Origin of the sequence: Campylobacter sp. (assembly GCF_030528245.1) — a bacterium.
GTDB lineage: Bacteria > Campylobacterota > Campylobacteria > Campylobacterales > Campylobacteraceae > Campylobacter_D.
In genome coordinates, this window is sequence record NZ_JAUMZG010000007.1 from 2,355 (window position 1) to 48,568 (window position 46,214).

The 46,214-nt window shown below is 47.8% G+C and carries 50 protein-coding genes; 24 read left to right on the plus strand and 26 right to left on the minus strand.

The features are described from left to right. Nucleotides 1–204 precede the first annotated feature (204 nt). Genes Q4A73_RS02300 through aat form a run of 12 tightly spaced genes read left to right on the plus strand, consistent with a single transcriptional unit; the run spans nt 205 to nt 11,184 of the window. The gene (locus Q4A73_RS02300; RefSeq protein ID WP_303205869.1) at nt 205–1,092 is read left to right on the plus strand and encodes an aspartate carbamoyltransferase catalytic subunit; all 888 of its coding nucleotides are present in this window, start codon (nt 205–207) and stop codon (nt 1,090–1,092) included. Between the two features lies 1 nt (nt 1,093). Continuing rightward, nucleotides 1,094–2,824: a M3 family oligoendopeptidase gene (locus Q4A73_RS02305; RefSeq protein ID WP_303205822.1), complete on the plus strand. Its 1,731-nt coding sequence runs from the start codon at nt 1,094–1,096 to the stop codon at nt 2,822–2,824. Then, nucleotides 2,818–3,249 carry a hypothetical protein gene (locus Q4A73_RS02310; protein WP_303205823.1) on the plus strand — a complete coding sequence of 144 codons (432 nt, stop codon included), beginning with the start codon at nt 2,818–2,820 and terminating at the stop codon, nt 3,247–3,249. The genes Q4A73_RS02305 and Q4A73_RS02310 overlap by 7 nt, the downstream gene beginning before the upstream one ends. Then, nucleotides 3,246–5,288 carry a UvrD-helicase domain-containing protein gene (locus tag Q4A73_RS02315; RefSeq protein ID WP_303205824.1) on the plus strand — a complete coding sequence of 681 codons (2,043 nt, stop codon included), beginning with the start codon at nt 3,246–3,248 and terminating at the stop codon, nt 5,286–5,288. Before Q4A73_RS02310 ends, Q4A73_RS02315 begins: the two co-directional genes overlap by 4 nt. Then, nucleotides 5,281–6,099, plus strand: coding sequence for a tRNA pseudouridine(55) synthase TruB (truB, locus tag Q4A73_RS02320; RefSeq protein WP_303205825.1), 819 nt, complete (start codon nt 5,281–5,283; stop codon nt 6,097–6,099). Before Q4A73_RS02315 ends, truB begins: the two co-directional genes overlap by 8 nt. Beyond that, a complete protein-coding gene (locus Q4A73_RS02325; protein WP_303205826.1) occupies nt 6,093–6,320 on the plus strand; it encodes a carbon storage regulator in 228 nt (75 codons plus the stop codon). The genes truB and Q4A73_RS02325 overlap by 7 nt, the downstream gene beginning before the upstream one ends. Next, entirely contained in the window at nt 6,317–7,090 is a 774-nt protein-coding gene (locus Q4A73_RS02330) for a 4-(cytidine 5'-diphospho)-2-C-methyl-D-erythritol kinase (protein WP_303205827.1), read from the plus strand. Before Q4A73_RS02325 ends, Q4A73_RS02330 begins: the two co-directional genes overlap by 4 nt. Continuing rightward, complete coding sequence (gene smpB, locus Q4A73_RS02335) at nt 7,087–7,542, plus strand: SsrA-binding protein SmpB (protein WP_303205828.1); 456 nt, start codon at nt 7,087–7,089, stop codon at nt 7,540–7,542. Before Q4A73_RS02330 ends, smpB begins: the two co-directional genes overlap by 4 nt. Before the next feature lie 2 nt (nt 7,543–7,544). Further along, nucleotides 7,545–8,156, plus strand: coding sequence for a redoxin domain-containing protein (locus Q4A73_RS02340; protein WP_303205829.1), 612 nt, complete (start codon nt 7,545–7,547; stop codon nt 8,154–8,156). Continuing rightward, nucleotides 8,143–8,433: an ATP-dependent Clp protease adaptor ClpS gene (locus tag Q4A73_RS02345; RefSeq protein ID WP_303205830.1), complete on the plus strand. Its 291-nt coding sequence runs from the start codon at nt 8,143–8,145 to the stop codon at nt 8,431–8,433. The genes Q4A73_RS02340 and Q4A73_RS02345 overlap by 14 nt, the downstream gene beginning before the upstream one ends. After that, nucleotides 8,430–10,541 carry an AAA family ATPase gene (locus Q4A73_RS02350; protein WP_303205831.1) on the plus strand — a complete coding sequence of 704 codons (2,112 nt, stop codon included), beginning with the start codon at nt 8,430–8,432 and terminating at the stop codon, nt 10,539–10,541. Before Q4A73_RS02345 ends, Q4A73_RS02350 begins: the two co-directional genes overlap by 4 nt. After that, nucleotides 10,516–11,184, plus strand: a complete 669-nt coding sequence (aat, locus tag Q4A73_RS02355) for a leucyl/phenylalanyl-tRNA--protein transferase (RefSeq protein ID WP_303205870.1) — start codon at nt 10,516–10,518, stop codon at nt 11,182–11,184. The genes Q4A73_RS02350 and aat overlap by 26 nt, the downstream gene beginning before the upstream one ends. On the opposite strand, the gene mog is transcribed toward aat, so the two are convergent. After that, nucleotides 11,174–11,701, minus strand: a complete 528-nt coding sequence (gene mog / locus Q4A73_RS02360; protein ID WP_303205832.1) for a molybdopterin adenylyltransferase — start codon at nt 11,699–11,701, stop codon at nt 11,174–11,176. The genes aat and mog overlap by 11 nt on opposite strands. Before the next feature lie 20 nt (nt 11,702–11,721). Next, nucleotides 11,722–12,696, minus strand: coding sequence for a magnesium/cobalt transporter CorA (corA, locus tag Q4A73_RS02365; RefSeq protein ID WP_303205833.1), 975 nt, complete (start codon nt 12,694–12,696; stop codon nt 11,722–11,724). A 124-nt stretch (nt 12,697–12,820) separates the two neighbouring features. On the opposite strand from corA, the gene Q4A73_RS02370 reads away from it, so the two are divergent. Genes Q4A73_RS02370 through Q4A73_RS02405 form a run of 8 tightly spaced genes read left to right on the plus strand, consistent with a single transcriptional unit; the run spans nt 12,821 to nt 20,186 of the window. Next, on the plus strand, nt 12,821–13,867 hold the full coding sequence (locus tag Q4A73_RS02370) for an extracellular solute-binding protein (RefSeq protein WP_303205834.1): 1,047 nt from the start codon (nt 12,821–12,823) through the stop codon (nt 13,865–13,867). A 2-nt stretch (nt 13,868–13,869) separates the two neighbouring features. Further along, complete coding sequence (locus Q4A73_RS02375; protein ID WP_303205835.1) at nt 13,870–15,138, plus strand: esterase-like activity of phytase family protein; 1,269 nt, start codon at nt 13,870–13,872, stop codon at nt 15,136–15,138. Beyond that, nucleotides 15,135–15,938 carry an alkaline phosphatase family protein gene (locus Q4A73_RS02380; protein WP_303205836.1) on the plus strand — a complete coding sequence of 268 codons (804 nt, stop codon included), beginning with the start codon at nt 15,135–15,137 and terminating at the stop codon, nt 15,936–15,938. Before Q4A73_RS02375 ends, Q4A73_RS02380 begins: the two co-directional genes overlap by 4 nt. A 4-nt stretch (nt 15,939–15,942) precedes the next feature. Beyond that, nucleotides 15,943–16,938: a glycerophosphodiester phosphodiesterase gene (gene glpQ / locus Q4A73_RS02385; RefSeq protein ID WP_303205837.1), complete on the plus strand. Its 996-nt coding sequence runs from the start codon at nt 15,943–15,945 to the stop codon at nt 16,936–16,938. After that, a complete protein-coding gene (locus tag Q4A73_RS02390; protein ID WP_303205838.1) occupies nt 16,935–17,774 on the plus strand; it encodes an ABC transporter permease subunit in 840 nt (279 codons plus the stop codon). The genes glpQ and Q4A73_RS02390 overlap by 4 nt, the downstream gene beginning before the upstream one ends. Continuing rightward, entirely contained in the window at nt 17,774–18,553 is a 780-nt protein-coding gene (locus Q4A73_RS02395) for an ABC transporter permease (protein ID WP_303205839.1), read from the plus strand. The genes Q4A73_RS02390 and Q4A73_RS02395 overlap by 1 nt, the downstream gene beginning before the upstream one ends. A gap of 2 nt (nt 18,554–18,555) precedes the next feature. Beyond that, on the plus strand, nt 18,556–19,545 hold the full coding sequence (locus tag Q4A73_RS02400) for an ABC transporter ATP-binding protein (RefSeq protein ID WP_303205840.1): 990 nt from the start codon (nt 18,556–18,558) through the stop codon (nt 19,543–19,545). Continuing rightward, entirely contained in the window at nt 19,542–20,186 is a 645-nt protein-coding gene (locus Q4A73_RS02405; RefSeq protein WP_303205841.1) for an HAD family phosphatase, read from the plus strand. The genes Q4A73_RS02400 and Q4A73_RS02405 overlap by 4 nt, the downstream gene beginning before the upstream one ends. Before the next feature lie 26 nt (nt 20,187–20,212). Here the strand turns inward: Q4A73_RS02405 and Q4A73_RS02410 are convergent, their stop codons facing one another. The 8 genes from Q4A73_RS02410 to Q4A73_RS02445 are packed head-to-tail and all read right to left on the minus strand — an operon-like array spanning nt 20,213 to nt 26,217. Then, the gene (locus Q4A73_RS02410; protein ID WP_303205842.1) at nt 20,213–21,355 is read right to left on the minus strand and encodes a CCA tRNA nucleotidyltransferase; all 1,143 of its coding nucleotides are present in this window, start codon (nt 21,353–21,355) and stop codon (nt 20,213–20,215) included. Then, nucleotides 21,324–21,734, minus strand: coding sequence for a 2-oxoglutarate:acceptor oxidoreductase (locus tag Q4A73_RS02415; RefSeq protein WP_303205843.1), 411 nt, complete (start codon nt 21,732–21,734; stop codon nt 21,324–21,326). Before Q4A73_RS02415 ends, Q4A73_RS02410 begins: the two co-directional genes overlap by 32 nt. Beyond that, complete coding sequence (locus tag Q4A73_RS02420; protein WP_303205844.1) at nt 21,731–21,979, minus strand: hypothetical protein; 249 nt, start codon at nt 21,977–21,979, stop codon at nt 21,731–21,733. The genes Q4A73_RS02415 and Q4A73_RS02420 overlap by 4 nt, the downstream gene beginning before the upstream one ends. Before the next feature lie 34 nt (nt 21,980–22,013). Continuing rightward, nucleotides 22,014–22,196 (minus strand): hypothetical protein, encoded by a 183-nt coding sequence (locus Q4A73_RS02425; RefSeq protein WP_303205845.1) that lies wholly within the window; start codon nt 22,194–22,196, stop codon nt 22,014–22,016. Nucleotides 22,197–22,206: 10 nt separating this feature from the next. Then, nucleotides 22,207–23,355, minus strand: coding sequence for a GDSL-type esterase/lipase family protein (locus Q4A73_RS02430; protein ID WP_303205846.1), 1,149 nt, complete (start codon nt 23,353–23,355; stop codon nt 22,207–22,209). Beyond that, on the minus strand, nt 23,345–24,304 hold the full coding sequence (locus tag Q4A73_RS02435; RefSeq protein ID WP_303205847.1) for a GDSL-type esterase/lipase family protein: 960 nt from the start codon (nt 24,302–24,304) through the stop codon (nt 23,345–23,347). Before Q4A73_RS02435 ends, Q4A73_RS02430 begins: the two co-directional genes overlap by 11 nt. Beyond that, entirely contained in the window at nt 24,304–25,677 is a 1,374-nt protein-coding gene (locus Q4A73_RS02440) for an MBOAT family O-acyltransferase (protein ID WP_303205848.1), read from the minus strand. The genes Q4A73_RS02435 and Q4A73_RS02440 overlap by 1 nt, the downstream gene beginning before the upstream one ends. Nucleotides 25,678–25,713: 36 nt before the next feature. Continuing rightward, entirely contained in the window at nt 25,714–26,217 is a 504-nt protein-coding gene (locus tag Q4A73_RS02445) for a ferritin (protein ID WP_303205849.1), read from the minus strand. 329 nt (nt 26,218–26,546) lie between these two features. Between Q4A73_RS02445 and Q4A73_RS02450 the strand changes: the two genes are divergently transcribed. Next, nucleotides 26,547–27,116, plus strand: a complete 570-nt coding sequence (locus tag Q4A73_RS02450; protein WP_303205850.1) for a hypothetical protein — start codon at nt 26,547–26,549, stop codon at nt 27,114–27,116. On the opposite strand, the gene Q4A73_RS02455 is transcribed toward Q4A73_RS02450, so the two are convergent. Further along, entirely contained in the window at nt 27,113–27,250 is a 138-nt protein-coding gene (locus tag Q4A73_RS02455) for a hypothetical protein (protein ID WP_303205871.1), read from the minus strand. The two genes, Q4A73_RS02450 and Q4A73_RS02455, sit on opposite strands and share 4 nt — an antisense overlap. 29 nt (nt 27,251–27,279) lie before the next feature. Further along, nucleotides 27,280–27,798 (minus strand): thermonuclease family protein, encoded by a 519-nt coding sequence (locus tag Q4A73_RS02460; protein ID WP_303205851.1) that lies wholly within the window; start codon nt 27,796–27,798, stop codon nt 27,280–27,282. Nucleotides 27,799–27,857: 59 nt separating this feature from the next. Between Q4A73_RS02460 and Q4A73_RS02465 the strand changes: the two genes are divergently transcribed. Continuing rightward, nucleotides 27,858–29,126, plus strand: coding sequence for a M28 family peptidase (locus tag Q4A73_RS02465; RefSeq protein WP_303205852.1), 1,269 nt, complete (start codon nt 27,858–27,860; stop codon nt 29,124–29,126). On the opposite strand, the gene Q4A73_RS02470 is transcribed toward Q4A73_RS02465, so the two are convergent. From Q4A73_RS02470 to ileS, 14 genes are all read right to left on the minus strand, one after another. Further along, nucleotides 29,120–30,403: a GntP family permease gene (locus Q4A73_RS02470; protein ID WP_303205853.1), complete on the minus strand. Its 1,284-nt coding sequence runs from the start codon at nt 30,401–30,403 to the stop codon at nt 29,120–29,122. The genes Q4A73_RS02465 and Q4A73_RS02470 overlap by 7 nt on opposite strands. An 8-nt stretch (nt 30,404–30,411) precedes the next feature. Then, complete coding sequence (locus Q4A73_RS02475) at nt 30,412–31,176, minus strand: 3-hydroxybutyrate dehydrogenase (protein WP_303205854.1); 765 nt, start codon at nt 31,174–31,176, stop codon at nt 30,412–30,414. Nucleotides 31,177–31,191: 15 nt separating this feature from the next. Then, nucleotides 31,192–32,547, minus strand: coding sequence for a TIGR00366 family protein (locus tag Q4A73_RS02480; protein ID WP_303205855.1), 1,356 nt, complete (start codon nt 32,545–32,547; stop codon nt 31,192–31,194). Continuing rightward, nucleotides 32,541–33,185: a 3-oxoacid CoA-transferase subunit B gene (locus Q4A73_RS02485; protein ID WP_303205856.1), complete on the minus strand. Its 645-nt coding sequence runs from the start codon at nt 33,183–33,185 to the stop codon at nt 32,541–32,543. Before Q4A73_RS02485 ends, Q4A73_RS02480 begins: the two co-directional genes overlap by 7 nt. Nucleotides 33,186–33,187: 2 nt before the next feature. Continuing rightward, nucleotides 33,188–33,874 (minus strand): CoA transferase subunit A, encoded by a 687-nt coding sequence (locus Q4A73_RS02490; protein WP_303205857.1) that lies wholly within the window; start codon nt 33,872–33,874, stop codon nt 33,188–33,190. A gap of 10 nt (nt 33,875–33,884) precedes the next feature. Then, entirely contained in the window at nt 33,885–35,060 is a 1,176-nt protein-coding gene (locus Q4A73_RS02495; protein ID WP_303205858.1) for an acetyl-CoA C-acetyltransferase, read from the minus strand. Between the two features lie 88 nt (nt 35,061–35,148). After that, nucleotides 35,149–35,712 carry a hypothetical protein gene (locus tag Q4A73_RS02500; protein ID WP_303205859.1) on the minus strand — a complete coding sequence of 188 codons (564 nt, stop codon included), beginning with the start codon at nt 35,710–35,712 and terminating at the stop codon, nt 35,149–35,151. Next, a complete protein-coding gene (locus tag Q4A73_RS02505) occupies nt 35,702–36,985 on the minus strand; it encodes a 6-hydroxymethylpterin diphosphokinase MptE-like protein (protein ID WP_303205860.1) in 1,284 nt (427 codons plus the stop codon). The genes Q4A73_RS02500 and Q4A73_RS02505 overlap by 11 nt, the downstream gene beginning before the upstream one ends. Next, entirely contained in the window at nt 36,985–37,776 is a 792-nt protein-coding gene (locus tag Q4A73_RS02510) for a carbon-nitrogen hydrolase family protein (RefSeq protein WP_303205861.1), read from the minus strand. The genes Q4A73_RS02505 and Q4A73_RS02510 overlap by 1 nt, the downstream gene beginning before the upstream one ends. Next, nucleotides 37,763–37,942: an exodeoxyribonuclease VII small subunit gene (gene xseB, locus Q4A73_RS02515; protein ID WP_303205862.1), complete on the minus strand. Its 180-nt coding sequence runs from the start codon at nt 37,940–37,942 to the stop codon at nt 37,763–37,765. Before xseB ends, Q4A73_RS02510 begins: the two co-directional genes overlap by 14 nt. Beyond that, on the minus strand, nt 37,939–39,393 hold the full coding sequence (gene guaB, locus Q4A73_RS02520; protein WP_303205863.1) for an IMP dehydrogenase: 1,455 nt from the start codon (nt 39,391–39,393) through the stop codon (nt 37,939–37,941). The genes xseB and guaB overlap by 4 nt, the downstream gene beginning before the upstream one ends. Before the next feature lies 1 nt (nt 39,394). After that, the gene (gatA, locus tag Q4A73_RS02525; protein ID WP_303205864.1) at nt 39,395–40,759 is read right to left on the minus strand and encodes an Asp-tRNA(Asn)/Glu-tRNA(Gln) amidotransferase subunit GatA; all 1,365 of its coding nucleotides are present in this window, start codon (nt 40,757–40,759) and stop codon (nt 39,395–39,397) included. Continuing rightward, on the minus strand, nt 40,756–40,866 hold the full coding sequence (locus Q4A73_RS02530) for a hypothetical protein (protein ID WP_303205865.1): 111 nt from the start codon (nt 40,864–40,866) through the stop codon (nt 40,756–40,758). Before Q4A73_RS02530 ends, gatA begins: the two co-directional genes overlap by 4 nt. Then, a complete protein-coding gene (ileS, locus tag Q4A73_RS02535) occupies nt 40,859–43,612 on the minus strand; it encodes an isoleucine--tRNA ligase (RefSeq protein WP_303205866.1) in 2,754 nt (917 codons plus the stop codon). Before ileS ends, Q4A73_RS02530 begins: the two co-directional genes overlap by 8 nt. 81 nt (nt 43,613–43,693) lie before the next feature. On the opposite strand from ileS, the gene Q4A73_RS02540 reads away from it, so the two are divergent. Continuing rightward, nucleotides 43,694–44,797 carry a CinA family protein gene (locus Q4A73_RS02540; RefSeq protein ID WP_303205867.1) on the plus strand — a complete coding sequence of 368 codons (1,104 nt, stop codon included), beginning with the start codon at nt 43,694–43,696 and terminating at the stop codon, nt 44,795–44,797. A 480-nt stretch (nt 44,798–45,277) separates the two neighbouring features. Continuing rightward, nucleotides 45,278–46,214, plus strand: a 937-nt coding sequence (locus Q4A73_RS02545; protein WP_303205868.1) for a hypothetical protein, incomplete at its 3' end; no start/stop codon positions are given.

The window sequence follows — 46,214 nt, forward strand, 5'->3', positions numbered from 1 at the left end:
GGGATGACCTGCGCTTACGACTTCTGAAGTGAATAGATACATAAAAGTCCTTTCGTAAAAATTTAAAAGAGCCGCATTGTATGGGATTTTCATAAATGCATGGTTTATGGATTTAAAAAACTTGGTTACAATGCGCGCGATTTTATTATTAAGGACTTTGATGCGAATTTTTGCTTGGATGATGGGCTCGGTTTGGAGCGGATTTTGACACGCCATCTCATCACAACGAAAGATCTTAGCCGTGCTGAAATTCTCGCCCTCTTCAAGGACGCGCGTGAATTTTTGGACGCCAAGGCACGGAGCACACTCGAGGGCAAGAGCATCACGACGATATTTTTTGAAAATTCCACTCGCACGCTTTCTAGCTTTGAAAGCGCTGCCAACAGACTCGGCGCTAGAATTTTGCGGCTGGATGTTTCCCGCTCAAGCTCAAGCAAGGGCGAGACGCTCTACGACACGGCAGCGAATTTGGCCGCGATGAACCCCCACGCCATCATCATCAGGCATAGTCTTTCGGGTGTACCTTATCTTTTGTCGCGTCATTTGCGCTGCCCGGTGCTGAATGCGGGCGATGGCAAGCACGCCCATCCTAGCCAAGCCTTGCTCGATTTATTCACTATTTTCGAGCATTTTGGGGGGGAAATTTGTGGCAAAAAAATCCTCATCGTCGGCGACATTAAAAATTCCCGCGTGGCCGCGTCCAACATCGAGCTTTTGGGGCGTTTTGGGCTTGACATCACCCTCGTAGCGCCTCCGCATTTTATGCCAACTTGCGCGCTTAAAAAGTCCCACTGCCTAAGCCCTGAGCTTGTGGATGAAAGCGACATTATCATGAGTCTTAGGACCCAAATAGAGCGGCATCAAAGAGCTATTTATGGCTCTTTGAAAGACTATGCGAACGACTTTTGCATCCATGAAAATTTGATCAAAAACAACCCAAAGCTCATCCTCCTCCATCCCGGGCCCGTGCATCGCAACATCGATCTGAGCGATGCGGTGATGAATGATACACGCTGTCTTGTTTTGCGTCAGGTGGAAAACGGGGTCGCGGTGAGGATGGCGCTTTTGAAAAAACTGATTGTAGGAGAATGAAATGCTAGAATGGGACCTAAGTGCCTTGTTTAGAGACGAGGCGGAGCTTGAAAAACTGACGCAAGAAAGCACGCAGGTGGCCTTAAATTTCAGGCGTGAGTATGAGGGGAGGCTTGCAGAGCTGGCGCGGGAGGAATTTTTAGCCGCGCTTAAGGCCTATGAGGGGCTGCATTTGGACTTGGCGCAAATTTTAAGCTACGCCTCCCTGTGCTTTGCCCGCGATACGAGCATGGGAGGGTTTTATGCAAAATACGAGGAAAAATGCAAAAAAATAGAAGAGAATTTACTCTTTTTTGAGCTGGAATTTTGCGCGCTTAGCACGGAAAAATCGACGGAATTGAGTCATTTTTGCGAGGATTATCGCTTTTATTTGCAAAGGCTTTTAGAGCGTAAAAAATACCAGCTCACCCAGAAAGAAGAGCGCGTTTTGCTCCACCTCTCCAGCACGGGAGGTGCGGCTTTTTCAAGGCTTTTTGATGAGAGCCTAAGCGCCATGAAAATCCCCTTTGAAGGCAAGAAGCTCGGCGAGGAGGAGATCCTCAGCAAGCTTTACCATCCTGAGCGCAGGGTTCGCAAAAAGGCGGCGAAAAATTTTGGCAAGGCCCTGAGGAAGAGGGCCGGGCTTTTGAGCTTTATTTTGAACATGATCAAGAGCGAGAAAAAAAGCATCGCCCTTTTGCGTGGCTATGAAAATGCTGAAATTTCAAGGCATCTTAGCAATCAAATCTCCCAAAATAGCGTCGATGCCCTCATCGAAAGCACGCGGGCGAATTTTTGCATCGTGGAGGATTTTTACAAAATCAAAAAGCAAATTCTAGGCTTTGAGACGCTCAGGGACTATGACCGATACGCCCCGCTGGGAAGGGAGGCGCGCTTTAGCTTCGAGGAGAGCAAGGGGATAATTTTGGAGGCTTTTGGGGACTTTTGCCCTGAATTTGAAAGCATCGCCAAGGAGGCCTTTGAGGGGGGCTGGATCGATGTGTATCCTAGGGACAAAAAGCAGGGCGGGGCCTTCTCGCACGCGGCCAGTCCTAGGGCGCATCCTTACATTTTGCTCAATCACACCGATCAGAGGCGCGATCTCTTCACCCTAGCGCACGAGCTAGGCCACGCCATCCATCAAAAGCTCTCTTATAGCGTGAGCTTTCTCAATCAAGACACCCCCCTCACCACGGCGGAGACGGCTTCGGTTTTTGCGGAGATGCTTGTTTTTGACCACATCAAAAAGAGGCTCAAGGGCGAGGAGCTTTTGGCACTTTATGCGGCGAAGCTAGAAGACATTTTTGCCACGCTTTTTCGACAAATCAGCTTCACTTGCTTTGAAAGGCGGATCCATGCCAAAGAGGATGAGCTCAGCTATGAGGAGCTTTGTAAAATTTGGATGGAGGAGAGTGCGGCGATGTTTGGCGAAAGTCTCAAGCTCAGCAAAAACTACGCCTCATGGTGGAGCTACATCCCCCACTTCGTGCATAGTCCCTTTTACTGCTATGCCTATGGCTATGCGCAGCTTTTGGTTTTAGCGCTTTATGGGCTTTATAGGGGGGGAGAGTGCGGGAATTTTAAGGCGCTTTACCTCAAAATGCTCTCTCTTGGCGGCAGCCTCAGCCCGAAGGAGCTTGTGGGGAGCTTTGGTTTTGACATTGAGGATGTGAATTTTTGGCACATAGGCATGGGGGAAATCAAAAAACTCCTCGAAGAATTTAGACTCAAAGCGGGAGGGAAGGCGTGCTAGGAAATTTACTGAAAAATCCCGATTTTATAGGGCTTATGAGTGAAAATTGCCGCGCGGTGCTGGAATTTTTAAAGGCGCAGGATTTGGAATTTGCCATCGTGGCCAACACGGCTTTTACGAGCTTTGATCCACCGCTGCCTGATGAGCTTTGCCTGAAAGAGCCTTACGCGCTTTTTGTCTTTGCAGGCTATACCCTGAGCTCTTTGGAGCTGGGCAGGGAGGAGATATGCTTTCATGCGGGCTTTGGGCCGGATGATTTTGCGAGCTATGTGCGGGTGGATTTGGGCGCGGTGGTGCAAATTCAGGTGGAAAACAGCGCCATTTTTTTGAATTTTTCCCACTATCAGGGCAGGGAGGAGAAAAACAGGGTGCAAAATTCCAAGAATCTCTTCCTCAAAAACAATCAAAATTTGTTCAAAAAATGAGCATCTTTGACACCCTCAATGAAAGCCAAGCCCGTGCGGCAAGGCATATCGACGGGGCGATGCTGATTTTGGCGGGTGCTGGCAGCGGCAAGACCAAGACCATAACCTCCCGCCTTGCTTATCTGATCGACGAGGTGGGCATCCCCGCGCAAGATACCCTCACGCTTACCTTCACCAACAAGGCCGCCGCGATGATGCGACAAAGGGCCCTAGGCCTCATCAAAAGGCAGCCCCAGTCCCCTCCCCTACTCTGCACTTTTCATAAATTTGGGCTTTTGTTTTTGAGGCTGCACATCGAAAGGCTTGGCAGGAGGAATGATTTTACAATCATTGACAATGACGATAGCAAAAAAATTCTCAAAGACTTGATGGAAAATAGGGACCTTTCTCCCTCCGTGCTGCTTGGGCACATTGGGCATTTTAAAAATCAAATTCTAAGCCCCAGCGAGGTGCTTGAAAACATCAAAGCGCAAAACGCGGCCGAGGATATGGAGTCGTGGGAAAAAATCGCCCTTTACTATCAAAATTATCAAAACTATCTTTTGAAATATAATTTTGTTGATTTTGATGATTTGCTTTTTTTGGCTTATAAAATTTTAGACGAGGATGATGATTTTGCGATGGAGCAAAGTAAAATTTACCGCTACATTACGGTCGATGAGTATCAGGATACGAATCGCTTGCAACTTTGTCTGCTTAAAAAACTTTGCTGTGCGCATGAGAACATCTGTGTCGTGGGCGATGATGATCAGAGCATTTATGGCTGGAGGGGGGCGGAGATTGAAAACATCCTCAATTTTCAAAAAGAATTTCACAATGTCAAGCTGGTGAAGCTCGAGCAAAACTACCGCTCGGTGGGGAGCATTTTGCAGGCGGCAAACAATCTCATCGCGCACAATAAAAAGCGTCTGGGCAAAAGCCTCATTTGCACGCAAGAAGAGGGCGAGGCCATTGAATTTATAGAAAATGAAAACGACAGCGATGAGGGGGAGATGATAGTCGATCGGGTCAAAACCCTCCTGCAAAGCGGGGTGCGCGCGGACGAGATAGCCATACTTTACCGCATCAATGCCTTCGGTCTTGCCCTTGAGAAAAAATTCGTCAAGGAGGCCATCCCCTATAAGATCGTGAGCGGGCTGCGTTTTTATGAGCGGGCTGAGATCAAGGATGCCTTGGCGTATTTGCGTTTTTTAAAGGACACGGATGATGATTTTTCCTTTGCGCGCATCATCAATCGCCCCAAAAGGGGGCTGGGGCAGGCGGGGCTAAAGAAGATCGAAAACCACGCCAAAGAGGGGAAAATTTCAATGTTTGAGGCGCTTTGCAATCTGGAGGGCAGTGGGGCCTTTTCTCGCAAGGTGCAGGATGCTGTTGAAAATTTCATCGAGCAAGTTAAAAGGCTCAGGGAAATTTCAAACCTCAAAGATCTGCTGCAGACGCTTAAAAATAGCTTTGATTTTAAGAATTTTTACGAGATCGACGGGGAGGATCGCTGGGAAAATTTGGAGGAATTTTACGCGATGCTGAAAGATGAGCTTGAGAGGGAGCAATATGCGAGCTTGGATGAAATTTTAAACGAGCTTAGCCTTTCAAGCGAGCAAGATGGCATGGATGGGGACTGCGTTTATTTGATGAGCGTGCATGCGAGCAAGGGACTTGAGTTTGATCATGTTTTTGTGGCTGGGCTTGAGGAGGGCTTTTTTCCTTTGCGTAACGAAACGAGCGACATCGAGGAGGAAAGGCGCCTCGCTTATGTGGCCTTCACGCGGGCGAAAAAAAAGCTTTGGCTCAGTTTTTCAAGAGAAAGGCTTTTTAGGGGCGTTAGGGAGCGGGACCTTCAAAAAAGCAGGTTTTTGACCGAAGCAAAGATCACCGCACCCAGCCCCGCAAGCGCCCCCTTTCAAAAAGGAGACCTCATAAGGCACGAGGCTCTAGGCATAGGCAGGGTAACGAGCGTGAGCGGGGACAGGCTTGGAATCAATTTCGGCGGGATCGAGCGCGTGATTTTAAGCTCCTTTGTGAAGAGGGCCTGTGAATAAAATTTTCGTCGCCTACAAGAGGGCGGGGCCTAGTTCTAACGCCTTTTTGAGCGAGCTTAAGAAAAAATACAGGGTGAAAAAAGCAGGCTACTCTGGCACGCTGGATCCCTTCGCTAGGGGCGTTTTGATCGTGGCCCTTGGTCAATACACCAAGCTTTTGCGCTTTTTGGATAAGAGCCCTAAAATTTATCGCGCGACCCTGTGGCTGGGGGCTAGCTCTCTTAGTTTGGATAATAAAAACATCCAAAGCGTTGAAAAAATCTCCCCCCTTGCGCTTGAAATTTTAGAAAAAACCAAGAGGGCATTGCTGGGAGAGCTTGAATTCACCCCGCCAAGCTTTAGCGCCAAGCGCGTGGCTGGCAGGAGGGCCTACGCGTGGGCAAAAAGGGGCCAAACCCCCCCGCTAAAACCTTGCAAGATGCGAATTTTCTCCGCGCAAATTTTGCATTATGCCCACCCCTTTTTACACCTTGAGCTTTCGATGAGCGAGGGGGGCTATGTGCGCTCTTATTGTGAGCTTTTTGCTAAGAGGCTTGGCATCAGCGCCACTTTGAGCTCTTTGGAGAGGGTGGCGGAGGGAAAATTTGTTTATAATGGGGAAAAAAATCTAAATGTGCTAGAATGCTTGAATCTCAAAACCAACACGCTCAAAGATTACAGTAAGCTTAAAAACGGCACGAAGATAAGCCTTGATGAGCTTGGTTTGCAAGATGAGGGGGCCTATGTCGTGGAGTGTGGGGAATTTTTTTCCATCATTGAGGTCAAAAATCAAAGAGTTGAGTATGTTTTAAATAAGGTTGCAAAATGTTAATTTTATCCCGCAAAGAAGGACAATCCTTACAAATTGGCGATCATATTGAAATCAAGATCGTCGGCACCAGCAAGGGCTACGCAAAGGTGGGCATTGAGGCGCCAAAATCCTTGCTCATTTTGAGAAAAGAACTCATCACGCAAATCAAGGACGAAAATTTGCACTCCATCGTGCAAGGCGATGTGAAAATAGAAGCCTTGAGTGAAAAATTAAAGTCATGAAAGCCAGGTCCAAGCTTAATATCTTCCTCAAGATCACGGGCCTTGACGCTCGGGGGTATCACCTTTTAAATTCCCGTTTTATCCTGCTTGATGAGCCTTATGATGAGCTTTATTTCAGCGATGAAAAGCAAAAAGCGGGCTTTGAAATCTTAAGCGATTTTAACTGCGAGGACAATATCATCCAAAAAGCCTACGATTTGCTTTGTTTGAAGGGCTTTAAAAATGAGCTTGAGGAATTTTTCAGGCAAAAAAGCCTCGTTTTGATCAAAAACATCCCCCTTGGCGCCGGGCTTGGCGGCAGTAGCACGGACGGGGCAGCTTTTCTAAGACTCATCAACGAAGAGTTGAATTTAAAGCTGGATGCAAACACCCTCATCCAGTGGGGCAAAACTCTGGGTAGCGATGTGGCCTTTTTTTTGAGCGGATACGCTAGCGCCAATGTCTCAGGCTGCGGCGAGGTGGTGGAGGGGTTTGATGACGCCCTGCCCTGCCTTGAGCTTTTTAGCCCCGAGTTTTTTTGCAAGACGGGCGCGGTTTATGCGGAATTTGACGCGCAAATTTCACAAAGGGGCTTTGACTTTGAGACCAATGCAAAAGCAGCGACATTTTACGCCAAGCTTCGCTCAGAAGAGCTTTTAAATTTTAAAAATTCCGATCTCAACGACCTCTTCGCTCCTTGCGCGAGGCTTTATCCCAAGATGCAGGAATTCTTAGCGCGAGGCTTTTTCCTCAGTGGCAGCGGCAGCTCCGTGTTTAGGAGGGGCTCGTGAAAATCATCGCCCGTAACAAAAAGGCCCTTTTTGACTACGCCATCATCGAGCGCTTTGAGGCGGGCATCGTGCTTAGGGGCAGCGAGGTGGTGGCCTTGAGGGCGGGCAGGGCGAATTTGAAGGACTCCTTTGTGCGCATCATCAGGGGGGAGCTTTTTTTGCTCAATGCCCATATTTCGGCTCTTAGCACCACGCATTTTTTTTACAGGCACGAGGAGAGGGGCGCTAGGAAGCTTTTGATGCACAGGAGGCAGATTGATAAATTGCTCGGGAAAGTGAGCGTTGAGGGCTACACGCTCATAGGTCTTGAGCTTTATTTTAACGCCAAAAACAAGGTCAAGCTCACCCTCGCCCTAGCCAAAGGTAAAAATTTGCACGACAAAAGGGAGGCCCTGAAGAAAAAACAGGCCGATTTGGAGGCTAAGATGGCGATGAAATTTTACAAAGGATGAGGATGCTTGGGAGGATGAGAATTTTGGGCTTGATTTTGGGGCTTTTTTTCGCCGCTTGCGCGCAGGAGAGTGTGGAAAATGAGCTTGATTTTAGGGAATTCAGTCAGGACGAAAAAATCACCCTCCAAAGCGTCAATGGCGGGGAAAAAACCCTCATCCGCACTGAAAAGGGCTTCATCGTCGAGGGGGAGGAGGGTAAAATTTTGATGTTTGACTTTTTTGGCACTTTTTGCCAGCCCTGCAAGGATGAGGCCTTTGAGCTTACCAAACTTTGGCAGAATAATGCGCAAAATTTTACCATCATAGGGCTTGATCATTTTGAGGAGGTCAGCGATGAAGTGGTGGTGAAATTTGCTAAGGATCACAACGCCTTTTATTTTTTGAGCAATTCTAAGGAAAACGGGCGCATCATCGCGCAAATTTTAAGGGACATCGCCTACCCAAGCATGGAGCAGCTTCCTTTTAAGGTTGTTTTAAAAAATGGGACGTATCAAAATTTGAGCGATTTTTGGAACAAAAATCAAAGGGTCAAATTTTATCTGGGCAAGGTCCCGACCGCCCTCATACAGAAGGATTTAGACGCTATTATGGAGGTTGAAGATGCCCAAAAGTGAGCTTTTACAAAAGACGAACCTGCAAGAGCCTAGGATGTTTAAGGTTTTGCTTTTGAATGACGATGTTACGACTATGGATTTTGTCGTGGATGTTTTGATGCGTGTTTTTCACAAAAATTACGAGGAGGCCTATCGCGTCATGATTGAGGTGCATTGTCAGGGTAGCGGAGTGTGCGGAATTTACAGCCAAGAAATCGCCCTTTCCAAGCAAAAAAAGGTGCAAAACATGGCGAAAATGGCCAATTTCCCCCTACAAACGAGAGTGGAGCAAGAATGAAATATCAAGAAAAATTAAAGCCTTTTTTGGACAACGCGAGGCATCTTAGCAGCATCAACCACCACGAATTCATCACCTGCGAGCACTTGCTTTTTGCGCTTTTGAAATTGAGCGCGGATTTTAAGGACATCTTTGCAGAGTGCGGCGATGGGGATCTCGCCCTACTTGAGCAAGAGCTCAAGGACTATATCGGCAAAAAAAACGAGAAAATCAGCACGGACAACGACCCAGAATTTTCCTTTGTTTTGGATGAAATTCTTAAAAAAAATTCCACAACAGAGCTTAAAATCATTGATTTTTTGAGCGAGCTTTTAAAAGATGAGCGCTCTTTCAGTGCCTACTTGCTGAAAAAACACGCCATAAGCCTTGAGAAATTGGAATCTTTGCGCAACTTAGACTGCGTGCAAAATTTACAAAACTACGCCATAGATCTCACCGCCCAAGCCGCTGCGGGTAAGATCGACCCCCTCATCGGCAGGGGCTTTGAGCTCGATAGAATGATGCAAATTTTACTCCGACGCAAAAAAAATAATCCCATCCTCATCGGCGAGGCGGGCGTGGGGAAAACGGCCATCGTGGAGGGTTTGGCCCTAGCCATCACGCAAAAAAAGGTCCCGCAAAAGCTGCAAAACGCCAAAATTTACGCCCTTGAGCTCACCAATCTCCTCGCGGGCACGAGGTATCGCGGGGATTTTGAAAAGCGCATCAAGGACATTTTGGACGAGCTTGGCAGGATACCCAACGCCATTTTATTCATCGATGAAATCCACACCATAGTGGGCGCAGGAGCCGCAGGTGAGGGGCATGCGGACTTTTCCAACCTCCTCAAGCCAGCCCTCAGCAAGGGCTCACTCAAGTGCATCGGGGCGAGTACCTTCATCGAGTATAAAAACAGCTTTGAGAAGAACAAGGCCCTCGTGCGTCGCTTTGCGAAAATCAATGTCGATGAGCCTAGCAAGGATGAGTGTTTGCTCATCTTAAAGGGGCTAAAAAGCAAGTATGAGGCCTTTCACCGTATTAAATTCAGTGATGAAATTTTAAGGGCTAGCATCGAGCTGGGGAAGAAATTTTTTAGCGATAAATTCCTGCCAGACTGCGCGATCGATTTGATGGACGAGCTGGGTGCTATGCTCGCTTTAAATTCCAAAAAAACGGCCACGATGAGGGATTTGGAGCAGGTTTTGGCCAAAATGACCCACTCGCATAAGCTTTTTGAAGTCGATCAAAACAAGGCTCTGCTTCGCTTGAGTGAGAATTTGAAGGGGCAAATTTTTGGACAAGATGGAGCCATCGACACCGTTTGTGCCAAGCTCAAGCAAAACTACATCGGCTTTAAGAGCGAGAATTCCCCCCGCGGGGTCTTTCTTTTCACGGGCTCAAGCGGGGTCGGAAAAACGGAGCTTTGCAAGCAGATTGCGCATTTTTTGGGCATGAATTTAGAGCGCTTTGACATGAGTGAGTATGCCGAAAAGCATGCCATCAGCAAGCTCATAGGCTCTCCGGCTGGCTATGTGGGCTATGAGGACGGGGGGCTTTTGAGTAATGCCGTGCGGAAAAACCCCTTCTCCCTCGTGCTTTTTGATGAGATTGAAAAGGCCCACCCCGACCTTAGCCATACCTTTTTGCAAATTTTTGACAACGCGACCCTGACGGATAATAGCGGCTTGAGGGTGGATTTTAAAAACACCATCATCATCATGACCTCAAATTTAGGCCTTAGGGATAGCAACGAGCTGGGTTTTTTGAGTAAAAATGAAGAAAAAAGCCAGCGCGCGATTCGGGACTTTTTCGCGCCAGAATTCATCAACCGCATCGATAAAATCGTGCATTTTAACGACCTCTCAGACAAGATCCTCGCGCAAATCGTGCAAAAAGAGCTGCGTGAGCTTTCACAAAGGCTAAAAATCACCCTCAACGCCACGCAAAAGGCTAAAATTTACCTAGCAAAAAAGGCCTACCAAAAAGAATGGGGAGTGCGGTTTTTAAAGCGCGTCCTCAGTGATGAAATCGGCGAGAGCCTGAGCGATGCCCTGCTGGGGAAAAAATTTAAGAGCGAAGGTGTGAAAATTGACCTCGATAAAAATGGGCGTCTCAAAATTATATTCTGAGCTTTTGAGCGCGCCCAAAAATGAGCCCGTTTTTCTCAGCGAGAGGCTTGAGAGCGACTTCATCCTCAAGGCCTATCCCTTCGGGCTTTTCCCTTGGACGAGCAGCCCGGTAGCATGGTGGTGCCCTGATCCTCGCTGCGTGCTTTTCCCCGCTCAGGTGCATATCCAAAAAAATATGAAAAGGTCCCTAGAGCTTTATCAAGTCCGCTTGGATCATGATTTTATGAGACTCATGAGGCTTTGCCGCTCCCAGCGCAAGGTGAGCTGGATCGATGGGGAATTCCTTAGAGTTTATGGCGAGCTTTTTGAGAGGGGGTGGGCGCATAGCCTTGAGCTTTACGATGGGGATGAGCTTGTGGGCGGGATTTATGGCTTGATTATCGGCAAGGTTTTTTTTGGCGAGAGCATGGTGGGGCTGAAAAAAAATGCCTCAAAAGTAGCCCTCATCAAGCTTTGCGAGCTTTTGCGACCCCATGACTTTCTCATCGATTGTCAGGTCTATAACAAGCACTTGGAATTCATGGGCGCGAAAAACATCGCGCGGAAGGATTTTTTGGAGCTTTTGGGGCAAAAATGCTCCACAGAAAGCGGCTTTGAAAGTTTTAGAGGGCTTTGTGAGGATTTTAAAAAAGCTATTTTTTAGGCCGAAAAATTTGGATATTTTCCTCTCTGTTTTCAATGAAACCCCCGCCTATGAGGTCGATGCAGTAGGGTATGGCGGGGAAAATGGGCTCTAGGCACTCCCTTATGGCTTTGGGATTACCGGGTAAATTTACGATGAGGCTCCGGCGGTAAATCCCAGCGCTCTGCCTTGAGAGTATGGCCGTTGGGACGCTTTTGAGACTCACGCTTCGCATCAGCTCGCCAAAGCCGGGCAGCATCTTCTCACACACCGCCTCGGTCGCCTCAGGCGTCAGATCCCGCGGCGCAGGCCCCGTTCCGCCACTGGTTAAGATAAGCTCACAGCCCACCTCGCTCAAAAAAATGAGCTTTGCTTTGATCAGCTCCAGCTCATCAGCGATGAGCTCCTTGTGGTAGATGATGGGATTTTTGATGTAGCCATCAAGCACCGCTTGAAGCTCAGGCATCGCGCCATCCTCATAGATCCCGCTACTGGCCCTATCGCTCACAACCAAAAGCCCCACCTTGATGATGTCCATTTTTTCTCCTTAAATTTGGCTCAGAGCCATCCTTTTTTTTTGAAAAAAATCACGGGCAGGATGATGGAGATGATCATCACTGCGATGACGATGGGGTAGGCATAGCTGAGCTCAAGCTCGGGCATGAATTTAAAATTCATCCCATAAATCGTGCCGATGAGGGTCGGGGGCATCATCGCCACGGTCGCCACGGTGAAGAGCTTGATGGTTTTGTTTTGCTCGATGTTGATTTGACTGGTGAGGATGCTTTGGATGTTGTCCAAAATGCCAAGCTGGGAGACGCTAAATTCCACCAGGGAGTTTAGATCCTTCAAAACGATAGTCAAATTCTGCTTCACATCCCTGTCGACCTTGTCGCTTTTAAGCAGAGAGGTCATCGCCCGGCGCTTGTCAAAAAGCGAGTCGCGAACGCGCATATTGAGCTCCTGCAGATTAGAAATATTCTTCAGCATCCCGTCATAATTGGCCACAAATTTTTCCTCAAAAACACTACTGCGAAGCCGCCTCGCCTCCTTATCCACCCACTCCAAAAGATCCGCATCCTTCTCCACGCGCACCTCAAACATCTTATCGATAATGTCAAAGCCATCCTCAAAATTTTTAGGGCTGGCCAGAATGCGCGTCTGGATTTCTTTGAAGGTGTTGAATTCGCTATAACGCACGGTAAAAAGGACATTCTTAGCCGTGGCGAAGGTGATGATTTCCTTGTGCAGCTCTAGCTCCTTCTCACCCAGTTTAAAGCCCCCTATCAAAAAATGCGCGTTGATGGTGATGGTCGCGTTATCTTCCCAGTATTTCGCACTCTGCTCTATCTCCTCCCTCTCCTCCTGACTGGGAAATTCCAGCTTAAAGCGCGAAGAAATAAAGGCCATCTCGCCCTCCGTGGGGCTTAGCAAATCGATCCAGAGGATGTTTTGGGGCAGCTTGTCGTCTTGAAAATTCCACTCTATCCTCTGCACGAGGGCGTTTGGGGTTTTGATGTAAATGTAAAGCATCGTCTGTCCTTGCATCGGGGCGATTGAGGGGGGATTATAACCCTGCCTTGCTTAAATTTAGGCTTGTTTCTAAAATGTTTCTAAGTCCCATTAAAGTTTCCCAAATTTTTCAAAAGGATTAAAAATGATGAAAAAGACTTTTTTAAGTTTGCTGCTCTTCGTGTCTTTGAACGCCGATAATTTCGTCAAAGACGACGCGCTCATCAAGGAGGCTCAAAAGGAGGGGCGCGTGAATTCCTTAGGCATGCCCGATACCTGGGCGAACTGGAAGGAGACTTGGGAGGATTTAAAAAAGCTTTATAATATAGAACATAGCGATACCGACATGAGCTCGGCTCAAGAAATCGCTAAATTCAAGGCCGAAAAGAAAAACGCCAGCGCGGACATCGGTGATGTGGGGCTTTCTTTCGGCGATGTGGCCATCAAGCAGGGCGTTACCCAGCCCTATAAAACAAGCTACTGGGAGCAGGTGCCTGAGTGGGCAAAGGACAAGGATGGGCACTGGCTGCTCGCCTACACAGGAACCATAGCCTTCATCGTCAATAAAGAAGTGGTGAAGGATATCCCCCGCTCTTGGCAGGACTTGCTCAAGGGAAATTACAAAATCACCGTGGGCGATGTGAGCGTGGCTGCGCAGGCGGTCAATGCCGTCTTAGCGGCCAATTACGCCCTCGGAGGCGATGAGAGGGACCTGAGCCCGGCCCTAAATTTTTTCAACACCATCGCAAAGCAGGGTCGCCTTGCCAACAATGACGCCAACATCGCCAATTTAGAAAAAGGCGAGATAGAAGTGGGCTTGGTGTGGGATTTTAACGGACTTGGCTATCGCGATAAGGTTGGAAAGGATCGCTACGAGGTCCTAATCCCCGAGGATGGCAGCATCATCTCAGGCTACACAACCATCATCAACAAATACGCTAAAAACACGAACGCAGCCAAGCTAGCCCGTGAATTCATACTCTCAGACAAGGGCCAGATCAACCTCGCGCGAGGCTATGCTAGGCCTATCAGGGTTGATTTTATCGAGCTTCCTGCGGATGTGAAGGAGAGGCTTTTACCCAGCGAGCAGTATAAGAACGCGAGGAATATCAAGGACTTGAAGGCTTGGGAGAAGAGTTCTAAGGAACTACCGCGGCTTTGGCAGGAAAAAGTTTTGATCGATGCGAGGTGAGGATGAAAAAGGTATTTTTAAGCTTGAGCTTGGGCGCGGTCCTTTTTGGCGCGCAGGAATTTGAGGCGAATTTGGAGGCGCATTTTCTCATCCCTGCGAAGAGTTTCATCGAAGCGCCGCAGGATGCGGGGGAATTTTTGCAAAGCACGGGTAAATTTTCCAAAAATATCCGCAATGAAAATTTCGGCTCGGTTGAAAGCAACGACTACGCCCTGCCCTTTAAAAATCAGGCTCTGCAAGGACACAGCGGGATAAAATATGTGGGCAAGAATCAAATTTGGATCCTAAGCGATAATGGGCTTGGCACAAAGAAAAACTCGCCCGATTCCATGCTTTTCATCCACAAATACGAGCTGAATTTCAAAACGCAAGAACTCAGGCGCCTAGAAACCGTCTTTTTCAATGACAAAAACAGGATCTTCCCTTACCTTTTGAATTTAGAAAACACTCAAAGCCGCTATTTCACGGGTTCTGATCTGGATCCTGAGAGCTTTCAAATCGTGGGCGAGGATTTTTGGATCGGGGATGAATTTGGCCCCTTTTTGCTCCAGTTTGACAAAAACGGCACACTCAAGGCTAGCTATGAGACCTTCATCGACGGCCAGAAGGTCCTCTCCCCCGACCATCCCGGCCTTGTTTTAAACACCCCTGAGGAAAAAATCCCCTACAACATCAAGCGCTCGAAGGGCTTTGAGGCCATGGCCAGCTCCAAGGATGGCAAAAAGCTCTATCCTATGCTTGAATTTGCGATGTTTAGGGATGGTGCCTTTGAAAATGAGAATGGCAAGAATTTTTTAAGAATTTTGGAATTTGATGTCAAAAAGAAAAAATTCACAGGCAAGAGTTTTAAGTATTTCACCGAGGACAATGCCCACTCCATAGGCGATTTTAACATGATAGACAAAGAATACGGCCTCATCATAGAAAGAGACGATGGCGAGGGCGTGGAGGGTAAGGGCTTTAAGAATCCTGCGAAATTTAAGAGGATTTACAAGGTCAAGCTTGACGCGAAGAGCGGCGTGGCCAAGAAGGTCGCTTATATCGATCTTATGCGCATTAATGACAAAAAGGGGCTTTCCAAGAAGGACTTGGTCGGCGGGAAATTCGTCTTTCCCTTTATGACGATCGAAAATGTGGATGTGGTGGATGCGAACACGATCATCGTGGCTAATGATAATAATTTCCCCTTTTCGGCAAGCAGAGAGCCTAAGATCACTGATGATAATGAAATCATCCTGCTTGAGGTGGGCGATTTTTTGAGGGCTAAGTGATGGCGGGGGCGATTTTGGTCGTGCTTGATGGGCTAAATTATGAAAGCGCGAGTGTGAATATGGGCTATTTGAGCGCTCTTTGTCGGGAGAATGTGGGTAAATTTTACTCCCTGCATTGTGAGCTGCCCAGCATGTCAAGGCCCCTTTATGAGTGCCTACTCACAGGCGTTAAACCAGCCCTAAGCGGCGTGGTGAATAACGCGCTTTGCTTTTCGCGCCAAAAAAGCATTTTTGATCTGAGCAAAAATGCGGGGCTTAAGGCGGGTGCGGCGGCGTATCATTGGGTGTTTGAGCTTTATAACAGGCAGGAATTCAAACCCCACTTGCACAGGCACATTGAGGATGAAAATTTCGCCCTGCCTTACGGGCATTTTTACTACGAGGATGATTATTTGGACTCGCATCTCTTTGCCGATGGGGAGCATTTGAGGAAAAAATATGCGCTTGATTTCACCCTCATCCACTCGATGAATATCGACGATGCGGGGCATAAATTCGGCTCTTGCTCCACGCAGTATGCCAACAAAACCAAAAAGGCAGATTGTATCATTTCCCACTATCTGCCCACTTGGCTTGATGAGGGCATTAATGTCCTCATCACAAGCGATCACGGCATGGATGCGGGGAGGAGCCACGGGGGGCTAAGTCAGAGCGAGACTTTGGTGCCGCTTTTTGTTTTTGGTGAGGCCTTTTCCCACGCTGAGACCACGATCGAGCAGGATGAAATTTGCGGCACGATCTGCGAAATTTTAAAACTCAAGCACGAGAAAAAATACAACAAAAATTTACTCAAGGGATGAAACGATGAAAAAATTTATGCTACTTTTTTTAAGCTGCGCATTTTTGATGGCTACGGACAAATTCATCATCGCGCACAGAGGCGCTAGCGCGTATCTGCCTGAAAACACAGCAGAAAGTATGATCTTGGCCCATGCTTTGAACGCTCCCTTTGTGGAATTTGACTTGGTGTTGACTAAGGACAACGAGGCGGTCATCATTCATGATTTGTATTTGGACCAGCTCAGTGATGTCGCACAAAAATTTCCCAAGCGCAAGAGGAAGGATGGGCATTATTATGCGATTGATTTCACCTTGGCCGAGCTTAAAAGCCTTAGGATGAGTGAGGTTTTTACGGACAAAAACGTGGCGAAATTCCCCAAGCGCTTTCCCATCCACAGCTCTCATTTTAGCATCAGCACTCTCGAGGAGATGATCGAGCTCATTCAGGGGCTTAATAAAACCACGGGCAAAAATACAGGCTTTTTCATGGAGATTAAAAAGCCCTGGTTCCACGCTAAGGAGGGCAAGGACATCGCTAAAATCGTCCTGGATAAGCTTAAAAAATACGATTTTAAGGAGGAGCTTTATTTTTCCTGCTTTGATTTGGATGCTCTCAAACGCATCAAAAACGAGCTCAACGCAGAGGGCAAGCTCCCGCTAAAACTCCTTTTTGCCATCGGGCAAAATCAATGGAAAGAAACCTACATCCAGCGCGGTAAAAAATGGGTGCTTTTTGATTATGAACCTTATTTGAGAGGGGAAAAATTTGAAGAACTCGCGCAGGTTGTCATGGGCGTGAGTCCTAGCTTTGGCGATTTACTGAAGGTAGATGATTTCATTTCAAAGGCTCATGCAAGCGGGCTAAAGGTCATCACCTGGACGCACAGGGATGATGCCCTGCCAGAGTGGGCGAAGGACTCGGATGACTTCTTTGAAACCATACTTTTCAAAGAAAAAGCGGATGGAATTTTTACAGATTTTGTGGATTTGGGCCTAAAATTTATAGAGAATAAAAAATGAGCAAGGAAAAAATCCTCGCTCTTTTGAGCATCCTGCCCTTGTGCGTCCTTTTCGTAGCCTTCATCATCGTGCCACTGGCGTGGATCGTGTTTGGGAGCTTTTATGTTGAGGATGAGGGGTATTCTTTTCAAAATTTCACCACCCTTTTGGAGTCTAAATTCTACATCCAAAGCATAGTAAATTCCTTAAAAATCAGCCTCATTTCAAGCATCTTAGGGCTTTTCATCGGCACGATGGCAAGCTACTCCCTATTCGTCCTAAGCCCCAAAAAAATTTCACATTTCCTACTCTCGCTCAACACAATGATCAGCAATTTCTCAGGCGTCCCCCTAGCCTTTGCCTTCATCATCGTGCTAGGCAGCAACGGGGTGCTCAATATCTTCCTCAAAAGCGTGGAAATAGAGCCCTTCATCAGCATCTACGGAGAGCTTGGCATCAATATCGTCTATGTTTATTTTCAAATTCCCCTAGCCATTTTGCTACTCTTTCCGGCCTTTAAAAGCCTTGAAAATTCACATTTTGAGTCGTGCAAGATGCTAGGCGGGGGCACGAGCTTATACTGGCTCAAAATCGCCCTCCCCCTACTCGCCCCCGCGCTACTGGGCGTTTTTGTGATTTTATTCGCCAATGCCTTTGGCGCCTACGCGACCATCTACGCTCTAAGCTCTGGAAATTTCAATGTCCTCCCCGTCCGCATCGCCTCCCTCATCGCAGGCGACATTACGCTTGATCCCTATTTGGCGAGCGCGTTGAGTGTGATTTTGACCCTCATCATGCTCCTCATCACCCTCATCGCCAATTTCATCAGCAAAAAATACAATTTTAAGGCCTTTTGATGCGCGAGAATTTAAATTTGAGTAGCAAAATTTATCACTACTCCCTTCTGTTTTTGGTGTTTTGTTTTTTGGTTTTGCCGATTTTGGCTACCTTTTTATACTCCATCTCCACCTCTTGGGGCGCCTCCATCATGCCCGATGGCCTGACGCTAAAATGGTACGCCCAGCTTTTCAGTGATGAGAGATTTTTGAATGCTTTAGGGCGCTCGCTTTTTGTGTGCTTTGGGGCGATTTTTTTAACCCTCTTTTCTGTTTTTCCTCTGGTTTTTGCGGTAAATTACTACTTTCCTCGCTTTAAAAATTTCGCCAATTTTTGCATCATCATCCCCTTCGCCATACCCGCCGTTGTGAGCTGCGTTGGGATTTTGCAGCTTTATTCTGAGGATTTGGGTGGCACGGCCACCTTGCTCATTTTCACCTATTTCACCATCGCCCTACCCTTCATTTACAGAGCCCTAGATAACGCCATCCTAAGCGTCAAGCTTGAGGAACTCATAGGCTCTAACGCCATGCTAGGCGGGCATTTGCTAGGCGCCATTTTCAAGCTCATCCTCCCCCAACTCAAAAAGGGCATTTTGGTGGCGGTCTTTTTGAGCTTTTCCTTCTTGATGGGAGAATTTTTATACGCCAATATCCTAGCAGGCAGCGCCTATGAAACCCTGCAGGTTTATCTTTACAACATCAGGGGACAAAGTGGACACTATTCTAGCGCCATCGTCATCGTTTATTTTGCCCTCATTTTTATCGCAACCTTTCTCGCAAGCCTCATCAAGGAGTAAAAATGGCTTATCTTAAGATTAAAAATTTCAAAAAATCCTACAACGACAAGGTTGTTTTCAAAGACATCAATTTCACCGCCAAAAAGGGCGAATTTCTCACCCTGCTAGGACCATCTGGCTGCGGGAAATCCACCCTTTTAAGGTGCATTTCAGGTCTTAGCTCTGTGGATGGGGGTAAAATTTTCTTAAACGACAAGGATCTCACCAAGCTCACTCCGCAAAAACGAAACATCGGCATGGTTTTTCAAAACTACGCCCTTTTCCCCAACCTTTCAGTCTTTGAAAATGTGGCCTTTGGACTGAAGATCAAAAAAGTGGACAAAAAGGACATGAAAAAAAGGGTGGAAAAAATGCTCAAGTTGGTCGAGCTTGAAAACCACGCGAACTCCTACCCGCACAGGCTTTCAGGGGGGCAGATGCAGAGGGTGGCTTTGGCAAGATCGCTCGTAACCAAGCCCGATTTGCTTTTGCTTGATGAGCCGCTTTCGGCGCTGGATGCGAAGATCCGCAAGCATTTGCGGGTGCAGATTAAGGAAATTCAAAAAGAACTTCATCTCACGACCATTTTTGTAACGCACGATCAGGAGGAGGCTTTGGAGCTTTCGGATCGGATCATTTTGATGAATGAGGGGCAAATTGTGCAAAATTCTTGCGCCAATGAGCTTTATTTGCTGCCAAACTCGCACTTTGTCGCAAGTTTCATCGGCAACTACAACATCCTAAGCCCTAAGGATTTGGATGACTTGAATTTAACACACAGCTTTGAAAGCGATGTGGCCCTAAGGCCTGAAACCATAGAAATTTCCAGCGAGGGGCTTGGGGGCAGGATCAAAGAAAAAAGCCTGCTTGGCAACATCATCCGCTATAAGGTCAAGGTGAAAAATTTGGAGCTGCGGGTGGATACTTTAAATTTTAGCACGCACAGTAGTTTTGAGGTGGGGGATGAAATCGCGCTTAAAATTGACTTGAAATTTGCCAAAGAATTAAAATGAAGCTTGTTTTGTTTGATTTGGACGAGACGCTGATTGAGGGCGATAGCGTGAAGCTTTGGCTGGAATTTTGCGTGAGGGAGGGTGCGCTGGATGAGGGCTTTTTGAAAAAGGCGGAATTTTATCAAAGGCAATACCACGCAAACAGTCTTGATATGGATGAATTTATGAGCTTTTTTCTCCAAAGTGTCAAAAATTCTAGCGTGGAGGAAATCAAAAGCAGGGCCGATACCTTCGTCAAAACCCAAATCAAGCCCTATCCTAAGGCTCTTTCTCTGCTATCTAGCCTCCAAAATCACAGACGTATCATCGTTTCTGCGACGGCGGATTTTTTGGTGGAGAGGATTGCAAAAATGTTTGGGATTGAAGAAAGCATCGCGATACAAACCGAGCGTATCGATGGTAAATTTAGCGGCAGGAGCTTGGGGATCCATAGCTTCAGGGAGGGGAAGGTGCGAAGGCTGAGACAGTATTTGGGAGAGGAGTACGAAAAATGGATGGAGAATTCTACCTTTTATAGTGATTCGATCAACGACCTAGCCCTGCTTTGTGAGGTCAAAGAGCCCATCGTCTGCAACGGCGATGCGCAACTTTTAGGCATTGCCAAGGAACGCGGATGGCGCTGTGTTGATTTTCGTGATTGATTCTCGCGAGAACTGGCCTTGATGGCTTAAATTTGCGCCCCCTTATCGGCACTTTGGACCGAACCCACTTCTTGTAGGTATTTTTTAAATTCCAAATTTCTAGCCTCTTTGAGCTTTAATCCTAGCGCTTTGCCCGCAAAACCCTGCCTGATGAGGGCATCGGCCTTGATCTTGCTTTGAAATTTTCGCGTGTGAATCTTAAGTCTCTTAGCCTGTGAAATGCGCGCGGCACTATAGCATCCAAGCCATGATTTTATGGGCATATCAAGGCCGATCTTCAAAAGCTCCAAATCGCTGGGATCCTCCCTAAAAAAAGGCTGATTGACCTTTGTAAGCAGGCTTTTTTTAAGGCGTGTTTTTTGGAAAAATGCGCTGGGATCAAGCCCAAAATAATTCAAATAAAGATACAAAAACAAGGCCTCATCTTTGACAAATCGCCTCGCCCCCTCAAGCAAAGAAAAAAAGCCCTCATCCTCAAAACTCACGCCAAAAAGCCTCCGCTCAAGCCCAAGCTCTTGCAGTGCCTTGTAGGCGAGGGCTAAATTTTCTCCTGAAAAAAATTTATAAAGCTCAGCATTGATCCTCTCCGCGCTCAAATCGCTCACATCCATACAGGACATGAGCTGCTTAGTCTGGGGCGCGATTGAAAAGGCAAAGCGCGCGATGAAATTCAGCGCTCGCAAAACCCTCAGACTGTCCTCCTTGAAGCTCTGCGGGTCGATGTGGCGGAGAATTTTATTTTGCAAATCCTCTCTCCCACCGTAAAAATCCAAAAAAGAAAGATCGAAAAGATTTATCATCAGGGCATTGCAGGTAAAATCCCGCCTCCTAGCTCCCAGCCTCTCATCATCACAAAGCCTCAGCTCAAAGCCTCTGTGGCCGTGGGCGATCTTGCTCTCAGTCCTAGCAAGAGCTAGGTCGTAGTTTTGAAATTTATAAACCCAAAAACTCTTTCCAAAGCCCTTAGCTCCAAGCTTTTGCATGATGCTCTCAAATCGCTTTGGCTCAAGATCGTAAATTTCAATGTCAAAATCCCTAAGCTCAAGTCCCAAAAGCAGGTCCCTGACGCTACCGCCCACCAAATACGCCCTGCGCGTGAAGGGTCTTAGAAAATCGGCAATGAAGCGGAATTTGGGGTTATTTTTTAAGCTTGTCTTCAAGTTTTGCAAGCAAAAACTCTAAAAAGGTGATGGTGAGCTCCAGACGCTGCTCTAGGTCTCCATCTTTTGCCGCATTCAGTCCCTCAAAAAGCACCAAAATCCTCTCCTTGAGGTTGGCTAGAAAAATTTCCTCGCCCTGACCCTTGGCGGGCTCACTTGGCAGAGGCTCCTCGGGCTGGGCCACATCGCTGGCATAAATTTCTGGCTCTGCGTCCGCTTTTTGAACCCTCTCCTCAGGCTCCTGCGCCGCATTTTGCGCCGCCTCCTCCACAGCAGGAGCGCTTTCTTGCTCTGCTTTTACAGGCTCGCTCAAGGTCCCATTTTGCTTTTTTTCAATCTCAAAGCTCACCTCATCGATGGCTTTTTTTGCCAAATCCTCTAAATTCATATCCTTATCAACCACCTTTTAAATTCATTAATCTCCCCCTCGCTTTTCATATCGAGAAAAAAATCAAACATTTGCAAATTCAAATCCTTATGCCGCGAACGCAAACCACTCAGTCGCCGCACCGCATCGATGGCGTTTTGATTGGTAGGATCCTTTTTGAGTATGTTTTTGTAAATCTCTAAAGCCTCAGTTTTTAGCCCCTGTGCCTCATAAATAGAGGCTTCGGTTATGGTATTTTTCATCACTCGTCCTTAACGATGGCATTTTAACAAAAAGCGATTAATTTTTCTCATTTTCCCCCAACAAGGATCTCAAAAATTCCTCCCTATCCTGCCCTGAAGGTGGGGTTTCATTTTCTTGAATTTTCTGCGCCTTAAGCGCCCTATTTTCTTCCTCAAAATAATAATAATCAAGCCCAAAAATCAAAGCGATGATAAGCAGTAATGGGATCAGAAAAACCACGCGTCTCCTTTCAGTTTTTGCGGCCATTTTCCTCAAAAATTTTTCTAAAATCCTCAAGCATCTTCTTCGCCATCAGCTCATAACCCTTAACGCTCAAATGCACATCTTTTAAGGAGAGCTTTTTTTCTATCCAAAGCTCCTTTCCTCCGCTATTTTGCATGAATTCGTGCGTGTCAAAAAGCAGGGTTTTTTCCTCCCTTGCTAGCTCGTGCAAGGCCTCACGCACGGCGTTGAAATTAGCATTTTTCACCGTGGGGGGAGAAATGAGCAAAAAAACGGCATTTGGATTGTATTTTTTAAGCATCCTGATCCAAATTTTAAAATTTTTCTTAAAGCTATTTTTGTCAAAAGCCTTAAAAAGCGCGTCATTTGTCCCGTAGGCAAGGATGATTAAGTCATTTTTAAGCAAGGCCAATTGCTTGCGGACAACCCCTTCGTTCCAATTTTTCCACAAGTCGCTGCGCGCCCCGTTTATCGCTACGGTGTCTAAAAAGATGTTGTTGCCCCTCGTTTCAGTGATGAAATAGCCCCCAAGCTCGGCGCCTTTTTGCAGGGCCTCAATGCGTATGGGAAAGGTGAATTCAAGCTCCTTATACGACCATTTGTTTGCAAGATGCGAGCGAAGCGCATAGCTTTTGCCCGCCGCATCCTGCACTTTGAAGGCATTTTGAGGGAGTGGGGATCTGAAAACGAAGCCGATTTTAAATTTTTTCTTTTCCAGTCTTGTGTCCAAATTTATCCAGCTCCCCCTCCCATCAGCCCTAGCGATAACGCCGCCCAGAGGGTAGCTCAAACCCTGCTCTTTGGTATTTTTGGAATTAAAAATTATAAAATTTTTATGATCGTATTTTAAATTGAGATTTTGCTGATATTTTGGCTGCAAGGGATACGCAAAGCCCACAGCATTAGAGTGCAAAAGATAGTCCCGCACCACCCTTGGGAAAAAATCCGCCGCCATGTGAGAGTCCCCATAAATCCTTATGCTAAAATTTTTCTTTTCTTTAAATTTTTTCTCCAAGCCCCTCAAATCCTTCTTGTAGGCATAGTTTTTAAGGATGCTTTTTTGATTTTGCGCGAGAATTTTTTCCATCTCTTCATTGACATTCGCGCCAAAAACGCAGGAGAAAAGAAGCAAAAGCCCGAAAAATTTAATTCCCATCTTTGTCCTTGATTTTGATGTATTCCAAAAGCAGCTTTGACATCTCTTTTGCCCCGCTTGGGGTAAAATGCACCCCATCATCGCTTCGCACCTTGATGCTTTTGTTGTTTTCGTCTTGGATGTAGCTTGAAAAACGATCGTTTTTGCTGAAGAAAAGCTTAGTGTTGATAAAAATTTCTTGATTTTTTAGGATTTCATTGCTGTAAATTTGATTGAGAATGTTGACTTTTTTGTTCAAATCCTCCTTTTTCACGGGGGGGATTTCATACCACAAAACCTTGACTCCGCGCTTTTTGGCGATTTGGATGATTTCATCCACGCGTGCTGTGTAAATTTCAAGCCAAGAAGCGGAATTAAAACCATGATAAGCCCCGCCTTTTTTGATCGCCCAAGGGTCATTCACCCCCAGTAAAACGACCAAATATTTAAGATGAGGATTGCTTGCTAGGGTGCTATTGGTCGCCTTAGCCCAGTCAAAATAGGACTTGTAAGAAAGTCCCGTGTTTTGCTTACTCAAATCCACAGCCCTCAAGCCCAAATCCTTCAAATCCCTATTCAAAGCCACTGCCACGCCCTGCATCAGGGAATCGCCTATGAGCAAAAAGCCCTCCCCAGCCTCCACTTCAAGCTTGGTATTGTCGATAAATTCCACCTCCATTTCAGCGCTTAAATTCTCATCCACCACAGCAGCCCCCACATCCTCGATGAGAGGCTGGCTTTCTTCTGCCCTTGCTTCATCTTGCTGGGGGATGATGCTTTCGTTACTCAGGATCATCCTGACCTGCTCGAGCTTGACCTTTAGGGCATTGGCTTCTTTGAGGACATCATTTTGTGGGTAAAAGGCAAAATGATATTTTTGCTCCAAATACGAACTGATGCTACGGTTCATCACAAGCACAACCAGCACAAAAACGACCATCAAAATAAAGAAAAATTTAACAATTTGCATCAAAAACTCGAGTAAATGAATTCAGGCATGCCGCTTGGCATGAAGGCAAAAACCAAGAGCAAAATGAAGGCGATGATGAAGGGCTTGAGTAAAAAGGGCGTGAGGGTCAAAATCCGCTCACAATAATCCTTAAAATTCACAAACAAAGGATAGATCAAAAAAAGCACCGCAAAGGCTACCAAAATGTAAATGTCCTTGTAGGCTACGCTTTGGTAGAAGTTATGATAGCAGGCTAGGAAGTATTCAAAAGCTGCGTCAAGCTCCTTATAATAAAAAAACACCCAAGCCAAACACACAAAATGAAAGGTCAAAATTCTGGCCAAAAATGGGACTTTTTTGAGGCTAAAGGGACCCTTTGCGATGAGATGGATGAAGGATACCCCAAGCCCGTGCAAGAACCCCCAGATGAGAAAATTTATTGTGTTTCCGTGCCAGAGCCCTGAGAGCACGAAGGCGATGAGGATATTAAAATGCGTCCTTGCAAGCCCCTTTTTACTACCCCCAAGGGGGATGTAAATGTAGTCTTTGATGAAGTTGGAGAGGCTGATGTGCCAGCGGGACCAAAATTCTTTTAAGTTGTGGGACAGATAAGGCATGTTGAAATTGATGGGCAAAACAAAACCCAGCATCAGAGCAAAGGCGCTCACCAAATCCACATAGCCGCTAAAATCGCAATAAATTTGCACAGCGTAGGCGTAAATGGCGCTGAGCAGCTCGGCGAAATTGTAGGCGGTGGGGTTGTTGAGGATATTTTTGGCGTAAATTCCCAGATAATTGGCGATGAGAACCTTTTTGATGATGCCAAAAATGAGGAGCACGATGATGAGATTGGCATGCTTGAATTCTCGTTTTTGATGCGCCTGGGCAAAGAAAAAATCACTGCGCATGATGGGACCTAGGAGGAGGGTCGGGAAAAAGGACAGGTAAAAAGCGAGGTTGAAAAAGCTCACCAAGCGATGCTGCTTATAAACGCCCACGAGATAGGTGATGGAGTTGAAAACATAAAAGCTAATGCCGATGGGAAAAATCAAATCAAAGTCCAAAAAATCAAGCCCAAACCAAACCAAAATCGCGTCCAAATCGCTCTTTATGCTGGAAAAATACTTAAAGACGCAAAGATTTAAGATCGCGAAGGCAAGACAGGTGAAAAAAATGTAGCGCTTGCGACGAACGAAGATCAAGAGGGCAAAATAATGGATGAAAAAGGTATAAACGAGCAGGATGAGGGAGAAATAGGGGTTGATTAGGGTGTAAATTCCGTAAGAAAAGGTCAAAATCAGGGCGTTTTGCACCCTGAAATTTTCCCTAAAAAGCCAGTAAATTGCAAAAAATGCAATCATCAAAACGCTAAATTCTAGGGAAAAATAAATCATCAACTCCACTTTTTATCGCCCCGAAATGGGACGGGATTATTTTTTCCTGCTTGAGGCTAAATTTTTAATATACTCATCGGCCAGATAAAGGCCATTGCCGTTATTGCTGATGAGCTTGATTTTATCCACTATGCCGCGAAAGAGTGCCTCCTCCTCATGCTGCTCGCTCACATACCACTGCAAAAACTGGAAAGTGGAATAGTCCTTATTCACCAGCATGTGCTCCACAAGCGCATTGATGGACTTAGTGATTTCCTGCTCGTGTTTGTAGGTTTTTTCAAAAACATCCAGCAGGGACGAAAAATTCTGCTCAGGCTGCTTCACCTCCCTAAGCTCCACCTTAGAATCGGTCTCGTTGAGGTAGGTTATCAATCTCCTAGCGTGAGCGCTCTCCTCACTCGCATGCTCGAACAAAAACAAACCAGCCCCATCAAGGCTATTTTCATAGCACCAAGAACTCATGCTCAAATATAAATTCGCCGCGTACATTTCTTTGTTGATTTGCTCGTTGAGCAGTTTAACCACTTCTTTTGAAAGCATTTTTTCTCCTTAATTTGTGAAATAAATCGGCCGAAATAAAACAAGATGAAAGTTAATAAATCATTAATTAAAATTTTTTCACAGCTTCATCAAGAAAGCTTAAAAAACCATAAAAAATTTTTTCTGCTTTTCAAAACTTAAAGTCCTATTTTTTAGTTATTTACGCACAAATTCACATCGTGAAAATCGTGTGAAAAAGAGGGTAAAAATTTTTAAACTTAAAGGGATAAATTTGCAAGTCTTGGCCCAAGACTAAAAAAGCGCTCAAAGAATTTTAGACTTTATTTTTTCATCTTTTTGCCGATATAGCCAAGCAGAAAGGCCAAGCGATGAAGAAAAACAATTTTGAAGAACTCACACAGCTAGAAGAATACGCCTCTAACGAGGAAATTTCACGCATCAAATCCGAGCTTTTAACCTCACCTGAGGTCAATAATTCCCTAGTAGGCACGGTCGTGGCCCTTTCAAAAAACTACGCAAAGTCCGTTTTGATAACCAACGCAGAAATGGTTGTCGATGAGCAGGGTTTGATTATGGACGCTTTCATTTTTGCCGCGGCTAATTATGTCGCTCAAGCAGCGATCAATAAAGAATTTTCCGTCCTTATCGGCTCAAGATGCTATTTTTACGCCCCCTTAAAACTTGGCGATATTTTAGAGCTTGAGGCCCAGGCCCTTTTTGATGAGAGCTCTAAAAAAAGGGATGTCAAAATCGTGGGTTTTGTTAAGGAAATCAAAATTTTTGAAGCCAACATCCAAGTCGTCTGCACTGAGGATCATATCTTCAAGCTCAAGCGTCCGCTTTCTGCTAGCAAACCAGCAGAAGATGCCAGCGACATAGGTAAGACCAATCCAGAGGCCATGGCAGCGGTCGTAGCGCACGCCCTCAATAAAACCTAAGGACTCAGGGGGAGGTCCACCCAGTTTTTCGGGCACTCCCTGTGGTAGATCCCGACCGCATCGTAATACTCCTTGCAGTCATCGTAAAAGCGGTTGGAAATTCCCCTTTCATTGACAAAGCAGCCCCCAAGCATCCAAGCCACCACAAACACCGCGATTTTCCTCACCTTTGCTCCTTGAATTTTTTACGCCACTCGTAGGGCTTTGTGGGGTTTTTATCCTGCCAGAGTCCTCTTTTTTCCGCGCGTGCCGCCTTTTGCTCCCCGGCATAAATTCGCGTGAAATAATCATCCGCCCAGGCCCAGCCCTGCCTCACCATCTCGCGCCCGACATCCTTCGCATCAAGCTTAAGCATAGCGACCAGCCGGCCATATTTGTCCTTATTTTTAAGGACGATCACCACCCGCCTCCCCTGCACCAAGGACGCAAGGCGCATCTTGGACTCTCGCCCAAATTTTTGCTTGAGCTCTGGCGCATCGATGCCAAAAATCCGCACCCGCACCCGCTTGTTGTCCTCATTGCGAAATTCCAAAGTATCCCCGTCAATGACCCGACTCACCCTCACCTCAAAGCTATTTTCATCCAGAAAACTCTCGGCAAAAAGCAGCCCAAAAATCAAAAGCAAAATCAAAAAAAGTTTTCGAGGACTGCTAGCAAGATGCCTCAAATTTAAATTCCTCATACGAACGGGTCCCAAAATGTAAAATGTGGCATAATTCTAACCAAATTTAAGGAGCAAAAATGCAAAGCGTCATGGAAAATTTCAAAAAAATCAGCCAAATCCCACACTGCAGCTTTCAAACCGAAGCGTTGAGGGAATTTTTGAGCGCCTATGCTAAAGAAAAGGGCTTTGAGTGCAGCATCGATAGGGTCGGCAACATCCATTGCCTCAAGGGCAGGCCTCAAATTTGCCTGCAAAGCCACTACGATATGGTTTGCATGGGGGATGCGCCCCGCCTTGAGCTTTACGAGGAGGCGGGCTTTTTGAAGGCGAAAAATTCAAGTCTTGGCGCGGACAATGGCATAGGCGTGGCGATCATGATGGCCGCGATGGCTGAATTTGAGCACCTTGAGTGCCTCTTTACCAACGATGAAGAGGTGGGACTCTTGGGCGCTAAGGGACTGGAGCATCAAATCCGCGCTCCCAAGCTTTTAAATTTAGACCACGAGGGCGAGGGCGAGATCATGATAAGCTGCGCGGGAGGGGTGGATATGAGGGCGCGCTTACCCCTGAGTTATGAGGAGGAAAGTGGGAGGATTTACAGGCTTGAGGCGCGAAATTTCAGGGGGGGGCACTCAGGGATCGACATCGTCAAAAATCACAAAAACGCCCTCAAAGAAATGGCGCGCTTCATTGCGCAAAATGATGGGAAAATCATCGCCTTCCAAGGTGGTGAGCGGATAAATTCCATCCCCAAACACGCCGCCGCCCTCATCTTGACGCAAAAAAAGCCCTGCGAAAATGCGCACATTGCCTGCGAATTTGTGGGCGAGGAGAGGGCTCGTGTCTGCAGCGAGGGGGGGAAGATACTTTCTGGTATCAACGCCTTTTCTCACGGCGTTAGGGCCTTTGATCAAAGGCTGGGCATCGTCCAAAGTAGCGTCAATCTTTCGCTTTTGAAGATGAGCGAAAACGAAGCGAGTGTTGAGCTTTTTGCCCGCTCGAATGTTTTAGAAGATTTGCAAAATTTAGAATTTGAGACCTTGCAGCTTTTTAAGGCCCTTGGTTTTAGCACCGAAAGCTTCAATTTTTACCCGCCATGGCAGGGCGAGGAAAACGCCTTCAGTGCGGAGGTTTTTGAGGCGCTTGCAAAATTCACCCCCGAGCCTAAAATTTCTGCCATCCACGCAGGGCTTGAGTGCGGCATCATCGAGGCGGGGCAAAAAGTGCTCTGCTGCTCCATAGGGCCTAACATCCACAGTCCTCACTCCACGTACGAGAGGGTGGAGCTTAGCTCGGTGGAGAAAATTTCTGGGGCTGTTTTTGAAATTTTAAAAAAGAATCAATAAATGCCAAATTGCGCCAGAATTATCCCCACGATCAGGGCAAAAATAGGGATGATCACGGCCACCACGCAAAGATCCAAATAAGACTTTTTATGACTCATCCCCGTGATGACCAAGAGCGTTAAAACCGCGCCATTGTGCGGCAGGGCATCAAGCCCGCCCGATGAGATGGAGGCCACTCTGTGAAGCAATTCTAGGGAGATGTTTTGACTCAGGGCCAGTTCTTTGTATTTTTCCGCCAAGGCCTCAAGTGCTATACCCATGCCTCCAGATGCCGATCCTGTGGCTCCCGCTAGCAAATTTACCGCCACAGCTTCTGAAATGAGGGGATTGATTTTAAGCGTTAAGAGCCATTCGCTCAGGGTGGAAAAGCCCGGCACAGCCTTAGCCACAGAGCCAAAGCCCACGGCAGCGGCGGTGTTTATGATCGCTATGATGGAGCCTGTGGCGCCGTCGTTGATGGCTTTGACGAAGGTCTTGAAACGATGGATGTTTAAAATCAGGATTAAAAAAATTCCACACAGCAGGGCGTTGATGATGGAAAAAGAAAAGACATTGAGCAAAAGCACCACGCAAAGTAAGGGCAGTAGGGATAGTGCCAAAGGCGGTGTTTTTTCGGTGCTGTGGGCTTGGTGCTTTTCATCGGGCTCATCATAGTGCTCCCCCAAGCTGCGCAGGTGATTTTCTCGATACTTCAAATAAAAATAGCCTCCAAAAAGCATGATAAGGCCTGCGATAAGCCCCATAAAGGGCGCGGCCATGCTTGTGGTGCCAAAATATTTTATGGGGATGAGGTTTTGAATTTGAGGGCTGCCCGGAAATGCCGCCATGGTGAAAGTGAAGGCCCCTAGGGCTATGCAGGCGGGTATGAGGCGCCTTGGTATGTCGGCCTGCCTGAAAAGAGAAAGTGCCAAGGGATAAACCGCAAAAACGACGACGAACAAACTCACCCCACCGTAAGTGAGCAAGGCCGCAGAGAGTATCACGCCCAAAATAGCCCGCCTGGCGCCGAGGATGGTCCCTATGCTGCGTGAGACCGAATGCGCCATGGCTGTGATTTCCATCAGTTTGCCAAAAATGGCCCCGAGCATGAAAACAGGGAACCAAGTTTTGGCAAAGGCGACAAAACCGCTCATATAGACACTCGTATAAGCGTCCATCAAATCAAGCCCCCCGCCCAAGGCCACAATGCCAGAAGCTATGGGGGCTACCCAAATGATGGACCAGCCACGATAAGCCAAAATCATAAGCACGATGAGTCCCAAAACAATCCCTAGCATTTCAACTCCTACTGGGCAGTGTATCCCGCATCGATGACCATACTCTGCCCTGTGATGTGCTTGGCAGCGTGGGAGGCCAAAAACAAAGCCATGCTCGCAATGTCATTGATGTCAATGAGCTGTTTTTGTGGGATGAGCGAGAATAGGACCTCCTCCAAAACCCTCTCCAAATCCACCCCTCTCGTGCGAGCCAAATCCTGCATTTGTCCGCGCACCAAAGGCGTGTCTATATAGCCCGGACAAATGGCATTAGCCGTGATGCCAAAGGTGGCGCATTCCAGGGCCGTTACCTTCGTCAGCCCTATCAAACCATGCTTGGCGCTGTTGTAGGCTGCCTTACCCGCAAAGCCTATCAGCCCGTTGATGGAGGCCATATTGATGATGCGCCCGAATTTTTGATCCTTCATAATGGGCAGGACAAATTTAGTCGTGCAAAAAGCGCCCGTGAGCATGACCTGAAGCATTTGGTTGAATTTCGCCGTAGGAAAATCCTCAAGCCTAGCCACATACTGCAGGCCTGCATTATTGATCAAAACATCAATGCGACCAAACACTTCATGAGTCCTATCGATGAGCCGCTTGACCTCCTCCTCCTTGCCCACATCGCATTTTAAGGCCAAAACGCTCTCTTTGGGAAGATCTTTGGCCGCTTGGGCTAGGGCGTCTTCGTTCAAATCACACAAAACCACGCCATACCCCTCACGGATAAAATTCTGGGCTATATTCAAGCCTATGCCGCTGGCACTTCCCGTTACAATCGCAATCCGTTTCATCTCATCTCTTTGAATTTAAATCAAAAATAAAAAGCCCAAACTCAAGACCAAGCCCACAAAAAGAAGCGTCACAATGCAATAGCCCATGATGTCCTTAGCCCCAAGTCCAGCGATAGCAAGTGCGGGAAGCGCCCAAAAAGGCTGGATCATATTCGTCCAAGCATCCCCCCAAGCGATGGCCATGGAGGTGATGGCCGGACTGATGCCAAGCTCAAGTCCTGCCGGTATCATGATGGGCGCTTGCACTGCCCACTGGCCGCCACCTGATGGGACGAAAATATTCACAAAGCCCGCGCTCCAAAAGGTGAAAAGAGCGAAGGTTTCTGAGCTTGAAATGCTGATGAAAAAATTTGAAAGCATCCCCGCCAAGCTCACCCCACCCGATGAGCCCACCATCATGCCGATGATGCCCGCGTAAAAGGGAAACTGTAGCAAAATTCCGCTGGCGTTTTTGGTCGCCTCATGGATGGCCTTGATGTAGGATATGGGCTTTTTGTGCAGCAAAATCCCCAAAAAAAGAAAGATCATATTGATGATATTGAGGCTCAGATCCCCACCCTTTGAAAAATGATAAAAAAGATAGCTAAAGCCCAAAATGCTAAGAGATAGGGTGATCAAAAAGCTATTTTCCAAATACACCGCTAGACTCTTGTCCTGCTTGTGATCGATGAGCTCAAGATCCACAGCCTCACGCTCCAAAAGCCTCTTGTCGATTTCTAGTGTATCCTCTTTGGTGGGATGGATGGCTGCGAGTAAAAAGGGCAAAATCAGCACGATGAGGGCTATCATTATGAGATTGAAGCTTGAAAAAATCGTCATCGAGCTAGGAATTCCCTCCTTTAAAATCCCCGCCGTGCTTTTAGCCAGAGCATCCCCGCCGCTTGCTAGGGTCAAAGGGATAGAGCCCGAAAGCCCCGCATGCCACACCACAAAGCCAGAATAGGCCGCCGCAATGAGCAAGCGATAATCCACCCCCCGCACTTTCTTGGCAATCTCCTTGGCAAAAATGGCAGAAATCACCAGTCCAAATCCCCAATTTATGAGGTTTGCCAGCAGCCCCATGAGCGTAACCATCACGATGGCAGAAAAATAATTTTTCGGGATGGAGGCGAGCTTTTGCAAAAAATTTGAAACCACCCTCGCACTCGCCAAGGTCTGTCCCAAAACCAAAACCAAAGCCATCTGCATGGAAAAAGCAAGCAGGCTCCAGGCGCCATTGCCCCAATTTTGCACGATGCCAAGCGGAGCCTGATCGGTAAATCCAAGCACGGCCAAAAAAACGATGATGGTCAAAATCGCGACCAAGACAAAAGAATCAGGCAGCCACCTAGACGCTAAATTCACACAAATTTTCGTAAAAGATCTCAGCATTTCAACCTCCCATCCACGCTAAATTCCGCCTCAGTTTTAACCCTCAGCTCCTCTAAACTTACCCCCTCCATCAGCTCCACTAAAATCATCTCTCCCCCTCTAAAATCAAAAACTCCAAGCTCCGTAATAAGCCTATGCACCACCCTCTGACCCGTGAGGGGAAGGGTGCATCTTTTTTTTATCTTACTCTCGCCCTGCTTATTCGTATGCTCCATCACAACAACAATACGCCGCGCCCCACTCACCAAGTCCATCGCCCCACCCATACCTTTGACGAGTTTGCCCGGTATCATATAATTTGCCAAATCCCCGCTTTGTGAGACCTCCATCCCCCCTAAAATCGCCAAGTCAATATGCCCCCCGCGGATCATCGCAAAGCTCTGGGCGCTGTCAAAAAAGCTAGCCCCCCGCACGGCCGTAACCGTCTCCTTGCCTGCATTGATGAGATCCGCATCCACCTCCTCAGGGCTAGGGTAGGCGCCGATGCCTAAAAGTCCATTTTCCGACTGCAAAAAGACCTCCAAATTCAGCTTTTCGATCTCATTAGCGATGAGGGTGGGGATTCCTATGCCTAGATTGATATACATCCCATTTTTTATCTCCTTAAGGGCTCTTTTTACGATGCGATCTTTTGACATTTTCACTCCCTTGTGATGACTTTTTCTATTCTTTTTTCATAATTTTTGCCCCAATAAACCGCATCCACATAGATGCCGCTAAGATGCACGCTATCAGGCTCTATCTCCTCGACGATCTCCTCCACTTCAGCCACGGTAAATTCCCCAGCCATCGCACACAGGGGGTTGAAATTCCTCGCCGTTTTGTTGAAAATCAAATTGCCAAACCTATCCGCTTTTTGCGCCTTCACAAGGGCAAAATCACCCCGAATCGCCCGCTCCAAAATGTAGCTTTCCCCGTCAAATTCCTTACGCTCCTTGCCCTCTGCGACCAAAGTACCCACGCCCGTCTTCGTATAAAAGGCCGCGATGCCAGCCCCGCCAGCTCTCAATTGCTCGGCTAAAGTACCCTGAGGGGTCAGCACGACCTCAAGCTCACCGCTCAAAAATTGACGCTCAAAGGTCTTATTTTCACCCACATAAGAGGCGATGATTTTTTTGATTTGACGATTGGCGAGTAAAATTCCCAAGCCAAAATCATCCACACCGCAGTTATTGCTCACCACGACCAAATCCCTCACGCCAAGCTCACGGACCTTTTTGATAGCCCACTCAGGTATCCCGCACAGGCCAAAGCCCCCGACCAAAAGCGTCGCACCATCCTTCAAGCCTTCAAAAATTTTGTCCAAATTCGTAACAATTTTATTCATCATTCACTCCTCAGATCTCAACCACAGCCGCGATACCTTGCCCACCCCCGACACAGAGGGTGGCCAAGCCCAAATTTTCACTCCTCTTTCTCAGTGCATGGATGAGGCTCACCAGTATCCTCGCCCCACTCGCTCCGATTGGATGACCAAGCGCGATGGCGCCGCCGTTGACATTGACCCTAGCAGCATCGGCTTTCAGCTCCTTCATCACGGCAAGACTCTGCGCAGCGAAGGCTTCATTGGCCTCGATGAGCTTCATATCCCCCAGCGCATACTTGCTATTTTGTAAAACTTTTTTCGCAGCAAAAGCAGCACCTATGCCCATGATTCCGGGCTCCACGCCCACACTGGCAAAGGCTTTCAGCTTTGCCAAAATGGGTAAATTCAACTCAAGTGCCCTTTCTTTTGAGCTTAAAAGTAGCAGGGCCGCGGCGTCATTGATCCCTGAAGAGTTACCAGCGGTAACGGTGCCGCTTTTGTCAAAAACAGGTTTCAGTCGCGCCAAGTCCTCCAAACTGACATTTTTGCGGACAAATTCATCCTCATCAAAGATAAATTCCCTCTTTTTGTCTTGGATTTTCAAGGGCACGATCTCCGCATCAAAGGCCTTAGTTTCTAGGGCTTTTTGAGCCTTGAGCTGGGAATTGAGGGCGAATTCATCCTGCTCTTGGCGTGAAATGCCGTATTTTTTCGCCAAATTCTCCGCCGTAATGCCCATATGACAATCACTCAAAGCACACCAAAGCCCATCTTTGATCATGCTATCAATCGCGCTTTGATGTCCCATTTTGTAACCAAGCCTCGCATTTTCAAGCAAAAAAGGCGCGCGGGACATATTCTCAACACCCCCGCACAAGATCAAATCAGCCCTGCCCGAGCGAATGGACTCAAAGCCCAGCTCCACGGCCTTCAAACCAGAGCCGCAAAGCATGTTGACAACAAACGCGGTTTTATCGATGCCAAGATCAGATTTTATCAGGGCTTGACGCGCGACATTTTGCCCGCAACCCGCACTCAAAACCTGACCCAAAATCAGCTCATCGATGAGGCTTTTATCCACCCGAGCCTCGTCAAGCATGGCTTTTGCGAGCAAACCACAAAGCTGCGCAGCATCCGTTTGCTTCAGGCTGCCTAAAAAAGAGCCAATGGCCGTCCTTTTTGCCGCCACAACCACCACTTCTTTCATTATTTCTCCTTTTTTTAAAATTTAAAAAAATTCCATTAATGGACGCAAAAAAGAAACATTAATTATTTTTTAATATTCCATAATATTACTAAAAGTAACAATTGAGCGAATTTTTAATGATACTTTTTTTCTCATCCAAAGCGTTGGCAAAAATTTCAAGCCACCGAGCGTAGTAAGCGATGAATTTAAAAAGATATCTTTCCTCAGTTTTTGATTTTTGCTTCAAAACCCTGGCCCAAAGCTCACCCCTCCTCACAAAGGCGTGGTTGAGTTTGCCATCGTTTAAAAATTGATTTTCGGCCAAGATAGCGTTGAATTTTTCTATATTTTGGTGGGTTTTTTCCAAAAGATTGCGATTCAGTCCTATCCTCAAAACCTCCCTCAAATTTTTTCTAAAAGCCAGACTTTGCTCTATGAAAAACTCACAAATTTCAATATTTTCCCCCATCAAAAGAAAAAATTTCTCCAAAGGCTCCTTAGCGCAGGCCTCAAATTCTCCCCAGTCCTCCATGCAAGATTTTTCCCTCAAATCAAGCCCCTCCAAACACTCCCCAAACTCTAGCTCCACCGCCCCCGCTATGCGCGCTCCCGTGCCTGAGGCGTTGTAAAATTTGACCCCATCATGCGACGCGATGAGCCCCTCAAGCTCCAAGCGGTAAAAATTCCAAGTGCTGTGAGTGAGGCACTCCCCCCCCCCCCCACATTTCTACTTCAAAATAGCTCACGCCTTGCGCCGAGCTCTCCCTGCGAGTGCCAAAGGCATAGCCTTGGGCGTGAGAATTCCCCTCAGCGCTTAGGGCGAGGTCTTGGCCAAGCATAATGATGTGCCTAAAGCCCATTTTTAGGGCGAGTGTGTAGGCGAAATAGCTTACAAAATTTCCCATTTCCACGAAGCCAAATTTTTCAAAAAAAGCAAATTCCACAGAGGGCTCATCGGTGGATAAAGCCACGCACAGGGGCAAATTCTGGCTCTTCAAAAAGGCCACAAGCTTGTGCGAGCTTGAATAGCTACAGACAAAAAGGGCCTTTGCGGGGAGGATTTTGAAAAATTCCAAAACCATCTCATCATAATCGCTGCTCAAAACAAAATCAGCCTCAATGCCCTCCTCGCAAAGCGTTTGCAAAACAGCATCCACAGCAAAAATCACAAGCCGATTTTGCTCCTTTTTAAGCAGGGCTAGGTCCTTTTGCAGTGAGGGACCAGCAGAGACCACCACGGCAACCTCGGCCGCTCTTTTAGCCCCAAAAAGCCTTTGCAGGGGCAGGGAGGAGAGCATGAGCGGGGTGTTGCGTAAAAGGTTTTCATACTGCTGAAAAACGAGCTCAGGGAAGGGGATGGCTTTGGAATTTAGGAGGTTGTTAAAAACGAGGGCGCAGAGGCTTTGGGTGTGTGAAATTTGCAGAGAAAAAAGGCGCTCGTAGAAGGAATTATTCACAAAAAAGGGCATGAGAGAGTGGAGTTGTAAAATGTGCGGGTTGTTGAAAATCAGGGCGAGCTTGGACTGGGCATTTTTTTGTAGGGGGTTGAAAAAATGAAGGCCCCCGGAGGCTAATTCCGCGCTCAAATCACACCCGCTCAAGGCCCAAAACAAAAGCTCCAAATCGCTCTCAAAAACAAAAATATGCCGATACCCCCGCAAACACAAGCGCTTGATGAGCATCCCATTGGCCGCGCCGTAGAGGAAAATGAAGGGATAGCGGGGGCTGTTTTGCACGATGCGCTCCTCATCGCACAAAAGCTCACGCTCCATATCCTCATACATGGAGGCCTTTTGCGCGATGCTAAAAAAATTCCCATCCTCAAGGGGACAATAGCGCCAATCCCAACCCCCCTCGCCCTCCGCGCTGCATCGTGCAAGGTGCAAAAGCACATTTTTAAGCCCCTCATCTCGCAGGGCGGCTGTATTTTTAAAAAAAATTTCCATCATTTCTCATAAGGCTTGATGATCCTATCAAAGCCCCAAATTTTCCTAGCTTCAAGGGCATTTTTAGGACTGCAAAGGAGCATTTCCTCCCCGCTTCCCAGACGGCTTTCAAGCTCGCCGAAAGCGTTGATGAAAAAGCTATCGCCGTAAAATTTCCACTCCTCGCTGTGCTTGAGTGTACCCACGCGATTGACGCGCAAAATGCTGACTTGATTCAAAAAAGCCCTCATTTTCAAAAGCTCCTCCCAGCGCTGCATACTCTCAAAGGTCGAGGCCGTGGGAATGAGGACAAGGTCGATTTTTTTGGCCCGCACTTCCTTCCAAAAGCGATCAAAATGCGCCTCAAAGCCAAAGATCAAAGCGCACTTAAGCCCCTCATGACTGAAGGTAAAAAGCCTGATTTTCTCGCATTTATTGCTGAAAAATTTCGCCTCATTCCAGTGCGCATAGGGCATCAAAAGCTGCTGCTCATAGCTTTTAATCCCACTTGGAGAAACCTTCAGGCAAAGCTTTTTACACCCCCCAGCCTCCACGCTCACAAGGGGGGCTAAAATTTCAAGCGCATATTTTTGTGAAAGCCTTATGAGGCTTTCTTTTTTCGCCTCGCTCTGCTCCTTGATGAGGGACTTGGGCATGGTTAAAAGCTCAGTAAAAAAGCTATTGAGGACGTATTCGCCAAGGACGATCAGATGCGCTCCGTTATCCTTGGACGCCTTGAGGTAGTAGTCCAAGCGCGACTCACTCATCGCCAAAGTGGGAAGCTGAAGCGCGGCTATCCTACTCGATCCCATCGACACGCTCCACCTCAAGCCTTGCTTTTTCAAGCTCCGCCCTTGCTTTCTCAACGCACTCAAGCCCTGCCTTGTAAATTTTCACGCTCTCCTCGAGACTGAGGGCGCCCTCGTTCAGGCTCTCCAGTGCCTTGTTGGCCTTTTGTAAATTCTCCTCAAAGCTCATGGATTGACCTTATAATTAGGCGCTTCTTGAGTGATGATCACATCATGCACATGGCTTTCTTTCAGACCCGCGCTGGTGATCTCGACAAATTCCGCCCTCTTTTGGAATTCCACAAGATCCACCGCCCCCACATAGCCCATAGCCGAGCGCAGTCCCCCCAAAAGCTGATGCACCACGCTCTTGATGCTACCCACATAAGGCACACGCCCCTCAATGCCCTCAGGCACGAGCTTCTCCCCTGCTGTGCCCTGCTGAAAATACCTATCCGAGCTGCCCTTTTGCATCGCGCCCAGTGAGCCCATGCCCCGGTAGCTCTTATACTGCCTGCCCTGATAGGTGAAAAGCTCTCCCGGACTCTCATCCGTGCCCGCAAGGAGCGAGCCTATCATCACCGAATTCGCCCCCGCTGCTAGGGCCTTGGCGATATCGCCTGAGTATTTGATCCCCCCATCGGCGATGACCCCCACGCCAAATTTCGCCGCCTCCAAAGCACACTCATCGATGGCTGAAATTTGCGGCACACCCACGCCTGAGATGATGCGCGTGGTGCAGATGCTCCCCGGCCCTATGCCGACCTTGACCGCGTCCGCTCCTGCCTCGATGAGTGCCCTCGTGGCAGCGGCTGTGGCGACATTGCCCGCGATAACTTGTGCCTCGGGGAATTTTTTCTTGATCGCCCTTAGGGTGTCCAAGATCCCTCTAGAATGCCCGTGCGCCGAGTCCAAAACCAAAATGTCCACCCCCGCCTCGATGAGGGCCTGGGCCCTATCCATCTGCGCCGCGCCCACGGCCGCGCCCACCCTGAGGCGTCCAAAATCGTCCTTGTTGGCCTCGGGGTATTCTTTGCGCTTTTTCAAGTCCTTGATGGTGATGAGCCCGCTGAGACGACCCTCCTCATCCACGATGGGGAGTTTTTCGACCTTGTTGGTGCTAAAAATTTTCTCCGCATCATCCAAAGTGCAGCCCTGAGGAGCGGTGATGAGGGGCATTTTTGTCATCACGCTCTCAACCCTGCTTTCAAAATCACTCTCAAAGCGCAGGTCGCGATTGGTGAGAATTCCCAAAAGCTTTTGCCGCGCATCCACGACAGGAACGCCAGAAATCCTATACTCAGCCATAAGCTCCAGGGCCTTAGCCACGCTGGTATCCGGGGAAATGAAGATGGGATCGATGATCACCCCGCTCTCGCTTTTTTTCACCCGCTTGACCTCCCTGACCTGGGAAGCGATGTCCATATTTTTGTGGATGATGCCAAGCCCCCCAAGCCGCGCCATCATGATGGCCGCTCTGTGCTCGGTTACCGTGTCCATGGCTGCAGAAATGAGGGGGATGTTGAGGCGGATTTTTTGCGTGAGCTGGGTGTGAATTTTCGCCTCCTTGGGTAAAATTTCAGAATAGCAAGGCCTTAGCAAAACATCCTCAAAGGTTAAAGCACGCCCTATAATTTTCATCTCAAACTCCATTTTTTATAATTTTTTCCAAGCTAAGCGCCCCATCGAGCAGGGTCTGCTCCTCATAAGCCCTGCAAACAAGCTGGGCCGAGACATTAAGCCCCTGAGCGTCCACTCCCACAGGCACGGAAATGGCGCCCAGTCCGGCCAAATTCACGCTGACGGTGAAGGCATCCTCCAAATAGCTCTGCATCGGGCTTTTTTGCGACTCAAAGGCAAAGGCCGTAGTCGGCGTAACGGGCATAAAAATCAAATCACAATCCCGCAAAATTTCCTCATATTTCGCCTTGATGAATGCCCTAGCCTTCTGCGCCCTGATGTAGTAGGCCTCATAATACCCGCTGCTTAAAACGAAGGTGCCCAGCAAAATTCTGCGCTTCACCTCCGCGCCAAAGCCCTCACTGCGCGTTTTGATGTAGAGCTCCTTTAAATTTTGTCCCTCGGCCCGGCGCCCATAACGCACCCCATCATAGCGGCTCAAATTCGCGCTAGCCTCAGCCGTGGCGATGATATAATAGGCCGCGATGTCAAATTCATAGTCCTGCAAATTTCTCAAAACAATCTCATGCCCATGCGCCCTTAGCGCCTCCACCGACCTAAGTAAGGCCTTTTTGACCGACTCATCACAGTTTTGGAGATGGTTTTCTATCACGGCGATCCTCAATTTTTTCTGCGCGTTCAAAAGCGGGGCCGTGGGGCTAAAATCAAGCCTCGCGCTCGTGCTATCTTTCGCATCATGCCCCGCGATGGCATCGTAAAGGATGGCCGCGTCCTCGACCGTTTGCGTCAAAACACCGATTTGATCGAGGCTTGAGGAGTAGGAGGTTAGGCCGTATCGGCTCACCCTGCCATAGCTGGGCTTGAAACCCACGCATCCGCAAAAGGCCGCAGGCTGCCTTACAGAGCCGCCAGTATCGCTGCCCAAGCTTGCCAAAGCCAGCCCCGCCGCCACCGCCGCGGCCGAGCCCCCACTACTGCCGCCGGGGACGCGTGTGGGGTTTGTGGGGTTGAGCGTTTTGCCGTAAAATGAGGTCGCCGTGGAGCTTCCCATCGCAAATTCGTCCATGTTAGCGCGGCCAAAGGGCGCAAAGCCGACTGCTCTTAAATTTGCAACCGCGCTAGCATCATAGGGCGCGATGTAGCCTTGCAAAATTTTGCTAGCGCAAGTTAGCTCCCAGTCCTTGACGCTGATGTTGTCCTTGATGGCGATGGGCACGCCCGCGCCGCTCTGGCTCAGATCCCTGTGTAAAAACTGCTCCACGAAGGCGCCGATTTGCCTCTGCGCCCGCGCCTTTTCGTTGAGCTCCTTTTTCAAAAGTTCAAGCTCATCTTGAGAATAAGTCAGGGCTTTTTTTAGGCTTATCATTCTTTTTCCTTTAGTTTTTTGATCGCAAAAATCGCCAAGGCACTGAGGGCCAAAACCACGACGATGGTGCCTACGATGAGGCTTGTGGGGACGGGATTTTCAAGCATGTTTCAAAACCCCCTCACAGCGCGCACAAAGGCTCCCCTCGCTTCGGGCCTGATGCCGCCAGCAGCGGGGGCATTTGTGCAAATCGGCCCTTAAAATGCCCACCCTCTCACCCTCAAGCTCAAACTCACAAAGCCTCTCCCCATCGCCATCATCCTCCACCGCACTCACCATGAACCAATCGACAATCTCCCCCTCCTCCCAGCGGCCAAAAACAGAGCCTTGAATTTTAAGCTCGAGGGTGGATTTGATGATTTTGTCCTTTTTGAGCGCGTCGATTTTTTCAAAAAATTTCTCCCGCAGGGCTAGCAAAAGCGCATCCTCCACTTCAAAATCAAAGGCGAAATTTTCACCCATTTGCAAGTCAAACACATCCTGAGCCTCCCCCTTGATGCAGGGCGCGCAGTGCTCCAGGACCTCATCGATGGTATAGCTTAAAAAAGGCGCTAGCAGGGCGAGGAGCTCTTTTGTTATGAGGGCCATCGCCACTTGAGAGTCCTTTCTTTTGGGACTTTTTGCGCTCTCACAATAGAGCCTGTCCTTGCTGATGTCAAGATAAATTCCACTCAAATCGGCGCTCAAAAAACCTAAAAGCTGATGAAAGCCCTTGGAAAATTCATAACGATAAAAATCCTCCTTAACGCTTTGAAAAACCCTGCTCGCACGGGTTAAAATCCACCTGTCGATGAGGGAGAATTCGCCGTGGTTTAGGTCCGCTAGATCGCTGGTGTTGGCAAGGAGGAAGCGGATGGTGTTGCGGATTTTGCGGTATTGCTCGCTGGTTTGCTTGAGTATGGCCTCTGAAATTTTCAGGTCCGTAGCATAGTCGCTCAAAAAAACCCAAAGCCTCAAAACCTCCACTCCGTAGGTCTTGGCGACATATTCGGGCGCGATGACATTGCCCAAGGACTTGCTCATCTTCTGCCCCCGCTCGTCGATGGTAAAGCCGTGCGTGAGGACGCTCTCATAAGGCGCTTTTGACTTGATGATGGCGCTAAGAAGCAGTGAGCTTTGAAACCACCCCCTGTGCTGATCGCTACCCTCCAAATACACGCTAGCTCTCCCATCGCCAGCATCATAGCGGCCAGAATTTAAAACCGCGTTGAAGGTGCTGCCGCTGTCAAACCACACATCGAGGATGTCCTCGACCTTTTCCAAGTCCTCCGCTTTGTATTTGGAGTCAGGCGACAGTAACTCCTTGATGCTCAAATCCCACCACGCATCCGCGCCCTGCTTTTCAAAAATGGCCGCGACACCCTCAAAAAGCGCAGCGTCAAAAATCACCTCCTTGCTCTTTTTGTCCCTAAAAAAGGCTATCGGCGTCCCCCAGTCCCTCTGCCTAGAAATGCACCAATCGGGGCGATTTTCCACCATGGAGCCTATCCTTTTGACCCCGCTTTGGGGGTAAAAGCGCGTTTTTAAAATTTCCTCCCGCGCCCGCTCTCTTAGGCTCTTGCCCTCAAGCCTCGCCTCATCCATCGCAATAAACCACTGCTTGGTCGCTCTGTAAATCACGGGCTTGTGCGTCCTCCAGCAAAAGGGGTAAGAGTGCCGAAATTTAGAAGCCTCCAGCAAATTTTCTCCCAAGAGCTTTAAAATTTTTTCATTCGCTTCAAAGATGTGCAGGCCTATGAATTCAGGCAGGAGGGGCTCGGGCAGGAGGGCTTTTAGGCGTAGGGTTTCATCATAGCACCCCCCCTCATCCACGGGCATTAAAATTTCAATGCCGTATCTAAGGCAGGCGTAGTAGTCATCCTCCCCGTGTCCGGGCGCTGTGTGCACAAGCCCCGTGCCCCCGTCCATCAAGACATGCGCGCTCAAAATGAAAAGCGACTTCCTAAAATTCAGCGGATTGACCGCCTCCAAGCCCTCAAGCTCCCGCGCTGGCCATCGTTTTTGAATTTTCCCCGCCGTGAAGCCCTTTTCGGCCATATTTTTAAGCAAAACTTCAGCAAAAATCAGCCCCTCCTCGGTCAGGACATAGCTCTCATCGGGGTTGAGGGCGATGGCCTGATTGGCCACCAGGGTCCAGGGCGTGGTCGTCCAAATGACCGCCCTAGCCTCTTTGAGGCCCAGTTTTTCCAGCGCCCCATCGCTCAAAGGAAAGGCCACGAAGGTGGAAAAATCCTCCTTTTCCTCATACTCCACCTCGGCCTCGGCCAGGGCCGATTTGGCCGCCCAGCTCCAAAAAACAGGCTTGCACCTCTCCACCAAAAGTCCTTTTTTAGCCACCTCGCACAGGGTGCGGTAGATGTCAGCCTCAAAGGAAAAATCCATCGTAAGATAGGGCTTGTCCCAGTCGGCTATCACGCCCAGGGCTTTGAATTCCTCCCTTTGGATGCGGATAAATTCCCCCGCGTGCTGTCTGCAAAGGGCGCGAATTTCTCTCCTGCTCAAATGCTTTTTTTTCGCGCCGAGCTTGAGCTCGACCTGCTGCTCTATGGGAAGTCCATGGCAGTCCCAGCCCGGCGTGAAGCGCACACTCTCGCCCCTGAAATAATGCAGCTTGATGAGGGTTTCTTTGAGGATTTTATTGAGGGCGTGGCCTATGTGGATGTGCCCGTTCGCATAGGGCGGACCATCGTGGAGGGTGAAGCTTTTGGGACTTTTTTCGCGCTTTTTTTTCATCTTTTCGTAGGCGTAATTGTCGCAAAACCATCGCTCAAAGCGCTTTTTTTCAAGCTCGCTTAAATTCGCCCGCATGGCAAAGCTCGTTTGCGGCAAAAGAAGAGTTTCTTTATAGTCCATATCGCTACACCTTTTTTGCTTTGAATTCTACACGAAATAGTTTTAAGATTGGTTATAATCGTTACAAAAAAGGAAAATTTTATGAAACATCTGCTCTTCATCATCGGCGATGAGCTCATCATCCATCCGCATTATAAAGACTACATTTTCAGGCGCTATGAGGAAAAATTTCACGAAATCGACGAGCTTAAAATTCAAAGCAAAAGCGACAAAGAATTGCCCTTTTTTTTGGAAAAACTCACGCATAGTTACGATTTCATCACCATCTTTTCCAGCCCTCAAAACTACAGCATCATCGCCAAAATTCTAGCCACGCTAAGCGATGACAATCTCGTCCTCAAAGAGCAAACCCTAGTGCCCGACAGATCCCTAAGCGCTGCGAATAGCTTTGTTTGCGCGCTTGATGCTTGCAGGATCAACCTCCTCAATGTCGACACCAGCGAAAAGATGCCCCCCCTGCTGGGCGATGTCGCGCTCGATTATGATTTTTTCTGCCTCTTTGGCATCGATGAGGAGAGCGCCCTCCTCCTGCTTGAGACCCTCACAAGGTCCTTTAAGGTCAATATCAAAACGAGCAAGCTTTTAGAAAATCTCACGCTCGTTAAGGTTATCAGCCATGAAAATGGCACGATAGAAAGCTTTTTGCAGGGCGTGCAAAAGCTCTTTGGCGCGAAGGTTTTTTTGGGGAAAAATCCTCTAAATTTCATCGTCTCCAAGCTCTTGGAAAGGGGGCTGAAAATCTCTTTCGCCGAGAGCTGCACGGGCGGGCTTTGCGCGAGTATGCTCACCCAAATCGAGGGCGTGAGTGGAATTTTTGAGGGCTCGATTGTGAGCTATTCTAACCGACTCAAGCACGAGTGGCTGGGCATCAGCGAGGGCATTTTGGAGGGGGGCGGGGAGTACAGTGAGCGCTGCGTTTATTTCATGCTAAAGGGGATTTTTAAGACGGCAAAATGCGACTTCGCCCTTGCCCTGAGCGGGGTAGCCGGAGAGGGCGATGAAGGGGGCATGAAGGCTGGGACGATCCTCATCGGAGCGATGTTTAGGGATGGTGCGTATTTGCAAGAAATCTTACACCTGCGCGGCGATAGACCGTTCATCCAAAAGCAAGCAGCGCTAGCGGCTTTTTGCCTGCTTTTAAAGCTAAAGCCGGAAATTTTTAATAACCTTGAATCACACCAATGAGAGGCGATTTTCCTCCCCGAAAGGTGTTAGAATTTTCGTTTTGATTTACTGTTTGTTAATTAAAAATTTGGCATCAAATCCAAACAAAGCCCTATAATTTAGGACTTACAAAAAAAAAAAAAAAAATACTTTCTTGAATTTTGGCACATTTTTTGCTAAAGTAGCGATACAAACCATAAAACAAAAAAAGGAAAATCATGCTAAGTCGTTCTTCTCTCTTTAAACCAAGCCTGGCAAGTTCTTTGCTTGTCTTATCCCTACTCAACACCGACCTTTTTGCTAATCAATGTGCTACTAAGAGTCATTCTGTCATCGGTTTGAAAATTGGAGGTTGTATTTGGAAACATAATGGAGGGACTTTATCCATAGCAAAGGGTGGTACTTTGATTAAAATGGGCTCAACAAGATGGAGTTTTCTCTATCCAACATACAAAACAAATAAACCTAGTCACCATAGAGCAAGGTGGAACCATAGCACAAATGGCTAATTCGTATTCCTACTTCTCAGTGGCTCTTAAGATAGGCATAGCGAGGGGATTTCGAGCTCGTGCTGATACGATTGATAACAAAGGCATGATTTCCAGTCCAAATCAGCCTGCCATATGGATAGGAGGGGGTACTATCACCCTACTGACCAATCACTCCACAGGCACCATCAAAGGAGGGATACAAACGGGCGATTACGCTTCTTATCTAAAAACTCTAAATAATGCTGGGCTGATCACTAATGCCAAACAAGGGCAACTCAATGCCGGATACGCTGTGCATAATAACGGAGCGCAAAATATCGTAATCATAAACTCAGGCACCATAGAAGGCTATGAAACAGAAGGAACCGTTCAAAATTTCCAAAACACAGGAGCCATCACTGGCAATGGACTCTCTGTCAGATCGACCATAAAAACTCTCACCCTAGGGAATAATTCAACCATCAACAAAGGCATAGAACTAAGAGGCACTATCCAGTCTCTAACTAACGATAGTTCGACTTTGAAAATCACAAACTATGCGAGAGGTCAAATTCAAAATCTCCAAGGTAGCGGCACTATCACCAGCCTTGATAATCGGGGTACGATAAAGACACTGAACAATACCATGAACGGCAACCTCACCAACTCAGGTAAGATCGAGTCCGGTAGTATCACCTTCCAAAGCGGCCAGCTCACCAACCAACAAAGCGGCACTATCGGCGGCACCGTCAGCGGCACTATCACCAGCCTTGATAATCAGGGTACGATAAAGACACTGAACAATACCATGAACGGCAACCTCACCAACTCAGGTAAGATCGAGTCCGGTAGTATCACCTTCCAAAGCGGCCAGCTCACCAACCAACAAAGCGGCACTATCGGCGGCACCGTCAGCGGCACTATCACCAGCCTTGATAATCAGGGTACGATAAAGACACTGAACAATA

What these genes read in the sequence shown, in the direction of transcription:
- Q4A73_RS02305 (WP_303205822.1), top strand. Translation starts at nt 1,094, where the DNA reads ATGCTAGAATGGGACCTAAGTGCCTTGTTTAGAGACGAGGCGGAGCTT.
- Q4A73_RS02315 (WP_303205824.1), top strand. Translation starts at nt 3,246, where the DNA reads ATGAGCATCTTTGACACCCTCAATGAAAGCCAAGCCCGTGCGGCAAGG.
- Q4A73_RS02325 (WP_303205826.1), top strand. Translation starts at nt 6,093, where the DNA reads ATGTTAATTTTATCCCGCAAAGAAGGACAATCCTTACAAATTGGCGAT.
- Q4A73_RS02330 (WP_303205827.1), top strand. Translation starts at nt 6,317, where the DNA reads ATGAAAGCCAGGTCCAAGCTTAATATCTTCCTCAAGATCACGGGCCTT.
- Q4A73_RS02340 (WP_303205829.1), top strand. Translation starts at nt 7,545, where the DNA reads ATGCTTGGGAGGATGAGAATTTTGGGCTTGATTTTGGGGCTTTTTTTC.
- Q4A73_RS02345 (WP_303205830.1), top strand. Translation starts at nt 8,143, where the DNA reads ATGCCCAAAAGTGAGCTTTTACAAAAGACGAACCTGCAAGAGCCTAGG.
- Q4A73_RS02350 (WP_303205831.1), top strand. Translation starts at nt 8,430, where the DNA reads ATGAAATATCAAGAAAAATTAAAGCCTTTTTTGGACAACGCGAGGCAT.
- aat (WP_303205870.1), top strand. Translation starts at nt 10,516, where the DNA reads ATGGGCGTCTCAAAATTATATTCTGAGCTTTTGAGCGCGCCCAAAAAT.
- mog (WP_303205832.1), bottom strand. Translation starts at nt 11,701, where the DNA reads ATGGACATCATCAAGGTGGGGCTTTTGGTTGTGAGCGATAGGGCCAGT.
- corA (WP_303205833.1), bottom strand. Translation starts at nt 12,696, where the DNA reads ATGCTTTACATTTACATCAAAACCCCAAACGCCCTCGTGCAGAGGATA.
- Q4A73_RS02370 (WP_303205834.1), top strand. Translation starts at nt 12,821, where the DNA reads ATGATGAAAAAGACTTTTTTAAGTTTGCTGCTCTTCGTGTCTTTGAAC.
- Q4A73_RS02375 (WP_303205835.1), top strand. Translation starts at nt 13,870, where the DNA reads ATGAAAAAGGTATTTTTAAGCTTGAGCTTGGGCGCGGTCCTTTTTGGC.
- glpQ (WP_303205837.1), top strand. Translation starts at nt 15,943, where the DNA reads ATGAAAAAATTTATGCTACTTTTTTTAAGCTGCGCATTTTTGATGGCT.
- Q4A73_RS02390 (WP_303205838.1), top strand. Translation starts at nt 16,935, where the DNA reads ATGAGCAAGGAAAAAATCCTCGCTCTTTTGAGCATCCTGCCCTTGTGC.
- Q4A73_RS02395 (WP_303205839.1), top strand. Translation starts at nt 17,774, where the DNA reads ATGCGCGAGAATTTAAATTTGAGTAGCAAAATTTATCACTACTCCCTT.
- Q4A73_RS02400 (WP_303205840.1), top strand. Translation starts at nt 18,556, where the DNA reads ATGGCTTATCTTAAGATTAAAAATTTCAAAAAATCCTACAACGACAAG.
- Q4A73_RS02405 (WP_303205841.1), top strand. Translation starts at nt 19,542, where the DNA reads ATGAAGCTTGTTTTGTTTGATTTGGACGAGACGCTGATTGAGGGCGAT.
- Q4A73_RS02415 (WP_303205843.1), bottom strand. Translation starts at nt 21,734, where the DNA reads ATGAATTTAGAGGATTTGGCAAAAAAAGCCATCGATGAGGTGAGCTTT.
- Q4A73_RS02430 (WP_303205846.1), bottom strand. Translation starts at nt 23,355, where the DNA reads ATGGGAATTAAATTTTTCGGGCTTTTGCTTCTTTTCTCCTGCGTTTTT.
- Q4A73_RS02435 (WP_303205847.1), bottom strand. Translation starts at nt 24,304, where the DNA reads ATGCAAATTGTTAAATTTTTCTTTATTTTGATGGTCGTTTTTGTGCTG.
- Q4A73_RS02440 (WP_303205848.1), bottom strand. Translation starts at nt 25,677, where the DNA reads ATGATTTATTTTTCCCTAGAATTTAGCGTTTTGATGATTGCATTTTTT.
- Q4A73_RS02445 (WP_303205849.1), bottom strand. Translation starts at nt 26,217, where the DNA reads ATGCTTTCAAAAGAAGTGGTTAAACTGCTCAACGAGCAAATCAACAAA.
- Q4A73_RS02450 (WP_303205850.1), top strand. Translation starts at nt 26,547, where the DNA reads ATGAAGAAAAACAATTTTGAAGAACTCACACAGCTAGAAGAATACGCC.
- Q4A73_RS02455 (WP_303205871.1), bottom strand. Translation starts at nt 27,250, where the DNA reads ATGCTTGGGGGCTGCTTTGTCAATGAAAGGGGAATTTCCAACCGCTTT.
- Q4A73_RS02460 (WP_303205851.1), bottom strand. Translation starts at nt 27,798, where the DNA reads ATGAGGAATTTAAATTTGAGGCATCTTGCTAGCAGTCCTCGAAAACTT.
- Q4A73_RS02465 (WP_303205852.1), top strand. Translation starts at nt 27,858, where the DNA reads ATGCAAAGCGTCATGGAAAATTTCAAAAAAATCAGCCAAATCCCACAC.
- Q4A73_RS02470 (WP_303205853.1), bottom strand. Translation starts at nt 30,403, where the DNA reads ATGCTAGGGATTGTTTTGGGACTCATCGTGCTTATGATTTTGGCTTAT.
- Q4A73_RS02475 (WP_303205854.1), bottom strand. Translation starts at nt 31,176, where the DNA reads ATGAAACGGATTGCGATTGTAACGGGAAGTGCCAGCGGCATAGGCTTG.
- Q4A73_RS02480 (WP_303205855.1), bottom strand. Translation starts at nt 32,547, where the DNA reads ATGCTGAGATCTTTTACGAAAATTTGTGTGAATTTAGCGTCTAGGTGG.
- Q4A73_RS02485 (WP_303205856.1), bottom strand. Translation starts at nt 33,185, where the DNA reads ATGTCAAAAGATCGCATCGTAAAAAGAGCCCTTAAGGAGATAAAAAAT.
- Q4A73_RS02490 (WP_303205857.1), bottom strand. Translation starts at nt 33,874, where the DNA reads ATGAATAAAATTGTTACGAATTTGGACAAAATTTTTGAAGGCTTGAAG.
- Q4A73_RS02495 (WP_303205858.1), bottom strand. Translation starts at nt 35,060, where the DNA reads ATGAAAGAAGTGGTGGTTGTGGCGGCAAAAAGGACGGCCATTGGCTCT.
- Q4A73_RS02505 (WP_303205860.1), bottom strand. Translation starts at nt 36,985, where the DNA reads ATGGAAATTTTTTTTAAAAATACAGCCGCCCTGCGAGATGAGGGGCTT.
- Q4A73_RS02510 (WP_303205861.1), bottom strand. Translation starts at nt 37,776, where the DNA reads ATGGGATCGAGTAGGATAGCCGCGCTTCAGCTTCCCACTTTGGCGATG.
- xseB (WP_303205862.1), bottom strand. Translation starts at nt 37,942, where the DNA reads ATGAGCTTTGAGGAGAATTTACAAAAGGCCAACAAGGCACTGGAGAGC.
- guaB (WP_303205863.1), bottom strand. Translation starts at nt 39,393, where the DNA reads ATGAAAATTATAGGGCGTGCTTTAACCTTTGAGGATGTTTTGCTAAGG.
- gatA (WP_303205864.1), bottom strand. Translation starts at nt 40,759, where the DNA reads ATGATAAGCCTAAAAAAAGCCCTGACTTATTCTCAAGATGAGCTTGAA.
- Q4A73_RS02530 (WP_303205865.1), bottom strand. Translation starts at nt 40,866, where the DNA reads ATGCTTGAAAATCCCGTCCCCACAAGCCTCATCGTAGGCACCATCGTC.
- ileS (WP_303205866.1), bottom strand. Translation starts at nt 43,612, where the DNA reads ATGGACTATAAAGAAACTCTTCTTTTGCCGCAAACGAGCTTTGCCATG.
- Q4A73_RS02540 (WP_303205867.1), top strand. Translation starts at nt 43,694, where the DNA reads ATGAAACATCTGCTCTTCATCATCGGCGATGAGCTCATCATCCATCCG.